The organism is Streptantibioticus silvisoli (assembly GCF_027947535.2).
Classification (GTDB): Bacteria; Actinomycetota; Actinomycetes; order Streptomycetales; family Streptomycetaceae; genus Streptantibioticus_C; species Streptantibioticus_C silvisoli.
In genome coordinates this window covers 346,029-401,789 of sequence record NZ_JAAGKO020000001.1, presented here as the reverse complement: position 1 = coordinate 401,789, position 55,761 = coordinate 346,029, and the positions used below count along the sequence as shown (strand labels likewise).

Below are 55,761 nucleotides of genomic sequence, written 5' to 3'. Positions count from 1 at the left end.
TACCGGTGTGGACGGCGCCGGGGGCCCATTCCGCCGCCGCTGCGACGATTCGCCCCCCCGAAGCGGAAGCCCCGGCGGTGCTGTCCCCCGGCGGACGACTGCCTGACTCTCAACCCCATGGAGAGGTGGGCTCGGACCGGGAAGCCCTACTGGGAGGAGCCACGGTATTCGGGGCATGATCGTCATGGCCCCGACTCCCCCACCTCAGGAGCAGCACCATGACCCGTGACGCCACCCGCCCGCTCGCCGGATGCGCGGCCCTGGTGACCGGCGCCTCCAGCGGTATCGGCGCGGCGACCGCCCTCGCCCTCGCCGCCGAGGGGGCCGCCGTCGCCCTGGTGGCCCGGCGGGCCGACCGCCTGACGGACCTCGCCGCCCACATCGCCGGCAAGGGCGGCCACGCCATCGTGCTGCCCGCCGACCTGACCGATCCCGACCGCGCCCGGTCGGCGGTCGAGGAGGCCGCATCGCAGCTCGGGAGGCTCGACGTCCTGGTCAACAACGCCGGAGCGGTGGTACCCGGGGCGTTCGAGGACGGCGAGGCAACCGACTGGGAACGCATGCTCGCCCTGAACGTCTCCGCCGTACTGCACACCTCCCGCGCCGCACTCCCCCACCTGCTGACGGCAGCCGACGGACCACGCGGCGTCGCCGACCTGGTCACCGTCGCCTCCGCCGCCGGCCGGGTCGCCCGCCCCAACAACGCGGTCTACACGGCCACCAAGCACGCGGTCGTCGGCTTCAGCGAGGCGCTGCGCAAGGAGATCACCCAGCGACGGGTACGGGTCGGCCTGGTGGAGCCCGGCATGGTGACCACCGAGGCGACCACCGCCCCCGGCATCGGGCTGCCCTCCTCGGTCGACCCGGAGGACTGGCTGACCGCCGAGGACGTGGCGCGGTCCATCGTCTTCATGGTCACGCAACCCAGGCACGCCGCCGTCAACGAAATCCTGTTGCGCCCCACGACCCAGGTGAACTGACCGGTCCCACCACCACGGACCTCGCTCCTGGTCCCGCGCGGCACATACATCCCACGGTTCCGTTCGGGGAACGGTCACGGGGACCGTTCCCCGTGGCGCAGGTAAGGGCCGCGACCGGTCACCGGCTGGCGGACGACCGCCCCACCGTGGTCTGCGCGTCGGCTGCCGCGAGCACCATGCCAGCCAGTTCTGCAGCGGACCGTCCGCCGCCCGCGTCGATGCGATCCATGGCCAGCCTGTCGATGGCATCGATCATCAGTACCTGGTAGCGCTCCGTGCGGGTGAGGAACTTGTCCATCAGGTGCCGTTCCTCGTACGTGGCTGCTTCGTAGCGGCCCGCTGCACGAACACGGGCGCGTACCACGGCGTCGTCCGCGGTGAGCCACACGGCGGCCGTGTGCGGGACCTGGAGGCTCGCGACGCGGACGGGCCGGAGCGCCGACCCTTCCAGGACCAGGCCCGTGGTGTTGTGACCCTCGACCGCGTGGGCCGCGATCAGCTCTTCGATGCGGGGCCACAGCCGCTCGTAGTGGTCCAGAACGGACGTCATCAGGTCGTCAACCGTGAGTGTCTTGTAGTGCTCGGCGACGTGAGCCGGCACCTCGGTCTCCGGGGTCCTCCAGGGCCGCCCGGGGTGCCGGGCCAGCCCGTCAGTGGTCAGGCACGCGAACCCGAGCTTCTCCGCCACCACTTGGGCAACGGTCGACTTCCCGACGTTCGACGTCCCGCCGATCAGAATCACCCGTACATCACGCACGCCAACGACCCTACTGATCCTTCCGGGGCGATGCCCGCAGTCGGCGGAGCCGGCTGACGCAGCACGCGGGTTGCGGGAACCCGTGCTGGAGGCCGGCGCGGCATTCGTGGCGGATGCGTAAGTCCGCCCTGAAGCCCATCCGCGAACCCCGCTCGTGCCGGCCTGCCGGAGCACGCCACCGGACGGTGACCAGCCACGTGCCGGACCGGTGACCGCCGCAGTGCCGATCGGGGCACGTGACCGCCTCGACCGTACCAATCTCACCCGTTTCAAACGGCTGTGAGCTGCGGCGGGACCATTGTTCAGCGTGTCGGGAGGGCCCTGACAATCAATGCGCCGGCCGCTGAACTTGGTGATGCGAGCACCCCGTTGGCCGGGGATGCCCGCGAACGACATCAGGGGGAGCTTCATGACCATCAACGGGTTTTCCCCCGGGGGCCGCGTGCGCGGCACCGGGTTCTGTTCACCGGGCGGAGGGCGTCCGGCGGGGGGCGGACGGTCCTCAGGAGCGGGGGGCGAGGGCTTCGGCGGTCAGGCGCCAGGTCTCGGCGGCGAGGTCCATGTTGAACGTGTCCTCGGCCTGCTGGGCGAGTTGGCGCAGACGCCGGACGCCCTCGTCGACATGGCCGTCGAGGATCTGGACGCGGCTGCTGAGCACCGCGTAGCGGTGCCGGTCCCGGAAGGTCAGTCGCAGGTCGAGGGCGTCGATTTCGGCGCACAGCTCGCGGGCCTGGTCGATCGCCCCCTCGGCGAACGCCAAGTGCGCCTTGAGGGTGAGGAATTGCTGGCGGTGCAGTTCGGTGCCGATCAGGCGCAGCGCGGGCTCGGCCTGTGCCAGGTGCGCCGCGGCCTCGGCGGTGCGCGGCGGCTTGCTCTGCAGGTGCAGGGAGGCCACGGTGAGCCGGAGCCGCATCCACAGGGACAAGTCGTCGCGGCTGTCGAGGCGTTCGAGCGCGGTGGCGAGCAGGCTCTGTGCTCCGGTGTGGTCGCCCTGGCGCCCGCGCACCGTGGCGCTCGCCCACAGGGCCTGGGCGGCCAGCGCCGCCGGGACCCGTTCCGTCAGCGGCAGGATCTCCTGCACCAGGGCCGACGCCTCCGGCAGCCGGCCGAGTTCCGCCTCGGCGGAGGCCAGGACGAGCAGGATGGGCAGCAACTCCGTTTCCGGCAGGTGGTGTTCACGCGCGATGGCCGCCGCGTCGGCGGCGTACCGCAGGGCCTGCTCGGCCTCGCCCAGCGAGCGGTGGCAGCGGGCCAGCCGGCTCTTCGCCCGACTGCGCAGTCCCGGCGCGCCGATGCTGTCGGCAACCGCGCACAGTTCGCGCAGATGGCGCAGTTCGGTGGCGGTGTCGCCATGCCGGCCGGCGTGCTCGGCGAGCAACCACAGTGCCTGCCAGCGCAGTTCGGGGCTGGCGACGTCGGCGGATTCCACCGCTTCGGTGAGGGCGGTCTCCAGGCCGTTCAGTTCGCTGGCGCCGGTGGCGGTGGCGAGCAGTTGCTGGAGGTGCTGCTGCGAGGTGGGCACCGTCTCGTCGAACACCGAGGCGGGCACGCCCAGTCGGGCGGTGAGGTGGGCCACCGCCCGGGGCGTGGGCTGGCGCTGCCCGCGCTCCAGGCGGGACAGGTAGCCGGCCGACATGCCGTCCCCGGCGAGCGCGCCCTGGGACAGTCCGCGTTCGATGCGCAGCTGCTTGAGCCGGGCGCCGAAGGCGGGCTGTGTCCAGTTCCGGGCCGTTCGGTCGCCCACCGACGGTTCCGTCATCGCGGCCACCTCCTGCTTCAGCGTCGTTGCCTCAACCTCTCCCGACCGGGTGGCCGGGACCGTACCGTCACGGTGGCTGACAGAGCAGGTCGGACAGGGTGTGTCCGATTGTGCCATGCCTGTGAGATGGCTGGTATCCCCGGATGCCCCTGTTGGCACATTGCTGCGACCGGCCGACTGCGCCCGTCCGCCGTTGCGGTCGATGACCAGGGCGGTTGCACTCCGTTCACGTGCCTGGTTCCCGAACGTAGCCGGGCGAGCCGCTATTGCCAAGCTTGGCACATTCCGTTCGGCAGGGATTGCCAAAATGTGCCAGGCGAGCCTAGTGTTCAGCTCACTGCAAGCGGCAGGCCCTGGCGTTCCGGGGGCGGATCCATGCGGCTCGGCACGCAGGGGGAATCGATGCGTCGTCACGGCTCCGCGACGTCAGGAGCCATGGCGGACATCGGCGCCCTCGGCGCGGCGGCGCGCGGCGGCGGAGGCGTTCCCGGCGGAACGGCGGTCATCACGCGGGCCGGCGCCGGGGGCGTCGACGACATCGACTGGCCGTAGCAGATCCGCGGCACAACCCCGCTCGTCGCCGCCCATCAGCGGCCCGGGTTCCGGAGCGGCTCGCAAGGGCCGCTCCGGAACCCGGCCGAAACGGCGCCGGGAGGGGTCGGCCGCACCCGCTGCCGCCGGAACCTGTCGGGCCTCGGCGGCAAGCAGTCAACCCGTTCGTTCCCAGACCAGGAGAAGGGTCGGTGCGGCATGGAACGATCCGTTGTCGACTTCGACGCCCAGACAGAGCTCAGCTGCCGCGAACGCGAAGTCCTCACTCACGTCGCCCAAGGCCGAACCTACGCCGCCACCGCTCGGCGGATGGGCCTCAGCCCCCACACCGTCGACACCTATCTGCGCCGGATCCGGGCGAAGGCCGGGGTCGTCAACCGCGTGGAACTCGCGCTCCTCGCGGCGCGGATCGCCGCCGTCAATCCGCCGGGGGAACCCGGTAACGGAAACACCTGACGTGACGGGCTTACGCCACGACGGGGCAGGGTTGCCGGTACGCCGAACGGGAGCGTGGCCGGCCGAACGCCGACAGCGCTTCAGCGGGGTGCGCCGCAGCCCCGCCGCCGAACACCGGCCGGACCGCCCGCCGGACACCGTCCGCGCGGGCGCTCGCGGGCGGTCGCGCCCCTTCATCGACCGTGGGCGAGCCGCTGCCCGTCACATCGTCGCCGCGTTCCGCAGGCCGTCCTTCGGCGGTGCGGTGTCCCGCGTGGACCGTCGGCCGACGCTACGAGACCGGCCAGAGCCACGAGATCCGAAAGGCAGAAAACGCCGTGCCCTTCGACCGCCTCTTCGTCGCCTCCTGCCTCGCCATCGGTGCGGCGCTGTCGGCGCTCGCGATCACGACCTTCGGCGGCTGTTCGGAACCTTCGACGACCTTCACCCTCGTCCCCGTCACATCCACGCCGGCGGCGCCGAGCCATGCCTCCGGCACGGACGCGGCCCCCACGTCCGGACCACCGGCCGACGGACTGCCGCCGGCACGGACAACCGCGCCCCGCGCGCGTACCACCGGCACCGCACGCCCCGTCCCGCACACGCCACGCCCGCGCTCCGCCACGGCCGCGCCCACCGACGCGCGCGTCCCCCCGCCCGGCGCGTAAGGCGTCCTGCCCGTCCCGTACGCCCCCGCCCGGCGCGTGAGCCGGCCCGCCACCCGTCCCGCACACCCCCACCCAGTGCGCAGGCCGGCCACTCCCCCATGCGCTATTCTCCCGATCATGTACGCGCCGCTGAACCGTCTGACCTGCTGGTGGCCCGCCGACTAGGCGGCCCACCGCTCGCGCGTACCCACGACACCGCGAAGGCCGCCCGGAAGGGCGGCCTTTCGCGTGACCGAACGGTTCCACCGCCCTCCCGCACCCGGCCCCGCGCCGCCGATGCCCCGAGGGAAGGACCCCCGTGCCGGACACCACCACCCCCGCCGCCCTGCTGGAGCGGCTGCTCGCCCCCGGCTGCCCGCCGTTCGCACTGCTGCGCCGCCGCACCCCGGGCCACCCGCCCGGCACCGTCGAGGTGCTGACCGGGCCCCTGAGCCGTCCCGTGACCCTCGACGCCATCGCGCTCCCCGACGGCGTGCCGGAGCACCCGGGGCCGGACGCGCTCGCGGTGGTCCCGTTCCGCCAGATCGCCGAACGCGGGTTCGAGGCGGTCGACGACGGCACGCCGCTGCTGGTCATGCGTCCGGAGGAGTACCTCACCGTTGACGAGGAGGCGCTGCGCGCCGCGCTGCCGCACCACGCCGTGACGGTCGCCGGCGGCGGATTCGACCTCGACGACGACGCGTACGCCCGGATGGTCGAGCGGGTGATCACCGACGAGATCGGCCGGGGCGAGGGCGCGAACTTCGTGATCCGGCGCACCTACCGGGGGCGGATCACCGGCTTTCGCGTCCGCGACGCGCTCGCGCTGTTCGGGCGGCTGCTGTCCGGCGAACGCAGCGCCTACTGGACGTTCCTCGTCCACACCGGCGACCGTACGCTGATCGGCGCCAGCCCCGAGGTCCACGTGCGGGCCAGCGGCGGGACGGTCGTGATGAACCCGATCTCCGGCACCTACCGCTACCCGCCCGCCGGACCCGACACCGCCGGGCTGCTCGCCTTCCTCGCCGACCCGAAGGAGGCGGAGGAGCTGACCATGGTGGTCGACGAGGAGCTGAAGATGATGTCCGTGGTGTGCGAACGCGGCGGGGTCGTCGTCGGACCCCGGCTTCGCGAGATGGCCCACCTGGCGCACACCGAGTTCGAACTGCGCGGCCGGGGAACGCGGGACGTGCGCGACGTGCTGCGCGAGACGATGTTCGCCGCGACCGTCACCGGCTCGCCCGTGGAGAACGCCTGCCGGGTCATCGCCCGCCACGAGTGCGCCGGGCGCGGCTACTACGGCGGCGCGCTCGCGCTCATCGGCCGGGACGCGGGCGGCGCGCGCACCCTCGACTCGCCGATCCTGCTGCGCACCGCCGACATCGCCGCCGACGGCACGCTCGCGGTGGGTGTGGGCGCGACCCTCGTGCGGCACTCCGACCCGTACGCGGAGGCCGCCGAGACCCACGCCAAGGCGGGCGGCGTGCTGACCGCACTCGGTGTGCTGCCGCCGGCCGCCCGCCCCGAACGCGCCGCTCCACCCCGGTTGGCGCGGGACCCGCGCGTGCGGGCCGCTCTCGATGCCCGGCGCGGCGCGCTCGCGCCGTTCTGGCTGCGGATGCGCGACCTGGACGCGCCGGCCGGGCCACGGCCGGAGGTGCTGCTGATCGACGCCGAGGACACCTTCACCGCGATGCTGGCCCACCTGTGGCGCGCCGCCGGGCACCCGGTGACGGTCCGCCGGTTCGACGATCCGGGGCTGCGCGCGGCCGCGGTGAGGCACCGCGGGCCGGTCGTGCTGGGCCCCGGCCCGGGCGACCCCGGTGACACGGCGTCGCCCCGGATGCGGTCGCTGCGCTCCCTGGCCGCCGACCTCGTGCGCGACCACCGGTACGGTCTGCTCGGGGTGTGCCTCGGGCACGAACTGATCGCGGCGCGGCTGGGCCTGGAGATCGTCCGCCGCGACCTGCCGTTCCAGGGCGCCCAGGAACGCGTCGACCTGTTCGGGCAGCCGGAGACCGTCGGCTTCTACAACACGTTCACCGCCCGTTGCGAGGAGTCCACCGCGCTCGAACTCACCGTGCGCGGCGTCGAGTTGGCCCGCGACCCGGCCACCGGCGACGTCCACGCGCTGCGCGGCCCGGGGTTCGCGGGGGTGCAGTTCCACCCCGAGTCGGTGCTGACGATGAACGGCCCCGCCATCGTCACCGCCCTGCTGTCGGGCGTCACCGTGGGGTGAGGCGGGTGCGGCCGTGCGGGGCGGCGCCGCCGCGCGCCGTCCCGCACCGCAGGGAGCCGCTGGCCGGAAACCGATACGCACCCGACATCCGTTTGATCCAGGATTGACCGCCTTTACGGCGTCATGTCACGGGTGAACCGCCCCTCGGCGGGCCGGGCCGCGCATTTCACCTTGGCCGAACCCTTTCTTGCACCGACCGACAGAAACCGGCGACGATCGGTGTGCTGACCGCGTACCGGAGAATTGGCCCGCGGAACCGGCCGCTCATCCCGTACAGGCGTATTGCTTTTCACACCAAGGGGAGAAAGCCATGGCTGAGCAGATCACCGTCGAGGAACTCCAGGAGATCACCGCACTCGAGGAGCGTGCCGAGGCCGCGGCCGCCGCTCTGCGCGCCGCCGTCGTCGAGTAACACCTGGCTCAAAGGGGCCGGGGCCGCTCTTGGAGCGGCCCCGGCCCCGGGCTGTCGACCACCTGCGACCAGGCTGCGGGAGAAACGATGACCACGCTCCGCCGTACCGTTCCCTTTGTTGCCCGATCCGGCAAGGACCACAGCGCGCGCATTCTGCTGGTCGACCGGGCGGAATTACCGCTGGCCGCCGCGGGTGACGCGCAGCTGTCGGCAACGCTCCGCCGACCGATATCCCTCGGCCCGGCCGACCAGGGAATACCGGCCGACGAGGTCGAGCGGCTGGTGGAGGAGCAGTACCAGGCCGCGTTGGAATTCGTCTACGGGCACCCCGTCTGGCAGCGCATCCGCGAGGGGGAGGCGCTCGGCGCGGTGCGGGCGTACCTGATGGAGTCGCGCCACTACCTGGCGGCCGCGCCGTTCCGGATGGCGAGCGGCATCACCGACGCGCTGCGGCCCTCCGAGCTGGTCAGGCTCCAGGCCCACCACGTGGTCGAGGAGGCCGACCACGACACGTACTTCGAGAACGGGCTCGCGGCCCTGGACATCCCGCGCGACCTCGTGCGGCAGGCCCGCCCCTCGCCGGTCACCGTCGAGTGGATCCACCTGATGCGCACCGTCGCGGCGTACGGCCCGCTGGCGGCGGCGCTGTGCTCGGGGCTGCTGGAGTACACCGCCGGCGACCAGAAATCGGTCGCCGGCTGGCACACCATGCTGCACGAGCGCGGAATGCTGCCCAAGGAGGCGGTCGAGGCGATCTTCGAGCACGTGGAGACGGACCTGGGGCTGGGGCACGGCAACAACTGGCGGGACGCCGTCCGGGCCGCGAAGGTGGTGCCCGCGGCGGAACTCGCGGACTGGCTCAACGCCGTCACCCTGGTCGCGGAGATGATCGTCCGCTGGCTGGAGACCTTCGAGGCGGGACTGTCCAGCGAGACCGTGGCCGCCTCCCCGGGACTGGAACTCGAAGGAGCAGCGCCGGTACTGGGCGGTGAGGCCGACGGGCTGCCGGTCTGGCCGGCCGAGATCTACGCCTCGTACGCCCACGGCCCGCGCAGCACCGCGTCCGGGGTGCGCCGGGTCCTGGCCCTGTCGTACGCCTACTCCGGGCGCGCCGTACAGCACGGTGCCACCGGGAACAGCACCACGGCGGTGGCGAGCGACCTGGTCGGGCGGACCGCGCGGGAGTGGGACGGCCGGACCGACGAGGTCGGCCTGGAGAAGCTCGTCGAGAGCTGGATGGTCGCCATCGACGGGCACGCCCTGTGGCAGCGCATGACCGAGGACCCCACGCTGCCGCTCGTGCACGGCTACATGGTGGAGAACTACCACTACGTCGCCGGGATCTGGCAGCACACCGGCGGGGCCGTGGCGGCCTGCCCGGACCCGGTGATCCGCAACGAGTTGGTCAAGCACCTGATCGAGGAGTTCAACCACGGAAAGATGTTCCTGCGGGGCATCAAGAAGGCCCGTGGCTCGCGGGACCACGGTCTGACGCCGGACCGGATGCGGCCGCTGGCCACCACGGTCGCCTTCGTCGGCACGCTGCGGGAGCTGGCGCAGCGCGACTGGAAGGCGTACGTACTGGCCCTGGCCTACCTCCAGTTGACCCTGTCCGCGGCGGGCACCACGGTGCACTCCCGGCACGAGGACTTCTACCGCACCTTGTTCGACAGGCTTCCGGAGAGTGAACAGCTCGTCTCCGCGATGCGCACGCACGACGCGGAGGACACCAGGCTCGGACACGGCGACGACACCCGCGACCTGCTGCGGCTGCTGGCGCAGCGCCACACGATCACCCGGGAGTCGGTGGCCGCGGCGGCCCTGGTACCGCAGCTCGCCTGGAGCTTCCTGGACGGCATCCTGCAGCACTACCGGCACGGCGAGGCGGCCGTCCTGCAGCGTGCGGGGTGGCATGTCGAAGGCTGAACCCGCCGTGGCCGCCCGGGCCGACGACACGTTCGCGGTGGGGCAGGTGCTGCCCCTGGAACACGCCCCGCCGGTCCGGGGCCTGCGCGCCCTGGCCGCGCTGGTCGAGGGCGACATCCCGGCTGCGGCGGCCGAGCGGCTGCGCGACCCGCGCATTCCGGCGGAGCAGTGGCCGCAGGTGCTCAAGCGCGAAGTGGCGATGACCCTGGGCTGGGCGGCCCGCCGCATACGGGCACGGGCCACCGGCGCCGCCGGCCCGCCACCCGCCTGGCACGGGCGGGGGCGGGTGCTGGTCCTGCTGCCGGCGCACGGACTGGCCGTGCACGCCCTGCGCCGGGCGCTGCCGTTCGCCCTGTGCGGGCTGCCCACCGCCGTCGCGGGTCATGAGCGCGACCGGGACGCCGTCGCGGAGGTCCTGGCAGCGCTGCGGGACCTCACGGGCCTGACGCCGGCGCAGCTGTCACCGGCTGCGGACGCCGCGCCGCGAGCGGTACGGGCGGCGGTCCCCGACGACCTGGTCGTGCTCACCGGCAACCCCCGTACGGCGGAAACCGTACGGCGGGAGAGCCCCGCGCTCGTCCTCGGCGCCACGGGCGGCTGCACGGTGCTGGTCGGCGCGGACCCCGAGCAGGCGCGGCGGACGGCGGCGCTGCTGCGGGAGCACGACCGGCCCGGCAGCTGCACGCGTCTGCACAGCTGGCGCGTGGTGCCCGGCAGCTGTGCCGGCGGTCCCGGGGCCCCCGAACCGCTCGGCGCGGTGCACCCGTCGGCCGTGTACCGGCTGGGCGCCGTGCCGGACAGGCCGATCGGTACGGAGGACGGCTACGTCGTGCTGCCCTGTGACGCGTCCGGAGTAGTGGGAACGCTGACCGGATTCGCGCGTGATCCGCTGCACCGCTGGCCCGGCGACTTCCTGGTCTGACCGTACGAGCCGTATTCAGCACGTGTGAAAGGTAGCCATGTCGTTCCCGCACACCCCGCAGGTCACCGCGTCGCTGCGCGCCGTGGCCCCGGGCGCTCCGCCGCTGACCGCGCCCGGCGCGCCGCACCTGCCCGAGGTGCAGCGTCTCCTTGCCGGTTGCCTGCTGGAGCGGCCCGGCGCCGCCGCGTTCTTCGCGGCGGTGCGCGAGGCGCTGGACTCCACGGGGTTCGCGGTGGTGTCCCTGCCGGGATTCTGCGCCCTGCCGGCCGCCGAACGGGACGCGCTGGCCGTGGGCGTCTCCTCGGTCCTGGGTACTCCGAGCCCGGTCGGCGGCACGGACGACCTCGTCGTGTGGGACGTGCGCCCGCGCCCTGACCTGCCGCGCGCGCAGCGCCGGGACAACATCTCGGTCGCCGACGGACAGGCGTGCCTGCACACCGACTCCACCTTCGCCGCCCGCCCCGAGCGCTGGTTCGGCCTGTGGTGCGTCCGGCCGGCCGACCACGGCGGTGCCTCGGTGCTGGTCGACGGCCGAGGCGTGTGGGACGCGCTGGGCCGCAGCGCGGCCGGCCGCGCCGCCCGCGACACCCTGCTCACCCGGTCCGTCCCCATGTGGAACGGCCAACGGCTCGTTCCCGTCAAGGTGTTCACCCGGACAGCGGGAGACGGCCTGATCGTGCGCTACCGCGCGGACCTGCTGGAGCAGGGCGTACGGCGGGTGCGCATGGCGGCCGGCGACCCGGTGGGCGTCGCGCTGGCGCTGCTCGGGCACACGCTCACCGATCCGGCGCTGGCCACCACCGTACGGCTGGCGGAGAGCCAGGCGGTCTTCGTGGACAACCACCGGGTCCTGCACGGCCGCGAGCACTTCGACGATTCGCGCCGCCACCTGTTGCGGGTCCGCATGCATCACGATCCGGTCCGCGCCGAGCTGCGGAGCGCGTCGTGACGGCGCCCGGTCCCGCCGCCGCGGACACCCCCGTCTTCCAGGCCGCGGGCTGCGCGGTGCACACCGAGCCGTACGGACCGCACGCCTACCTGGTGACCGTCGACGGGCCGCGCGGTGAGGAGGCCGTGCTGCGGGCTGCGGGCTGGCGCCACACCATGCTCACCGACCTGGTCCGCAAGCAGCACCTCGCCTGGGGGGACGGCGAGGTGACGATCCGGGTCCCGGACGACCGGGCCGCCTGGCTGATGGCCTTCGTCCCGCCCGCGGAGGTCTCCGTCTTCGACTTCGCCCCCACCGCGCTGCTGCGCACCCCCGGCACGGAGCCCGTCCGGGCCCGCTTCCCCGTCGTCGACGTGCACGCGCACCTGACGATGGATCCGGCGCCGGTGGCCGAACGGCTGCGTGTGATGGCGGAGTTGAACGTCGCCGCCGTGGTCACCGCGGCCTTCGCCGACCGCGGCGAGACGTCGGCCGACAGCGCCCGCCTCGCCCGGCAGGCCCCGGGACGGCTGCTGCCGGCCGCGACCGTGGACTGGTCGCTGGCGCGCCGGCCCGGTGGCGCGCGGCGCATGGCGGAAGCCCTGGAGGCCGACGTCCGCGCCCATCGGGCCGTGCTGATCGGCGAGATGCACGACAAGGGCTTCGGCGTCGACGACTTCGGCGTGGGCCCGGTGCCCGAGGACCCGCTCTTCCTCGACGACCCCCGCTTGGACCCCTTCTGGGAGGCGGCGTCCGCGCTCGCCCTGCCCGTGATCGCGCACTGCGGTGACGAACTGGCCGCGTACCGCCCGTGGGACGCGGACAACGAGGCCCTGGTCAGGCTGTACCGCACACCGTGGGCCCGGCGGCGCCCCGGCGGTGAGGGGCACGAGGAGATCCACCGGCGGCGGGACCGCGTGCTGCGCAGGTTCCCGGGTCTGGTGATGATCGCCGCCCACCTGGACGGGACCGGGGAACGCCTGGACGACCTGGCGGAGCGCCTGCGGCGGGTGCCCAACCTGTACGTGGAGCTGGGGGCCCGTCACGCGGTGCTGGCCCGGCAACCGCGGCACGCGGCACGCTTCCTCGACCGCTGGCGGGACCGGGTGGTCTTCGGCGGTGACCGGGTCCAGGACCGGGAGACCTACCGGGAGCAGTTCCGCGTCCTGGAGTCGGACGACGACGCCTTCGCCCTGCGCGACGGGCGGGGCCGCTGGCCGGCGTACGGACTCGGGCTGCCGGACGAGGTGCTCCGCGCCGTGTACGGGGAGACGGCGGCACGCATCCTCCCGGCGGCGGCGCAGGCGCTGGCGACGGCCGCCGCGGTGCGCGGCACCGCCTCCCGCGACGTCCCGGACGCGGGCACGCCGGACGCGGTGCGCAAGGCGGAAGGATGACGACGGCGACCGGCCGCTCCGCCGAATCGGGCTTCTTCCGGCTGATGTGGGCGGGCCAGACGGTCTCGGTGATCGGGGACGGCGCCGCCCTGCTCGCCGTGCCCCTGCTGATGCTCCGGATCACCGGCAGCCCCCTGCTGTCCGCGCTGGCCGCCACGCCCAGGACGATCGCCTACCTCCTGGTCGGGCTGCTGGCCGGCCCGCTGGCCGACCGGTGGAACTCCCGCCGGGTGCTCATCTGGTGCGACGTGGCCCGCGGCCTGGTGTTCGCGGCCATGCCGCTCACCGTCGGCCTGCCCGGGGGCGCGGGCCTGCTGCTCGTCATGGCCTGCCTGGCGGCGGCGATCGGGGTGCTGTTCGAGACCTCGATGACCAAGGCGGTGCAGTCGCTGCTGCGTCCCGACGCCCTGCTCAAGGGCAACGCCCGGCTGGAGCTGAGCAACCAGCTGGGCATCCTGCTCGGCCCGGCGCTGATCGGCGGGTTCATGGCCTGGGTGGGCGTGCGGGACGCGATCTGGCTCAACGCGGCCACCTTCGCGGCGTCCGTCGGCACCCTGCTGCCCCTGCGCGGGCTCGCCGGACCGGCCGGCGCGAGGCTCGCCGCCAAGGCCGAGGGCCTGGGCGCCGCCGCGTTGTGGCGGGAGATGCGCGAGGGCATGGGGTATCTGCGGGCCCATCCGCTCATCTCACGGCTCGTCACGGTGCAGGCCGCGGTGAACTTCGTGATAGCCGCCGAGACCCTCGTCATCTTCCACGCCACCAAGGGGCTGCACGCCTCCCCCGCCTGGGCCGGGGCCGTGGTGGCCGCCGCCGGCGTGGGCGGGGTGCTGGCCGCGGCGGTCGTGGGCCGGGTGGCACCGCGGGCCAGCCCGGCCCGGCTCATCGGCTGGTCGGTCATCGGGCTGGGGGGCTCCCTGCTCGGGTTCGCCCTGTCCGTCGATCCGCTGATGCTCCTGGTGGCGAACCTGCTGCACGGCGGGCTGTCGATCTTCGCCTCGGTCCAGATCAGGTCCCTGCGGCAGAAGCTGGTGCCGCTGGAACTGCTCGGCCGGGTGACCGCCAACGCCCGTACGCTCGCCTTCGTGGCCAACCCGGTGGGCGCGGCCCTGTTCGGCGCGATCACCGCCTACGCGGGGGGCGACGCACGCTACGGCTTCGGTGCCGCCGCGCTGTTCAGCGTGCTGAGCGGGGTCGTGGCGTACCGCGGCCTGGTGTCGGGCGCCGCCCGCGCGGCCGACCGGCCGGAGCCCGAGGAGGACTCCGGGCCACCTTCCGTACCATTGTCGAGCAGCCAGTAGGAGACTGGGCGCATGACGAAGCCCCATAACCCCGTCGATCTGCCCGACAACCTTCCCGTACCGCAGGACGACGGCGGCTGCGACCACGTGCCCGGCACCGAACTGCCCGCTCTTCCGCTGCCCGGCACCGGAGGCGGCCTGCACGACCTGCGCGCCGAATCGCGGGGACGCTGGGTCGTGCTGTTCTGCTACCCGCGCACCGGCAGGCCGGGCGAGGAGCCGCCCGGCGGCGAGCAGGCGTGGAACGCCACCCCGGGGGCGCGCGGCTGCACACCGCAATGCCTGTCCTACGGGCGGCTCTTCGCGGAGTTCGAGACCCTCGGCGCGCGCGTGTACGGCGTCAGCACGCAGACCACCGGGGAACAGACCGAGGCCGTCGAACGGCTCGGCCTGCCGTACGAACTCCTCAGCGACAGCGGCATGACGCTGGCTGGCGCCCTGCGGCTGCCGGTGTTCACCGTGGCCGGCAAGACGCTGCTGCGCCGCCAGACCCTGCTGGTGCGGGACGGCGTGGTCCGCCACGTGCGGTACCCCGTCTTCCCCTCGAACGAGGACGCACCGGCGGTGGCGGCCTGGCTCCGGGCCCAGGCGGGCTGACCCGGCGACCGGGCCGGGGCGGGCGGGACGGCCTTCGGCGGACGGTCCTCGGCCGCGGCTCCGTTGTGGAACCGCGGCCGGGGACCGTCCCGGCCGCCTGCACCGCCTTGTCTCGCCTCGCGACCCGGTGGCGGCGGCCGGGGATGCCGCCGAACGCCCCCGGGTCACGCCACCCGGACGGGGCTGTTCGAACGGGCGCCGGTGGCGGCGGGCAGATACGGGGTGATGTTGCGCCAGGCCCGCTCGACGTACTCCTGCTTCTCGCCGACCGGGGCGACGTAGTGCAACGCGCTCTCGGCGGCGGCGTCGCCCTTGAGGCGGGCGATGATCCAGGCGGCGAGGTAGTGCGAGGCGAGGCAGCCGCCGGCGGTGGCGATGTCGCCCTTGGCGTAGAAGGGCTGGTCGAGTACCTCGACGCCGGCGGCGACGACCCAGGGCCGGGTGGTCAGGTCGGTGCACGCGGGGATGCCGTCGAGCAGGCCGAGCCTGGCCAGCACCAGCGCGCCGGAGCACTGCGCCGCGATGAGCTGGCGGGACGGGTCCAGGCGGCGCAGGATGTCCATGATCGCCGGGTCTTCGACCACCTCGCGCGTGGCGATGCCACTGCCGACGATGACGGCGTCAGCGGCGCACGCCTCCTCCAGAGTCGACATCCGCTCGATGGTCACCCCGTTCATCGAGGTCACCTTGGGGCTGGGGGTGGCGATCGTGACGCGCCAGTCTTCGGTCCCGACACGGTTGAGCACACCGAGTGCGATCAGGGAGTCGAGCTCGTTGTAGCCCTCGAAAGTGAGGATCGCGATGTGCACGGGCGGCCGTCCTTCCGGGTTGGTGGAACTCACGGTAGGGACCCCCTCACAGGACCGTCAAAGGGTCATCGGGCGGGAGGACTTCCCGCACCGGTCGCGGCCGGTCGTAGCGCGACGTGGCACGGTCCGATGCGGCGTGGGTCGGCGTGGCACGGTCCGGCGCGGCACGGCACGGTCCGGCGCGGCACGGCACGGCACGGTCCGGCGCGGCGTGATCCGGTGCGGCCGCAGAGGGGGTCAGGTACGGGCGCGGTGGCGGACGGCGCGGCTGCTCGGCGACCGTGGCGCCGCTTCCGGTGCCGCCCGGCACCGCGGGCCGGCACCGGCGCCCGCCCGGTCCCGGCCCGTGCAGGCACACCGCCGGGCCGGCGGCGGATCACCTCGGTTCCAGTTTCCAGATCTGCGGCGAGAGGTCGTTGCACGTCCACTGCTGGACATTGGCGCCGGCGGTGGTGGAGCCGCCCGAGACGTCCAGGCACAACCCGCTGCCGGTGTTGCGCCAGGTCCAGTGGCCGTCCCCCTCGTTGACGGCCTGCCAGCGCTGATCGGTGGCGCCGGTGCATCCCTCCTGGTCGACGTTGGCGCCCGGCGCGGTGCTCGCCCCGGCCACCGTGACGCACAGCCCGGAATCCTGCCCGGTGAGGGTGAAGTCCCCGGTCGCGGTCCGGCCGAACAGGAAGTTCTGCGGCCCGAGCCCGTTGCACGTCCACTGCTGGATGTTGCCGCCGACCGCCCGGGAGTCGGCCGAGACGTCCAGGCAGTCGCCGCTGATGACGTCGATCATGCGGTAGGTGTCCCCCGGCGTCAGGCCGGAGCCCGTGGCGTCCTGGGTGCCCCGGGAGGAGCCGGTGGCGTAGTACGGCTCGCACACCGACCCGTTGTAGTCGGTGGCGATCTCCAGCAGCCTGGTCCCGTCGGCCGAGGGCAGCAGGGCGGAGCTGTAGTTGGGGCAGGAGCTGCCGTCGGGCGAGGGCACCGCCACCGGCGCGTCGATCGGGAACCAGTTGCCGGTGCCGTTCTCGGTGTTGACCAGGACGGTGCTGCCGCTGGCGGTCGACAGGAAGCCGTCCGCCTCCCGGAGCTGCTGGCCGACCAGGACGAACCGCCCGTTCGCCGTGCCGTTGGACAGCCAGGCCACGGTGGGCGCGTGGGTGAAGTACTGCCCGGTCTCCGTGGTGACCAGCGGGCCGGTGTCCGTGGGGTCGCCCCAGTCCGCGCCGTCGGCGGAGGTGCGGTAGTGGACGGCGCAGTCGTACTGGTCGCCGGTTCCGCACACCTCGTAGGTCATCAGGTAGCTGCCGTCGGCACGCCGGACGACGGTGGCCATGCCGGGCCGCAGGCCCTGGGCGGCCGGTGCGACCGTCGGCTGGGCCGCTCCCCAGGTGCGCCCGTCGGAGGAGAAGCGCTCCTCCAGCAGCTGGCTGTGCTGGGCGGGCTGGGTCTCGTCGGAATAGCCGCACACCAGATCGCCCTCGGCGTCGACGGACAGCTCCGGCTCCCACAGACCGCCGGTGTTGGCGGCGGTGGCGCAGGCCGGCAGTTGCGACCAGGTGACCCCGTGGTCCTGGCTCTGCCACACGTCGATCGCCATCCGCCGGTCCGTCGCGTTCTGGCCCACCGACGCGGCCCACAGCAGGGTTCCGGCGGGCAACGTCCCGAGCTGGGCGGGCAGTTCGAACAGGGTCGAGCAGCACAGGCCGCCAGCGGTGGCCGGGTCGTGGATGTCGCCGATCTCGGTGAAGCTGGCCCCGTCGTCGGTGCTGCGGTAGATGACACCGACGCCGCCGGCCGCGTCGAAGTCGACGACGGAGGCGATCAACTGGCCGTCGGCCGAACCGGAGTGGGCCAGTCGCAGGACGCGCGGGTACAGCCCGGTGCCGGCCCGCAGCGGGGTGCCGGTGGCGTGCGCTCGCACAGCGGCCGGCGCGGCGGGGGCCGACGCCGCGGCCGATCCCGCGGCGCAGAGCAGGGCCAGGACCGCCATGAGGGCCGGCAGAACTCTGCGGAGCACCGTTGCGTCGAGCACGTGGCGTTCGTACATGGTCGTCAGCCTCCTGCGGTCGGGACGCGGCGGCCCCGGTGGTTCCCGGTCGCCGCACGGGTGCCGGCCGGTGAGGCTGCCGCGCGGGACGAGGTCGGGCAGGAGGGCCGGCGCGCCGATCGGGGTGAGGGTTGCGCTGCCTGGGGGCGGTTCGGCGGTGCGCGTGCGAGGACGGGGATGCCGCGCGCCGGAGGTGACACGCGGGCCGGGCCGTGCGTGGTTCCGGGGTGAGACTGCCCGCCGCCGCCCGCCGCTACACCGCACCGGCGGTCGAACGGGCGGTCATATTCGGCCACCGGTCAGCGGGCGGGGGCGTGACGGTGGATCAGGCCCGAGGCAGCCGCCCAGGACGTCGGCATCCTGACGGACGTGCACTCCCGGACCCGGACCGCCTACCGCGCCGCGGGCGGCGTGTCCGAGCAGGAGCTCACCGGCCCAGCGGCCCGGGCGCGGCGGTGCGCTGCCTGGGCGCGCGGGCTCGCCACGTCGACGGTGACCACGTGGTGCGCGGAGCGCCTGGACGGGACGGTCATCGGTCTGCTCGCAGCGGGCCCGCCGCACCGCAAGGAACTCCACGCCGCGACGCACCACGAGCTCCACCGGATCGCGGTGCCGCCGCACGCCTGGGGACAGGGGGTGGGCGGGTCCCTGCACCGGGAGTTCATCGTGCGGGCTGCGGCTGCCGGTTGTGCCGAGGGCGTGCTGGGGTGGTGGGCGTCCGACGCCCGTGCACGGCGCTGCGACGCCCGGCGCACCTGGCGGCCGGACGGCGCGCACCGTCCGGGGCCGAGGGGCAGCGACTACCTCCGGCTGCGGCTGCCCATCGATCCGTCGGCCTCGCAGCCGCGGTGAGAGCTGACCACGGCTGAGGCTCACCTCTGCGGCGCCCCGGCCCTGCAAGCGGCTGACCCCGGTTCCCCGCCGGCCTGCCGCACCGTGCCCGTCGCCTCGTCCCGGCGGCCCCGGGGCCGGGTCCGCCGGGCCGGGTCCGCCGGGACGGATCGGTCAGCCGCGGCGGGCGATGCCGCGGGCGCGGAGGCGGTCGGCGGTGATCGCCAGGGCGAGGACGCAGCCGAGCACGATGTTGGTGTAGTCGGAGTTGATCTGGAGGATCGTCAGGCCGTTGTTGATGAATTCGAGCAGGACGGTCCCGGCGACGATGCCGACGATGCGGCCCTGGCCGCCGACCAGGCTGACGCCGCCGATGACGGCCGCGGCGATGGCCGACAGTTCCCAGCCGACGCCCACGCCGCTGGCCGAGCCGACGCCCATGCGGCCCAGCACCATGATCCCGGCGAAGCCGGACAGCAGGGAACTGGTGACGTACATGGCCACCACGCGGCGGTCACCGCGGATACCGGCCAGGCGGGCGGCCTCCGCGTTGCCGCCGACGGCGTAGACCTGCCGCCCGACGTACGTCCGTTCCAGGAAGAACCAGGCGGCCACCGCGACGACGGCGAACAGGATGAGGGGCAGCGGGATCTGGGCCACGTAGGTCTGGCCGATGTCGCCGAACAAGCCGCCGATTCCGGTGATCGAGGTGCCGGAGGTGATGGCCAGGGTGACGCCCTGGGCCACGGTGTAGGTGACCAGGGTGACCACGAAGGGGGCCATCTTCAGCCGGGTCACGGCGAGTCCGTGCAGCAGCCCGACCAGGCCGGTGATCGCCAGGGTGGCCAGCACGGCGACGACCGGCGGCAGTCCGGCGCGGACGTTGAACCAGGACATCAGGATGACGCTGGTGCCCAGCAGCGCGCCGACCGACAGGTCGATGCCGCCGGTGAGGATGACCAGTGACTCGCCGATGGCGATCAGCCCGTACTGCGCCAGGTCGAAGCCCATGCCCTGGAGGTTCACCGCGTCGGCGAACGTCGACCGGTCGATCGCCAGGGCGGCGAAGACCACGACGCAGGCGGCGACCACCCCGACCTCCGGGGTCTCGCGCAGCCGTCGGGCGAGGGAGCCGCGCGCCTCGGCTCCGGCGTCAGCCTCGCTCGGCGCCGGTGCGGTGCTGGTTTTCATGCGCTTGCCTTCCCTTGCGTGGACGCGCCGGGACGCGTCCCGGCCGCCGCGGTCATGATCGCTTCCTTGCCGAACCGCTCCCGGGGGAGGTCGGCGACCACCCGCCCGTGCGCCATCACCACGATGCGGTGGCATATCCAGAGCAGTTCCTCCAGTTCGGAGGAGGCGACGAGGACGGCCAGGCCCTGCTCGGCCGCGTCGTCGATGAGTGCGTAGATCTCCGCCTTGGCGCCGACGTCCACGCCCCGGGTCGGTTCGTCCAGCAGCAGCAGTTTGGGACCGGCGGCCAGCCAGCGCCCGAAGACCGCCTTTTGCTGGTTGCCGCCCGACAGGTCGCCGATGGGCTGTTCCTGGCTGTGCAGGCGCACCCCCAGGTCCTTGACGATCCGCCGGGCGTGCTCCTTGTCGGTGCGCGGCCGCAGCACGCCGCGGGTGCTGATGCGCCGCAAGGTGGTGAGCGTGACGTTCCAGCGCACCGAGTGGGCCGGCAGCAGCGACTGCGCCTTGCGGTCCTCGGGCACCATCCCGATCCCCGCCTCGACGGCGTCGGCGGGGTGGCGCGGCCGGAAGTCGCGGCCGTCGAACTCCACCGTTCCGCCGGTGCGGGGCTGGGCGCCCATCACGGTGTGCAGCAGCCGGCTGCGGCCGGAGCCCATCAGCCCGGCCACCCCGACGATCTCGCCGGCCCGTACCCGCAGGTCGACCGGCCCGAGGCCCTCCGCGGTCAGGGCGCGGACCGACAGGGTCGTGGTGCGTTCGGCCGAGGAGGTCGGCGCCAGATCGGCGCGGGCCAGATCGGTGCCGACCATCTCCCGGATCATCCGCTCCTCGGTGGCCTCGGCCGGGGTGAGGTCGGCGACCGGCCGACCGCTGCGCAGGACGATCACCCGGTCGGCGATGGCCCGGACCTCGTCCAGGCGGTGCCCGATGAAGAGCACCGCGCCGCCGGCCCGGGTGTGTTCGCGGGCCAGCTCGAGCACCCGCCCGGCCTCCACCGGCCCCAGCGACGACGTCGGCTCGTCGAGGACGAGCACCACGGGACGGTGGCCCCATGCCTTGGCGATCTCGATCATCTGCCGTACGGGGACGGGGTAGTTCTCGACCGGGCGGTCGACGTCCACGCCGGTGACGCCGATCTCGGCCAGCAGCGCCCGGGCCTCGGCGCGGATGCCCGCGCGGTCGACGACCAGGCGGCCCAGCGGGCGGGAGCCGGCCCGTTGCGGGCGGCGGCCCAGCAGCAGGTTCTCCGCCACGCTCAACTGCCCCACCAGCGGGAACTCCTGAGCGACCAGGGCGACTCCCAGGTCGCGCGAGAGGTCGGGCCGGCCGGGCTGGAGCGGTGTGCCGGCGATCTCGACGCTGCCGGTGGTCGGCGTGACGGTTCCGGACAGCACGCCCATCAAGGTGGACTTGCCGGCCCCGTTCTCCCCCACCACGGCGACGATCTGACCGCGGGCCAGCTCCAGGCGGGGGATGTCGAGCACCTTCACCGGCCCGTACGACTTGGTGACGTCCGTCAGGAGGACGGCGGTGTCGGAGGCGGTGTCCATCAGCCGATGCCCAGCGCCTTCAGCTTGGCCTGGTAGGCGGGCAGGTTGGCCCGGGTGACCAGGCCGACGCCGGAGCTGAGCGTGGTGCCGTCGCTGTCCAGGTAGGGGCGGACGAGCTTGAGGGTGGCGTTTTTGCCGAGCACCTTGAGGGCGGCCAGCAGGTAGGCGCCGGTGTAGCCCTGCTGGTACGGCTGCTGGAGGACGGTCGCCTGGATGACGCCGGAGGTGATGAACTTCAGCGTCTGCGGGTCGCTGTCGTCGGAGATGATCTTGATCCGGCCGGTCCTGCCGGCCGCCTGGACCGCCTGTCCGGCCGACGGTCCGTCGTAGGAGTAGACGCCGTAGATGCCGTTGACGCCCGGGTCGGCCTGGAAGGCGGTCTGCGCGTTCGACAGCGCCTTGGAGGCGTCCATGCCGTCGCTGAGCTTCTGGACCACCTTCACGCCGCTGCCCTTGAGGGCGTCCTGGAAGCCCTGGATGCGTTCGACCGCGTTGGAGGCGGTGAGGGAACCGACCAGGATCACCACCTGGCCCTTGCCGCCGAGGGCCTGCTTCATCGCCTCGCCGGCCTTCTGCCCCGCCTGGTAGTTGGGGGTGCCGAGGTAGAGGTCGGCGCCGTCCTGCGCGGGCAGCGGGGAGTCGATGGCGAGGACGGGGATGCCGGCGCTGTTCGCCGAGGCGATCGGCGTCCTGATCGCGGTCGGGTCGATCGCCGAGACGCTCATGCCGGTGATGCCCTGGCCGCGCAGCGTCTGGATGATCGACAGCTGCTGGTCGAGCCGGCCGTTGGCCGGCGCCTGGTAGGTGCCCTTGATCCCGAGGTCCTTCAGCCCCTTGGTGAAGCCGGCCCGGCCCGCGTTCCAGTAGTCGACGGCGACGTTGACCACCATCGCCTCGTCGAGCGCGGACAGCTTCCTGCCCGCCAGTGCGGCCTTCAGGGCGGCGTCCAGCTTGGCGAGGTTCGCGTCGTTGAACGCGATGTCGCCCTTGATCGCCGTCGTTCCGGTGGAGGCGCCGGCGCTCACCGGCGAGGCGTCACCCGCCCCGCTGCGGCTGCAGGCGCTGGCGGAGGCGAGCACCGCCAGCGCCACCGCGGCGGCACCCCAGCGTCCGATTCTCCGGTGAGCGGATCGCACATCGCGCATGATCGACATCCTGTTCAGGTAGGGCCGCACGGGCCAGATTGTTAGCGCTCACAATTTGCTGCATGGCGCAGGGTTGCTTCTTGTCCGACAAGAACATTCGCCCGGGCACTCACTCCGCGCGATCCCCGCAGGGCCGGCGTGGTGACTGCGGATCATCGCGCCTGCCCGGCGGGAGGGGCGCCGAACGCCTCAGGCGCCGGACCCGCGGGTGGCGCGTCGGGACCGGGTCGCCCACGGGCACCGCCGGAGCCCCCGGCGTAACGAGAGCGGCCTCGTCTCCGCCTGGATGCTCCGCCGCATGCCAGAGATTGTTAGCGTTCACGACGGTGACGTCAAGGTGTCGGGCAAAAGAAAAGCGGCCGCCGGGGCCCCGCCGCGCCTGGGCCGCTTCGACCCCGGCGCCACGGGTCCGCGTGCGGGGCTACGTCATGACGCCGGGGCGGTAGATGGTCGTCGAACGGTGGACGCGGCCCGGCTCCAGCCACGTGGTGGGGTAGTCGGGGCGCCGGGGCGAGTCCGGGAAGTGCTGGGTCTCCAGGGCGACACCGGCGTACCGGGGCAGCGGGCGCCCGCCGGCACCGGTCACCGCGCCGTCGAAGCCGTTGGCGGTGTAGACCTGGATCCCGGGCTCGGTGGTCAGGCACTCCAGGACGCGGCCGGTCCCCGGATGGCGCAGGACCGCCGCCGGCTCCGGTTCGCCGCCGCGGGGGCGCAGGGCCCAGTTGTGGTCGTATCCGCCCCCGGCGGTGCGCAGTTGACCGTCGTCGACGTCGTCGAGGACGTCGGCGAGCCGGCGGGGGGCGGTGAGGTCGAACGGGGTTCCGGCGACCGGCCGCGGTGGTCCGGGCAGCGGGATGAGTTCCGCGTCCACCGGCAGGTAGTGGTCGGCGGCCAGGTACAGCTCGTGCTCGTGCACGGTGTCGTGCGTGCCGCCCGCGAGGTTCCAGTAGGTGTGGTTGGTGAGGCTGACCGGGGTTCGCACGTCGCAGGTGGCGCGGTAGCCGATGCTCAGGGCGCCGTCGTGCACGGTGTAGCGGACCGCGACCTGCAAGGTGCCCGGGAAGCCCTGGTCGTCCGCGGGGCTCGTCAGGGTGAGTTCCACCCCGGCGCGTTCCGCCGTGCCGACCGGTCGGGCCTGCCAGACGCGGGCGTCGAAGCCCTCGGTGCCGCCGTGCAGGGTGTTGCCCCTCTCGTTGGTGCTCAGCTGCCGGTGGCCGGCCGGGGTCGGCAGCCGGCCGCGGGCTATGCGGTTGGCGTAGCGGCCGACGGTGGCGCCGAAGTAACGCGCGCCGGCGAGCCGGTCGGCCAGCGACCCGGGACTCAGGACGACGTCGGCCGGCTCCCCGTGGCGGTCGGGGACGTGGAAGGCGTGCAGGGCGGCACCCAGGGTCAGGATCTCGGCCCGGGTTCCGATGGGATCGATGAGGCTCCAGCGGTGGACGGTTCGGCCGTCCGGCAAGGTGCCGAAGACGGAACAGGAGGTGGTGGCGGCGGGCATGGAGTCTCCGTGAGCCGACGAGGGGGCGTTCGGGCAGGCCGCAGCCGGCCGCGAGGACGCCGCTGTCCCCTTGCGGCTGGGGCGGCGTGAGAGCCTACAGTCCGCCGGCCAGCCGGTAGTACGCCTGGTTCCAGCGGATCTCCCGGGTGAACTGCCGCAGGGTGGTCCGCTCGTCGATCACGAGCAGTTCCGTGCCGAGCATGTCGGCGAGGTCGGTGAGCTCTTCCAGGCCGACGGCGCTGGAGAGCACGGTGTGGTGGGGGCCGCCGGCCGTCAGCCACGCCTCGGTGGAGGTGCGCAGGTCGGGTGCCGGTCTCCACACGGCGCGGGCCACCGGGAGCCTGGGCAGCGGCTGGAGCGGCGCGACGACCTCGATCTCGTTGGCGACGAGCCGGAAGCGGTCGCCCATGTCGGCCAGCCCGACGACGATCGCCGGGCCGGGCCGGGCGTCGAAGACCAGGCGGACCGGGTCCCCGCGGCCGCCGATGCCCAGTGGATGGATCTCGCAGGACGGGCGGTGGGCGGCGATGGTCGGGCAGACCTCCAGCATGTGGGCGCCCAGGATGAGTTCGTTGCCGGTCTCCAGGTGGTAGGTGTAGTCCTCCATGAACGACGTTCCGCCCGGCAGGCCGGCCCCGGCCGCCTTGAGGGTGTGCAGGAGCAGGGCGGTCTTCCAGTCGCCCTCCCCGCCGAAGCCGTAGCCGTCGGCCATCAGGCGCTGCACGGCCAGCCCCGGCAGTTGGCGCAGGCCGCCGAGATCCTCGAAGTTGGTGGTGAACGCCCCGAAGCCGCCCGCGGTCAGGAAGGTGCGCAGGCCCAGTTCGACGCGGGCGGCGTAGCGCAGGCAGTCGTGCCGTTGTCCGCCGGCGGTGAGGTCGGCGGCCATCCGGTAGGAGTCGGCGTATTCCGCGGTCAGTTCGCCGACGGCCGCGTCCTCGACGGCGTCCACGGCCGCGACCAGGTCGTTGACGCCGTAGGTGTTGACGGAGACGCCGAAGCGCAGTTGCGCCTCCACCTTGTCGCCCTCGGTGACCGCGACGTCGCGCATGTTGTCGCCGAACCGGGCCACCCGCAGGGTGCGCATCGCGGCCAGTCCCAGGGCGGCGCGCGTCCACGCCCGGACGCGCGCCGCCACTGCCGGGTCGCTGACGTGTCCGGCGACGGTTTTGCGCGGGACGCCGATCCTGGACTGGATGTATCCGAACTCCCGGTCGCCGTGGGCGGCCTGGTTGAGGTTCATGAAGTCCATGTCGATCGTCGCCCAGGGCAGGTCGACGTCGGCCTGGGTGTGCAGGTGCAGCAGGGGCTTGCGCAGCAGGTCGAGTCCGGTGATCCACATCTTCGCCGGGGAGAAGGTGTGCATCCACACGATCAGGCCGACGCACTCCGGGGTGGAGTTGGCTTCCAGGATCCGGTCGGTGATCGCCGCGGCGTCGGTGAGGACCGGCTTCCAGACCACGGCGGCGGGCGTGCCCGGCAGCCGCTCAGCGATCCGGCGGGACTGCTCGGCGACCTGGCGCAGGGTGTCCTCGCCGTACAGGCCCTGGCTGCCGGTGAGGAACCAGACTTCGTGCGGGGCGGTGCTCATGCGGTGGCTCCTCCGGGGGTGACGGGTGCGTGCTGCCCGTAGACGTTCTGGTAGCGGTCGTGGAGCCGGTCGACGGCGGACGGTTCGATGGGCAGCGGCTCGCCGAGCTGGCGGGAGATGTGGACGCTGCGGGCGGCGTCCTCGCACATCACCGCGGCCTTCACCGCGGCGCGTGGGTCGGCGCCGATGGTGAAGACGCCGTGGTTCTGCATGAGCACGGCCGGCGAGCGGTGGCCGTCGAGGGTCTCGACGATGCCCTTGCCGATGGAGTCGTCGCCGATCAGGGCGAACGGGCCGACCGGGATCTGCGCGCCGAACTCGTCGGCCATCGCGGTCAGCACGCACGGGACGGGTTCGCCGCGGGCCGCCCAGGCGCAGGCGTAGGTGGAGTGGGTGTGGACCACTCCACCCACCTGGGGCATGTGCCGGTAGACGTAGGCGTGGGCGGCGGTGTCGGAGGAGGGTGACAGGCCGCCCTCGACGACCTCGCCGTCCAGGTCGCAGACGATCATGCTTTCGGGTGACAGCCGGTCGTAGTCCACACCGCTGGGTTTGATCACGAACAGGTCGTGGCCGGGCACCCGCCCGGAGACGTTGCCGGCCGTCCACACGACCAGCCGGTACCTGACCAGTTCCCGGTGCAGGTCGCTGACCTGCCGGCGCAGCGCGGTCACCGCGTCGGCGGCCGCCGTCGGATGCGTACTCATAGGGGCGGACCTCGGTCTCGGAGTGGGGGTCAGTGGGAGTTGTTAGCGCTAACATCACACCGTGCCGCGATACGGCGGACGGTCGCGGAGCGCGCGGAGGCGGTGCATGACGGCGGTGCCGCCGCGGCCGAAGTGGTCGTGCAGGGCGCGGTATTCGGCGTACAACCGGTCGTAGGCGGCCGTGCGGGCGGGGTCGGGGGTGTACGCGTGGCGTTCGAGGCGGCCCATCGCGGCCGAGGCGGCGCGCAGGTCGCGGTGGGCCCCCGCGGCGACCGCCGCGTGGATGGCCGCCCCGAGCGCCGGCCCCTGTTCGGAGGCCAGGATGTTGACCGGGCGGCCGAGGACGTCGCTGTAGACCTGCATCAGGAAGGGGTTTCTCAGCAGGCCGCCGGCCGCGGTGAACTCGGTGACCGGCACGCCGGCCGTGTCGAACGCCTCGATGATGGTCCGGGTGCCGAAGGCGGTGGCCTCGATCAGGGCGCGGTAGACGTCCTCGGGGCGGGTGTCGAGGGTCAGGCCGACGATCAGCCCGGACAGGTGGTGGTCGACGAGTACCGAGCGGTTGCCGCTGTGCCAGTCCAGGGCCAGCAGGCCGTGCGCGCCGACCTCCTGGGCGGCGGCCTTGTCGGCCAGCAGTTCGTGCGGGGACAGGCCGCGCTCTGCGGCCTCGGCGGCGTACGCGGGCGGGGTCGTGGTCCGTACCGCCCACGCGAGGATGTCGCCCACCCCGCTCTGGCCGGCCTCGTACCCCCACAGCCCGGGCACCACGCCGTCGCGCACGACGCCGCACATCCCCGGCACCTCCGCCAGGACGTCGGAGTTCATGATGTGGCAGGTGGAGGTGCCCATGATCGCCAGCAGGTGGCCGGGGTCCAGCGCCCGGGCCGCGGCGCTGGTGACGTGGGCGTCCACGTTGCCCACCGCGACGACCGTGCCCTCGCACAGTCCGGTCAGCGCGGCGGCCGCCGCGCCGAGCCGGCCGGCGGGGGCACCCAGCGGCGACAGCGGATGGTCGAGCTTGGCGGTGAACCCGGCGAAGTCCGGGTCGAGGGAGGCGAGGAAGGCACGGTCGGGGTAGGTGCCGTCCTGGCGGATGCCCTTGTACCCGGCAGTGCACAGGTTCCGGTTCTCCGCCCCGGTCAGCTGCCAGACGATCCAGTCGGCGGCCTCGATCCAGCGGTCCGCCGCGTGGTAGACGGCCGGGTCCTCGCGCAGCACCTGGAGGGCCTTGGCGAACTGCCACTCGCTGGAGATCCGCCCGCCGTAACGGGCCAGCCACGGCTGCCCGGACTCCTCGGCCCGCCGCACGATCAGGTCCGCCTCCGGCTGCGCCGCGTGGTGGCGCCACAGTTTGGGGTACGCGTGGGGGCGGTCGGCGAACCCGGGCAGCTCGCACAGCGGGGTGCCGCCCCGCGTCGTGGGCAGCACCGTGCAGGCGGTGAAGTCGGTGGCGACGCCGATGACCTGCTCCGGCCGGACACCCGCGTCCCGCAGCGCCCGCGGCACCGCGAGGCGCAGGACGTCGCGCCAGTCCTGGGGCAGCTGCAACGCCCAGCCGGGCGGCAGCCGTTGCCCGTCGGGCAGGGCCCGGTCCAGCACGGCGTGGGTGTAGTCGTGGACCGCGCTGCCCAGTTCCCTGCCGTCGTCGACGGCCACGACGAGGGCCCGGCCGGACAGGGTCCCGAAGTCGACACCGAGGGTGACGGCGGGTGGATCGGTGCTCATCGTGTCTCCATGGGTGCGGTGGGTTCCGGCACCCGTGCGGGCCGCCGGAACCCCGATGCGGGTACGCCGTGCTCAGGACGGTGTGCTGCTGTTGCGGATGATCAGCTGCGGATCGATGACGACGCGCTCGTCGGGCCGGGTGGCGCCGGACTCCACCCGGTCCAGCAGCAGGCGGATGCTGGCCTTGCCGACCGCGGCGAAGTCCTGCCGGACGGTGGTCAGGGGCGGGGCGAAGTACTCCGCGGCCGGAATGTCGTCGAAGCCGGCGATGGCGACCTGACCCGGCACCGACAGGCCGGCCTCGCGGAAGGCGCGCAGCACGCCCAGGGCCATCTGGTCGTTGGCCACGAAGACCGCGGAGACCGGTGCGGAACGACGCCGTGCGGAGCCCACCGCGACCCGGCCGGCCAGCTCCTGGCCCGCCCGGTAGCCCGACAGCGCGGTCCAGTCCCCCACCAGCGGCGGCGGCACCTCGGCGCCGGCCTCCTCCAGCGTCGCGCGCCACCCCTTGATCCGGGCCTCGGCCTCCAGCCAGTCCTGCGGCCCCGCGACGTGCCACACCGTGGGATGCCCGCCGGCCAGCAGGTGCTCGGTGACCATGCGCGCCCCCAGGTCCTGGTCCACCGACACGCCCGGGATCGGCAGGTCGTGCCCGCCCTCCACCGTCACCACGGGGAACGGCAGCCTGAGCCCGGCCAGCGCGGCGACCGCCTCCCGCTTCGGCACGATGACCACGATGCCCTCCACCCCCCCGTTGCTGAGGTGGTCGATGGCGTCCTCCAGCGCACTGGCGGTGTACTGGCGCAGCGTGACGGCCGACACCATGTACCCCTCGTCGCGCGCCGCCTCCTCCAGGCCGAACAGCGTGCTCGCCGGGCCGAAGAGCGTCGGGTTGCACGCCACCACCCCGAGCGTGAGCGTGCGGCGGGTCACCAGCGCCCGGGCCGAGCTGTTGCGCCGGTATCCCAGCTGCTCGATGGCCCGCAGCACCTCGGCCCGGGTGGTGTCCCGCACGTTCGGATGGCTGCTCAGCACGCGTGACACCGTCTGATGCGACACGCCCGCCACCTGGGCCACGTCCGCCATGGTGGGCGCCCGGTGCGGGGTGGCGTTCTCGGCAGCCTGTGACATGGTTCTCCGATCTGTGATGCGATTATTGTTAGCGTTCACAGACTCGGGCGTCAAGGCACCGGACCACCCGCCACCGGATCGCGTGCCCCCGGCACCCGGCAGCGGAAGGTTCCGCCTGTCCACCGGGGGCGCCGGCGAGGCTCACGCAGGCCGCCGGGTACGCGGACGCCGCGCGGGAAGCGCGGCGGACCGGCCGCCTTCTCGCCCCGCCGTGCGCGGTAGGCCGGGGGGAACGCTCACATCGGGCCCGGTCCGATGTCTTGACGCGCCCGGGAGGCGTATCCATAGTGATGGCCATCCCACCGCGAGCCGCACGCCGCTCCCCCGAGGAAGCAGCGGCGTTCCGCCGACCCGTGAATGTTAACGCTAACGTCGGCGTCCGGTCGGATGTCCCCCATTCCACCGAGCCGCACGGAGAGTGGTTCACCGTGAACGTCAGGACGCGACGTCGAATGCTGCGAAAAGCCCTGTGGCCGGCCTTCGCCGCCATCGTGCTCATGCTCGGCACGCTCATCGGCACGGCCGGCACCGCGCAGGCCGCCACGCCATTGCCCTGCGACATCTACGCCTCCGCAGGCACGCCCTGCGTCGCCGCGCACAGCACGGTGCGGGCGCTCTACGCCTCCTACAGCGGCAGGCTCTACCGGGTCCGACGCGCCTCCGACGGCACCTCGGCCGACATCGGCACGCTCGCCGCCGGCGGCTACGCCGACGCCGCCGCGCAGGACTCCTTCTGCTCCGGCACGGTGTGCGCCATCACGGAGGTCTACGACCAGAGCCCCCGGGGCAACAACCTGACCGTCGAGGGCGCCGGCGGCAACGGCGGAGCGGATGTCGGCGCGATCGCCGACGCGCTGCCCGCGACGGTCGGCGGCCACGCGGTCTACGGAATCTCCGTCCAGGCGGGCGTCGGCTATCGCAACGACAGCACCTCCGGCATCCCGACCGGCAGCGCGGCACAGGGCGCCTACCTGGTGACCGGCGGCCAGCACGTCGACAACCGCTGCTGCTTCGACTACGGCAACGCGGAGACGTCCAACGACGACACCGGCAACGGGCATATGGACGCGATCAACTTCGGTACGGAGTGCTGGTTCGCCCCCTGCACCGGCGCCGGGCCCTGGGTCCAGGCCGACCTGGAGAACGGCCTGTTCGCCGGCGGCAACGGCTCCGATCCGGGCAACAAGGGGAACGCCAGCACCTTCGTCACCGCGCTGCTGAAGAACAACGGCACCACGGCCTACGCCATCAAGGACGGCAACGCGCAATCGGGCGGCCTGACCACCGAGTACAGCGGAGCCCTGCCGGACACCGGCGGCTACGCCCCGATGCACCAGGAGGGCGCCATCGTCCTGGGGACCGGGGGTGACGACAGCAACGGCTCCGACGGCTCGTTCTTCGAAGGTGCCATCACCGCCGGCTACCCGACCGACGCCGCCGACAACGCGGTCCAGGCCGAGATCGTCTCCGTCGGCTACACGAAGGCCGGCGCCGCCGTCCCGGTCCCCGGCACCGCGTACCGGCTGACCAACGCCAACAGCGGCACGCTCCTCGACGCCGTCGACTGCGGCAGCGCCGACGGCACGCCGGTCGACCTGTGGTCATCCCTGGGCAACACCTGCCAGCAGTGGAAATTCGCCAGCGCGGGCAACGGCCACTACACCATCACCAACGTCAACAGCGGCACGGTGCTGGACTCGGAGAACTGCGGCGCGTCGAACGGGACGGCGGTGCGGCTGTGGACCGCGCTGGGCAACACCTGCCAGCAGTGGGACGTGACCAGGGCCGGCAGCCGCTACACCATCACCAACGTGGGCAACGGCATGGTGCTCGACGCCGCCGACTGCGGCACCGCCGACGCAACCGCGGTGCGGCAGTGGGCCCAGCTCGACAACGCCTGCCAGCAGTGGGCCATCGCTCCCTGACCGGACCGCACCCGCGGGCGGCATCGTCCGCGGTCCGTCCGCGGCCGACGCCAGGCCGCCGCGGGGCGGCGCACGGGGGCCCTGATGCGCACGCGCACGCCGACCGCCGTCCCGTAACGGGTGGCGATGCAGCGCCACCGCTTGCGGCGGGCACCACCACGCGGCCGGCACCGCAGGCTCCCCGCCGCCCGGGGCTCCGGCGCGGTCCGCGCGACCGCCGCGTCGGAGCGTCGGAGCGTCGGAGCGTCGGAGCGAGAACGTGCCGAGGTGTCAGCGCCGATGGCCGCCCGGACGACGGTGGTGTGCGGGCGCGAGCCGGGCTCTCGGGCAGGCCCGGCCGGGGGCGTGATTCCTCTTCGGGGTCGACGGCCGATCGATCAGTTTTGGAGAAGCGGCCGTCCGGCCTCACGTCTACCGTGGAATCACCGGCGGCTCCGCAGGACCGCCGCAGCACCACGAGACGCAGGAGTACCCCGCCATGAGCAGCGGCATCAATGTGATCATCTACCACGTCCAGGACCTCGCCCGGTCCAAGGCGCTCTTCAGCACGTTCCTCGGCGCCGAACCGTCGACGGACTCGCCGTACTACGTCGGCTTCGAGCTCGACGGTCAGCAGATCGGCCTCGTCCCCGACGGCCAGCAGGGCGGTACCAACGGCCCGGTCTGCTTCCGCGACGTGCCCGACATCGCCGCCGCCCACCAGGCCCTCGTCGCCGCCGGTGCCGAGTCCCACGAGGAGCCGCACGATGTCGGCGGCGGCCTGCTGGTCGGCTCCGTCAAGGACACCGACGGCAACGTCATCGGGCTCCGCCAGCAGCCGTGACGCCCTCGCCCTGCGCCGGGCGACCGCGGAGTCGTCCTCGCCGGCCCGGGCCCTGACGCACCGCGACGGCGGCCGGCGGCCCGTGCGTCTTCCGCGTCAGGAACGGCCCCGGCCGCCCGGGCCGCGACGGCCTACCCGCGGTCGGGCTCCGCGGCCCGGCTGCCGGTCGGCTGGGCGGGCAGTTTCGGGCCGCCGTCCAGGTAGCCGCGGGCCTGGAGGGCGAACAGCCGCGCGTAGGGGCCGCCGGCGGCCATCAGGTCCTCGTGGCCGCCCACCTCGGTGACCCGGCCGCCGTCCAGGACGACGATCAGGTCGGCCGTGCGCACCGTGGAGAAGCGGTGGGAGACCAGCAGCGTCACCGCGCCGCGGTCGGCCGCGCCCGCCCGGGCCGCCTCGCCCCAACGGGCGTACAGCGCGCTCTCGGTGGCCGCGTCGAGCGCCGCCGTCGGTTCGTCGAGCACCGTCAGCAGCGGGCGTTCACGCATCAACGCCCGTGCCAGCGCCAGGCGTTGCCACTGTCCGCCGGACAACTCGGTGCCGCCGGTGAAGAACCGGCCGAGTTGCGAGTCGAGGCCGTCGGGCAGCCGGGCCAGCACGTCGTCGGCGTCGGCGCGGGCCACCGCACCGCGTACCGCGCACTCGTCCGGCATCCGGGGCAGGTCGCCCGCCCCGACGGTCTGGCGGGCGGTCCACTGGTAGCGGACGAAGTCCTGGAAGGCGGCCGAGGTCTGCTCCCGCCAGGCGGCCGGCTCGATGTCGGCCAGGTCCGTGCCGTCCACCGTGATCCGGCCCTCGGTCGGCCGGTACATCCCGGTGAGCAGCTTGACCAGGGTCGTCTTGCCCGCGCCGTTGTCCCCGACGATCGCCACCGTGGCCCCCGCGGGCAACCGCAGATCCACCTCGCGCAGCACCGGGGTGCTCGCGCCGTGGTAGCCGAACGACACGCCCTCCAGCCGAATGCCGTCGTCCAGCCGGTGCGGCGCGGCGGCCGAACGCTCCGGCGGAACGCGTTCCGCGGCGATGCCGTCCTCCAACTCCAGCAGGAGCCGCGCGGAGCGGAACGCGGTGCCCATCGCCCCCGCGGTGTCGCTCGCACCGGAGACCTGGCTCTGCGCGCGACGCAGCAGGCTGACCGCCATCACGACCTGGCCCGGACTGGTGTGGCCGTGCGCCGCGCGCCACACCAGCAGCGCGATCGCCCCGCTGAAGCCGATCGCGTACACCAGCCAGCCGGCCGCCTCCCACCCGGCGCTGCGCCACGCCGCCCGCACCGTGCGGGTACGGATGCGTTCGCCCAACTCCGCGTGCCGCTGCGCCAGATCACCGGTCACCCCGCAGATCCGCAGCTCCTTGGCGGTCTCGGCGGTGGTGGTGAGCCGGAAGAGGTCGGCCAGCAGCCGGCGGTCCTGCGCCAGGTCGTCGTCCGTCTCCTTCTGCAACCGGGAGGCGCGGCGGCCGGCGAGCGCGGGCACCACGCCGAGCAGCGGGACGATGAGGATCGGCGGGTAGACGGTGATCAGCAGCACCAGGATGCCGCCGCCGCGGATCACCGTCTGCAGGCCGCGCAGGAACTGCCGGGACGCGCCCGCGATGGCGCGGCGGTTGTCGCGCACCTGGTCGAGGCCGCTCAACTTGTCGGGGTGTTCCAGCAGTTCGAGTCCGTTCGCGGCGGTCGCCAGCCGGCCGACGCGGGTGTTGATCAGCAGCGCGACCCGGTCGGTGAGCATCGAGTTCTGCATCGCGCCGACGATCCCGCACACCCACGCCACGGTGAACAGCGCCGCCACCAGCACGGCACCGGTCACTGCCTGCCGGGCGTCGTGGTGCGCGGCGGAGTCGATGACCACCCGGTAGCCGACCGTCCCGCTCACCGAGGCGGCCGCGCCGACGATCAGCAGCACGGTCGTCGCCGTCATCAGCAGCGGCGCCGCCCGGAATCCCGAACCGCCCAGCAGCGTCAGCGCCCGCACGCCGTACAGACCGCTCGGACGGCTCGCGGCCGACCGCTTCGAGGTATCCGCCATCTGTGCCGCCTGCTTCGAGGTCCGCGCCATCACTGCCTCCCGCGCCGGGTCGAGGCGGGCCCGGTGAAGCGGGCCGCCTGGGTGCGGAAGAGTTCCGCGTACTGTCCGCCGGTCGCCAACAGCTCGTCGTGGCCGCCGAGTTCGGTGATGCGTCCGGCGTCCAGCACCGCGATCCGGTCGGCCTTGCGGACGGTGGAGAAGCGGTGCGAGATGACGATGCTGGTGGTGCCCTCGGTGATCTGCAGGAAGCGGTCGTAGAACGCCGCCTCGGCGCGCACGTCGAGTTGCGCGGTCGGCTCGTCCAGCACGAGCACCCGCGCGCCACGCTCCACCGCGTACAACGCCCGTGCCAGCGCGAGGCGTTGCCACTGGCCGCCGGACAGATCGGTGCCGCCGGTGTAGTGCGGGGACAGTACCGTCTGCCAGCCGTTCGCCAGGCCCTCGACCAACTCGGCCGCCCCCGCCCGTTCCGCGGCCCGGCTCAACGCCCCCGGATCGGGCGGGTCGTGGCGCAGCGCCAGCGAGACGTTCTCGGCGGCGGTGAGCGGATAGCGGGTGAAGTCCTGAAAAACGACGGCCAGTTGACGTTGCCACGCGGCCGGGTCGAGGTCGGCGAGGTCGTGGCCGTCCACCGTGATGCGCCCGGCCGTCGGTTCGCGCAGCCGGGCCAGCAGGGTGACCAGCGTGGTCTTGCCCGCGCCGTTGACGCCGACGACGGCGAGCGAGGTACCGGCGGGCAGTTCGAGGTCGAGGCCGTGCAGTACGTCCTGCTGGCCGCCGGGGTAGCGGAATCCGACGCCTTCGAGCCGGATGGCCGCACGCGGCAGCCCTGCGGCGTCCGCCGGGGCGACGGCTGCCGGGGCAAGGGCCTCCGGGTCGGCCGGGTCGGCCGGGGCAGGCAGGGCGGGCGGGGCCAGAGCGGCCTCCAGGCCGTCCAGATCCGGCAGCGCGGAGAGCATCGACTCCAGGGCGAAGTCGGTCGCCGTCACGCTGCCGACCGGCATGGTGGCCAGCAGCATGGGCAGCATGGTCGCCAGGGTCCGCAGCCCCACCGTGTGGTGGTAGGCGTCCCACGACAAGGTGCCCGCCCCGAGCCCGTACGCCGCGAGCACCAGCAGCCCCGCACCGGCGACCCGCAGGTTCAGCCGACCGACGGTGCGCCAGGAGGGCCGCATCGCCTCGGTGTACCAGCGCTGGTAGGAGTCGAGCACCCACTCGCCGAGCCCGAAGACCCGTACCTCCTTGGCGAACTGCGGCCGCCAGGCCACCCCCAGGAAATACCAGCTGCGGCGCAGCGGCTCGCCGGCCGCGCGGAACGTGCCGACCCGGGAGCGCACCAGCGCCCCGAGCGGCCGGCGCACCACCAGCCAGGCGGCGAGCAGCGTCAGCCCGAGCCACCAGTGGTAGCCGCTCAGCACCCCGCAGGCCACCAGCCCGCCCAGCCTGCCGCCCGCGGTCTGCAGCAGGGTCATCGGGGCGTCGGCGGGCTGCTGGCCCATCACCTCGCCCTGCGCGAAGGACAGCCGGTCCAGCACCGCCGGGTCCTCGAGGTGCGCGATCCCCGGCGGCGCCGAGACCGCGCGCACCAGCCGTTCCTGGAGCACCGCCGTCAGCCTGGCCCGCGCGGCGGCCGACAGTACGTCCTCCACCGGCCCGCGCAGCATCGACAACGTGAAGCACCCGGCCGCCAGTGCCAGCGCCCACCACAGCGCGTGCCCGGCCGCCGAGGAGACCCCGTCGGCGACGGCGCCGGGTATGTGCCCGGCGGCACGGCCCATCGACACCAACGTCAGGCTGGGCAGCGCCGCGTCGGCGACGAGCATGACCATCGCGCCCAGCGCCAGCCCGCGCGAGGAGCCCCATAACAGGCGCAGACTCGCCCATCTGGTGCGATAACCGGCCGGCACACGCATGTTCTCCCCCGAACCTGATTCCGCCGCAGGTGCTACGGCGAGTCTTGAGCCCGCCGCCCACCGGGGCAACTGAAATTCCCGTCCCACCGCTTCGACCACCGGGAGCCGTGACGGCGCCGCGCACCGGTCCGGCCGCCCGGACGTCCCCGACGGGCCCGGACCGTCGGAGGACCGTGATCGCCGGCGACCCGTGATCAGCGACGGACCGTAGCACGCGGTCGGACGGTGTGCTCCGGGGCCCGGCCGCCGATCAGCGGCGATGCCGCTCGTGAACCGCCTTCCGCGGGCCCGTACCGTCCGGGCAGGTCACGCCACCGCACACCCGGACGGATCTCGGTACACCCTGCCGTCGACCCCCCGCCGATCACACCATCACCGGTCACACCATCACCCGTCACCACGGCCATGGCTCACCGGCTGAGGCGGCTCAGGGCGCTCCGCCCATCCGTCCGTCAGGTCACTCCACGTCCCACCATCCCGTCACCGGCTCGACAGAACGCCAGCACACGGCCTACCGGGATGACCGCGATCGATTTCTCCATACCCGTGGCCATGAACGCGGCCCGGGAATTCCTCAACCGGATCTCCTCTCCCGTCCTTCACCGTGACCAGCCTGTCCTGACCCGATCGGTATGCGATGGATAAGTCGGGCCCGGGACCGTATCAGCCGCTGCGAAAGCCGGGCGCGCCACGGAGCGTCATTTATCCCATGGGGAGGCCGGCCGTAGTTGGTCCCGCCGTCGAGGGTGACCGGCGGAAGCCGCTGTCGGTCACCACGTGTGTCACCTGTTTGCCGTGCCGGTCAAATCTATGATGGCGGCCATGGACCCTCACGCCGCCGCAGGCGAAGCCGTCATCCGCGTCGTCGGTGCAGCCACCAACAACCTCAGAAATATCACGGTCGATGTGCCGAAGAAGGCGCTGACGGTCGTCACCGGAATTTCCGGCTCGGGCAAGTCCTCACTCGTGCTCGACACGATCGCCGCCGAGGCGCAGCGCCTGGTGAACGATTCGTATTCATCCTTCGTACGGAACCGGCTCCCGCACATGCCGGCGCCCGAAGTGCAGTCGATGAGCGGCCTCACGTTCACCGCCATCATCGACCAGCGCCGCTTCACCGGCAACGCCCGGTCGACCGTATCGACGGCTTCCGATCTCGCTCCGCTGATCAGGCTGGTGTTCTCCCGGATCGCCGAGCCATCCGCCGGGTACTCGCCCGCGTACTCCTTCAACGATCCGGCGGGCATGTGCCCTGACTGCGAAGGTCTCGGCAGCGTCGTCGACATCGACGTGGCGGAGTTGATCGACCCGCAGAAGAACATCAACGAGGGGCCCGTACGGTTCAGCCAGTTCCGGCCCGGCGTCTATCGCTGGAAGCGCTTCGCCTACTGCGGGCTGTTCGACCGGGAAAAGCCGTTGAAGGACTACACGGACGAGGAGATGAACCTTTTCCTCTACGCGGATCAGATGAAACTGCCGAATCCGGACCCGCGGTTTCCCAAGACCGCTCGCTTCGACGGCGTCGTCACCCGGATGCGCGACGTCTACGTGAAGAACCGCCCGGCCAAGATCTCTTCGCAGGTACGCGAAGAGCTGGATCGCCTGACGACGCACCGGGTCTGCCCGGCGTGCGACGGAGCGCGGCTGAATGCCGCGGCCCGGACCAGCCTCATCGACGGACTTTCGATCGTGGACTGGTCGGCCATGCCGGTGGCCGAGCTGCGCGCACTGCTGGAGAAGGTGAAGGACCCGCGGGTGGAACCGGCCCTCGTCGGTATCCGCCGCACTGTGGACGCGCTGCTCTCCGTCGGACTCGGATACCTCTCGCTCGACCGCGAATCGTCGACGCTGTCGGGCGGAGAGGCACAGCGGGTGAAGATCGTCCGGCACCTCGGCAGCGCCCTCACCGACATCACCTACGTCTTCGACGAGCCCTCGACCGGGCTGCATCCCGCGGATGTGCAGCGCCTCAACCACCTTCTGCTACGACTGCGCGACGCGGGGAACACCGTGCTGGTCGTCGAGCATCATCCCCAGGTGATCCGCATCGCCGACCAGGTGATCGACATGGGGCCGGGAGCGGGATCGCAGGGCGGACTGGTGCAGTTCCAGGGGACACCGAAGGCACTGCGTGGCAGCGACACGGTCACCGGACGGCTGCTTTCGACGCCGTTGAAGCTGACGCGGGCCGTCCGCGAGCCGCGCGCCCGCGTCCGGGTCGAAAACGCCTCGGCACACAACCTGACCGGTTTCGACGTCGATATCCCGATCGGCGTGCTCACCGCGGTCACCGGCGTCGCGGGTTCTGGCAAGAGCTCGCTCGCGACCAATGAACTTCCCTGCCAGCACCCCGAGTTCACGGTGGTCGGGCAGGACCCGCTGCGCGGCGGAGTACGGTCGATGTCGCTGAGCATCCTCGGCGTCGCCGACAGCGTGCGCGACGCGTTCAGCGCCTCGTCCGGACTCGAACCGGCCTGGTTCAGCTTCAACTCCAAGGGGGCCTGCCCTAACTGCAAGGGCAAGGGCTACGTCACCACCGAGCTCGCCTTCCTCGACGACGTCGCGACGGCTTGCGAAGTCTGCGGGGGTGAACGCTTCAACCACACGGCCTTGAACGTCAGGCTCGAGGGCCACACGATCGCGGATGTGCTGAAGATGTCGGCGGGCCCCGTGGCGGCTCTCTTCCCGGACCGCCCCGACATTGTGGCAACGATGGGATGGCTGGAGCGCGTCGGGCTCGGCTACGTCGCCGTCGGCCAGTCGCTCGACACGTTCTCCGGCGGCGAGAAGCAGCGCCTCCTGCTGGCCCGGCACCTCAGCGGCTCCCCCGACTTCGCCGAGGAGCGGATCGTGCTCGACGAGCCGACGACCGGCCTGCACCCCAGCGACGTGGAGCGGCTCGACCTGCTCTTCGCCGAACTCGTCGACGCCGGCGCGACGCTGGTCGTCGTCGAGCACGATCTCCGCGTCGTGGCCCAGGCCGACCACGTGATCGACATCGGCCCCGGCGCCGGCACCGATGGCGGCCGCCTGATCTTCGCCGGCACCCCGTCCGAACTGATGCGGCAGAAGGACTCGCTCACCGGACGTGCTCTGACCGCGGCCACCCGATAGGCGACCACCGCATCGCGATCCGCGTCGGCGTCGGCGTCGGCCTCGGCGTCGGCGGAACGTGGGGCGCCGAGGCGGGGCAACCGCGCCCGTCCCCCCATCGTCCGGGCCCGGGGCCGCTCCCGCCGCCGGATCCCGATCGCCGCGCGACCTGCCGCCAACCCGGCCGCCGTTCCCGCCCGAGCCACCGCCCCGCCGCGACGACGGCGGACGCGACGGGCGCAAGAGCCTCTCCCGGCGTGGCCACCGAGACCTGCTGATCACCGCCCGCCCCGGCTCGCGCACCCCACACGGGATGCGGCCGCATCCGCTGCTTGACGACGCCGGCGGGCTCCGGGCGGGAGAAGGGACTGCCGGAGGTGTGACCTTCCCGATCCGTGGCATCCGACGGGCCAGGACCCGCAGGGCGCGGCCCGAAGGCCCCCGCCACTTCGCACCGGGGCCGCTTCCGCCCGGCCCCGGGCCAGGTACGCGCCCGTGCCCTCCGGTCGGAACCGGGTCAGGGCGCCCCGTCCGCCGGGCCGGCGGGGACGGGGCCCGTCAGGAAGGACTGGGCGAGCGTGCGGAAAGCGGCGACGAGCCGGCTGCGGTCGTCCGCCCGCACGGCCAGCACCACGTGACTGGGTTCGACGTCACGCAGCGGGACGGCGTTGAGGTAGGGGCGGCTCCTGCCGTCCAGGGCCGGGACGATGGCCACGGCCCGTCCGGAGGCGATGAGTTCGAGTTTGTCCTCCAGGTCCTCCACGAGGGGACCGTCGGGGGCGCGGCTTCCGTCGGGACGGGGGTCGATGCGCCAGAAGGCGTCACGGGCCGGGTCGCTCGCACGGATCAGGGGCTCATCGGCGAAGTCGGCGAGGCCGACGCAGTCCTTGCCGGCCAGCCGGTGGTCGCTGGAGACCACCAGGACGCGTGGCTCCTCGTACAGGACGGTCACGTTCAGGCGTGCGGTGTGCAGCGGCAGCCGGGTGACCACGGCGTCCACGCGGCGGTCCAGCAGTGCGGGGCGCACATCGCTCCACCCCAGGTGCACGGTGTCGACCTCGGCGTCCGGATGCCGGCGGCGCAGTTCTCGCACCGCGGGAGTGACGATGATGCCGGTGGTGTAGCCGACCGTGACGCGTACGGGCTCGGCGGCGGCCCGGGTGAGGGCGATCGTCCGGGCGGCGGTGCGCAGCAGTGCCTTGGCGCGGGGCAGGAGGACCTCGCCCGCCGGGGTGAGTCGGCTGCCGTGCGGAGTGCGGTCCAGCAGGCGGGCTCCCACCTGCTGCTCCAGGCGCAGGATCTGTCGGCTCAAGGAGGGCTGAGTGATCTTCAGGGCGTCGGCGGCCCGCGCGAAGGTCCGATGCTCGGCGAGGCCGACGAAGTACCGCAGCAGCCGAAGGTCGAGGTCCGCGGCAGAAATCGGTTCGGTCACTCCGAAAGCGTAACCCTGTTCATTCGGCGCCGGTCCACCGTGAGCGGTCATGAGCTGGGGCGATGCCTGTTCTGTATATCGATATACGGCATGGGCCTTGGACGCGGTCCACCACCGGCTCCTAGCGTGCTCATGGTCCTGAGGGCCTCAGCTCGCCGGTGCGTCACGCGGTACGCCACACGCCGTCACCCGCGCCGCATACGCATACGCATACGCATACGCACGCAAGGAGAAACACCATGCCCGCACCCGCAGCCCTGATCACCGGCGGAACCAGCGGCATCGGCAGGGCGACCGCCGAACTGCTCTTCGAGCGCGGATACCGCGTGATGGTCACCGGACGCGCGAGCGTAGCCGAGGCACACAACGACCTCCCCGCGGGAATCCACGCGGTGCGGGCCGACGCCCGTTCCCTGACCGGGATCGACCACGCCATGGACCAGGTACGCGAACGTTTCGGCACCCTCGACGTGCTCTTCCTCAACGCCGGCGTCTCACGGCCCAAGCCACTGGCCGACACAGAAGAGGCGGACTTCGACGCGCTGTTCGACATCAACGTCAAGGGCAACTTCTTCACCCTGCAAAAGGCGCTCCCCCTCCTCAACGACGGCGCGTCCGTCATCTTCACCATCGGCGCCGGCACCGGCACAGCGGCCCCCGCCATGGTCGCCGCCAAGGGCTCCCTCCTCCCGCTGATGCGGAGCGCCGCCCTGGAACTGGCGCCCCGCCGCATCCGGGTCAACGCCGTCAGCCCCGGTGCGATCGACACCCCCGTCTACAGCGGCCTGGGCATCGCGCGCGAAACCGTGCAGTCCTGGAGTGCAGGTATCCCTCTCGGCCGCGTCGGACTCCCCGCCGACGTCGCCGAAGCCGTCGCCTTCCTCGCCTCCGACGCCGCCGGCTACATCACCGGCGACAACCTCATCGTCAGCGGAGGCATGGGGATCGGCGCGTAGTCGCGTCGGCTGCGTCGGCTGCGTCGGCCCCGTCTGAACGCCCGGTGGGCGCGGCCCGGACACGCGCCCGCAACCGCGCCTTGGCGACCCCGCCGATCCGGGTGCGCAGTCCGGCGGGTCGCGGGGGGCACACCGACGACGCCTCTTGGCGCAGGATCGGAACAGGTCCGCACGGACGGCTCGGGCCGCTGATCCGCTGTCGGCAACCCGTTGCAACTGGCGTGACCGCAAACGATCAGCGGCGTGGTGTGACGGCCGGGTGTCGGCAGCGACGGATGCCGCGCACGTCAGCTGAAGGTCGTGCCACGGTGCGTCGGTTGCCCGGTCCGGGGTCGCCCGCACGGCTGAGCTCTGCCTTCTGACCGCCGTCCGCGAGTCGTACGACACGATCGCTGCCGATTACGTCGAACGCGTCCCGCCTCCAGCCGAGATGGACCCGCTGTCACGCGCGATGCTGGCGGGGTACACCGAACTGGTGGGGGCGGCCGGTCTGGGGCCGGTGGCGGACCTGGGGGTGCGGCCCCGGACACGTGACGGCGCACCTGGCCGGGCTGGGGGTGTCCGGCCTCGGCGTCAACCCGTCGCCGAAGATGGTCGGGTCGGCCCGGCACACCGGTCCGAACTCGCGGTGCACTGAGGTCCCAATGACCGCACCGGCGATGCGGGACGACGAGCTCGGCGGCATCCTGGCCCGGTACTCCACCCATCACACGCCCGGGGCGGGATACGACGGTGGGCCGAGCCATCGGCCTTGACCGCGCATTCTGGAGCCTGCCCGCGTCCCGCCCGATGCCTTCGCCGGCGGGGCGTGAGCACTCGGCGGGCGAGGCGAGGACCGCCGCGTCACGGCGGGCGGTCGCGGCTCAGCCCGCGGGTTCGCCGGGTACCCGGGCGGGGTCGGCGTAGGCCTGCATGCGGATCACCCGGCCGTCGTGGAGGGTGTAGACGTCGGCGACCGTCATCCGGTGCTCGGTGCCGTCGGTCATCGTGCCGGTCACGTGGTGGACGACCACGATGTCGGCGCCCCTGCGGTGGGCGACCGGTTCGGAGCGCAACCGCGCCCAGCGGGCCCGCGATCCGCGCAGGTACGCGGCCACCGCCTCCGGGCCGACCCGGAGCCCGCCGTCGGGGAACTCGTCGGGTTCGATCCACTCCACCCGGGGGTCGAGCGCGGTGATCGCCTCGTCGATGTCACCGCGCGCGTAGGCCGCGTAGGACCGCAATACCACCGCGATGTCGGGGTCGGGCTCACCCTGCCCCGCTGCTGCCGCCGCTTCCGCCTCCGCCATCAGCCCGCACTCCCGCCCTGTCGCCGCCACGGCACTCCTGGCCTCGTCACCTTCACCGTACCCAGGCACCCGCGATCCGGCGGCGCCGTTCGCTTCGGGCGCAGGGCCGGCGGGATCTCCGCCCTCGCAACTGGTCCGTTCAGGTTCCGCCTTCGTCCGCACCGCACGGCGGCCGTGCGAACGCGGGGCGGGCACATGATCGACACTGGGACCTTCCTCAAGACCGCTGGGAGCGCCGCATGAACCACCGCACGGGACTCATCCTCGACTTCGGCGGGGTGCTGACCACCAGCGTGCCCGCCTGCGCGGCCGCCTTCGACCGCCGGGCCGGCCTGCCCGAGGGCACCTTCTTGTCGGTGATCGCGAAGAATCCCGAGGGCGCCGCCCTCTGGGCCGACCTGGAGCGCGGGGCGATCACTCAGACCGAGTGGAACGAGCGCACCGGCGCCCTGCTCGGCGTCGACGGCACCGGCCTGCTCGGCACGGTGCTGGAGGACCTCCATCTCGAACCGAGGCTGATCGCCGCCGCCCAGGTCGCCCGCGCGGCCGGGATCAAGGTCGGGATCTTCTCCAACAGCATCGGCCTGGAGCCGTGCGACCCCTACCTGGGCCACGACCTCGCCGCGCACTACGACGCCGTCCTGATCTCCGAGCACTACAGGGCCCGCAAGCCCGACCCGGTGCTGTACCGGACGATGCTCGGGCTGATGGATCTGCCCGGCGAGGCGTGCGTCTTCGTGGACGACACCGCCCGCAATCTTCCGCCGGCCCGGGAACTCGGCATCGCGACCGTCCTCGCCAGAGACCCGGGCGACACGATCGCGCAGCTGGAGACGCACCTCGGCCTGCGACTCACCCACGAGGTCTAGGCACTGTCCGGTGGATCTTGTGACCATTGCATGATCGGTTCGTTGTGCTGGCCATGGGACGGGGTGATCTGACAAACGCGGAGTGGGCCCGGCTGGAGCCGCATCTGCCGGTAGTCGGGCTGCGCGGTGGCCGCTGGAGTGACCACCGGCGGGTGATCGACGGGATCTTGTTCCGGGTGCGGACCGGGGTTCCGTGGCGGGACTTGCCGGAGCGGTACGGGTCCTGGAAGACGGTCTATGAGCGGCACCGGCGCTGGTCGGCGGACGGCACCTGGGACCGGATCCTTCAGGCGGTCCAGGCGGACGCCGACCTGGCCGGCCGCATCGACTGGTCGATGGTGAGCGTCGATTCGACGTCCTGCCGGGCCCACCAGCACGCGGCCGGCGCACGCAGGAAAGCACCCCGCGTCCCGAAAAAAGGTCGACGCCCCGGCACCATCGCGCCGACGAGGGACTCGGACGGTCCCGGGGCGGTCTGACCTGCAAGATCCACCTCGCCGGCGAGGGCGGCTGCCGCCCGATGGCCTTCCTGCTCACCCCCGGCCAGTGGGGCGACGCACCCCAGCTGGTCGAGGTCCTGAACCGCATCCGGGTAGCCCGGCCGCTCGGCGGCAGGCCGCGCACACGCCCGGACCACGTGGGCGGCGACAAGGCATACAGCTCCCGCCGCAACCGCCGCTACCTGCGAAGACGGCATATCAAGCACACCATCCCCGAACCGAAGGACCAGCGGGCCCACCGCAAACGCCGCGGCAGCCACGGCGGCCGACCCACCGGCTTCACCAAGGAGATCTACCGGCGCCGCAACGAGGTCGAACGCACGATCAACCGGCTCAAGAACTTCCGGGCCGTCGCCACCCGCTACGACAAACGCGCCTACCTCTTCCACGGCACCGTCACCACAGCCGCCATCCGCTTATGGCTCCGACCATGATCCGCCGGACAGCACCTAGGCCCTCACACCGGCGTTCAGCCCCATCACAACTCCCCGGCCCCGGAGTGGGCCGCGGGTCTCGACACGGCCCCCGAAGCGCTGTGATGTCCGCTCCGGGGGCCGGAACACCACGGGGGTCGTCCCCTCACCGTCCGCACCAACCGCCAGGGGGGAACGCACGCCCTTCCCGACCCGCACGAAGCCGACGGCCACGAACCCCGCGCGGTGCGCGGCCGTCAGCCGCCGGTATGTCGGCGGACGGCACCGTCCCCGTCAGGCCTGCGGCTCATCGGCGTGCGGCACCTCCCCCGTCAAACACCCGTAGGCGTACCGCGCGATGAGGGACGGTGCGATCGCCGTGACGTCGCCGGTGCCCCATACGGTGTCGTCGATGGGCAGGCCGTAGGAGTTGATGTAGAGCCCGACGTCGGCGAAGGCCATCATCTGCGACAGCGGGGTGGCCACCGAGTGGTGGCGGGTGGAGCCGGTCACCCACTTGAGGTGGCTGAAGCGCCCGTGCAGCGCGACGACCTGCGGGCCGGTGCCGTCGGGGCGGGCGGTCAGGGCCGCCAGGTGGGTCAGCCCGGTGTCGTTGCCCACGACGAGCGCGCAGCTGCCGAACAGGTCGACGCAGTCCGTCGCGTCGGGCCGTACGACGACGTCGAGGGGGCAGTCCAGCCGCGCTCCGGCGGCCTGCCGGGCCGGATCGTTGGTGAGCAGGGTGAACCGCCAGGCGCCGGGGGCGAGTTCGGTCAGGGAGCGGGCGACGTCGAGCAGGCCGTCGACGCCGTAGTCCTGCCTGCTGCCGTAGGCGCTGGAGGTGGAGACCAGCACGACGTGCCGCGGGTCGGTGTTCGCGGTGCGCGACCGGAAGCGCGGGGCGGGGGCGCCGTCCAGCGGCAGGCGCACGCCCAGGCGCTGTTCGACCTCCAGGTAGTACCGCATGGGGAGGGCGGAGTGGACCTCGACCTCGTCGTCGACCGGGTCGAGCCACGGCGGGACGTGGGTCCGCGGGGCCCCGGGCGACGGGTCCTGGCCGGCGCCGGCCCAGGACGGGGGCCCGGTGGGCGGGACCGTGGCGGACACGGCCGCCGCCGGGGTGGACACGGTGTGCTGCGGGCCGTCCTCGCAGGCGGCGAAGGGAAGGTCGCACCGTTCCATCAGGCGGTGGCGCGGGCCGCGGTAGACCACCTCGGCGGGCGCGGCCCCGGTGACGGCCGACGCGTCGAGAAGGGCGCGGGCGACGGTCAGTTCCAGCAGCAGGTCGCCGAACGGGACCGCGGACGTCCCCGCGCTGAAGCCGCCGCCCGGGTCGGCGACGAACCGCACGGACCAGCCGTTCGCGGCCACGGCGTCCAGCAGCCGGGTCGGGCCGTCGGGCGCCTCCCCCTTGGCGCGGCGGTAGGGCAGACGCACCCCCAGCGGGGCCGCCCGCCGCGGGACGACCAGCCGGCCGCCGGGCTGGAACTTCACACCGTCAATGCTCCACACGTCCGTCGCTCCTTCGTGCGCTCGCCCGCCGGTCCCGTGGGTGCCGGGCCCGGGCGGTCCTTTCCTACCCGTAGGACTTCAGCGCGCGCCAGTCGGGGACCCGGCGCCGGCCGGAGGTGACCTCGGCGACCAGGACGTCGTAGGCGTGGCCGAGTTCCGTCAGCTGACGCGCCGCCAGCGCGCCCTTGCCGGCGAGTACCGGATCGTCGTCGCCGCGGGCCTTGGCGCTCAGCTTCTGCGAGCGGATCCAGGCGATGCACAGCCGGTCGACGATGCTGCCGAGCGTCTCGGTGTGCAGCGGGGCCGCGTGCTCCTGGGTGATGTGGTCGTGCACCCAGGTGTCGAGCAGGTCGATCAGGCCGCTGCGCCGCATGTTCATCGCGTCGATCTCGCGTTTCACGGCGGCCAGCTTCTCGGGTTCCGCGGCGAGTTCCCGTGCCTCGTCCTCGGCGTCCCATTGGCGGCCGTGGTGGGCGCACAACCGGCGGGACGTGCCGATGAACACCGATTCATTCGGCTTCTCGGTGTTTCGCGGGCCGGGGAGAGCGAAGGTTTCGATTATGGCTGCGGCGGAGGGCACCTCATCCGCTGTTCGACCCAAGTTCATCTCCGCTCCCTTGCCGTGGGTTCCCTGACGACATCGAACTAGGCGGAGCGAGTTTCCGCACCGGCGGATCAGACTTTCACCGCACGACTGTACATGGGGTCCCCGGATTGCGTACCCGGCAGATCGACGGGAAATTCCAGCCTGCTGCCGAGTGACCGAAATTCCCCTTGGTGCGGCTGGAAACATGCGTTCGGCCGGTACGCAGGCGGTGCGTGCGAGGGCCACCGCGGTAGGTATGCGCCGCCCGCCGGACAGGCCGCAGCCGCCGGAACGCCCGGGACCGCCCCGCGTCGGCCGCCGCACCGGCGGCGGCCACCCGCGGTCGGCGGACCGCGCTGAGCTGGCCATATACCGTGCGCCCGCGCCCTGTCCGCCTGCGTCGGACACGCCCGGACGAGGCCCCGCCCGCCGCCACGTCCCTGCGGACCGGTCGCATCCGCAACCGGACACCGCCTGCCGCGGATCGGGCGGTCCGCTCCGGCCGGGCGGGGTCCGGCGGCCGGATCATGCACGGGTCTTGCGCGCCGCCAGATGTCCGGATAGCTTTGCGAAACGTACGGCCGCAATTCTCCCCACCGGTACGCCCGCACTCGCGAAAAGCGCTCCCGCGAATACCGCTAAAGAGTTCGCCGACGGTTCAGCCCCCACATATCAGCCGCATTTCCCTCTTCCTTGTTTCTTGCAGCCCCATTCCTTCGCCGATGCCCATCGGAATCGGACGGATCTCGGCGTGGGGTCGTCGAGCCACGCGTCGGACCCGGGAAGTCCGGTCACGGTGAGAGCGCGCATACGGACCTTCCTTCGGCCTTGCCTGCGGTGCCGTCAGGCATCCGTCCACGAAAGGTCAGCCTTGTTTGCCAACGCATCTGATGAGCTTTCGGACGCGCCGGCGGCCCTTGCCGCTCGTGCCCGCAGACGCCTGCTGGACCTGGCCGTCTCCCGCCCGGTGCACCTGGGGGCATCGCTCAGCGTCGTCGACATCCTGGTCGCCGTGCACCGTGCCTTCGGGTTCACCCCGGCCCGGTCCGCCGACCCCGACCGCCACCGCCTCGTCCTGAGCAAGGGGCATTCGGTCTGGGCGCTGTACTGCGTGCTCGCCGAACTCGGCATGCCGGGACTCGACGACCCGCGCGCCGGGCACCCGCTGGACGGCACCCCCGGGGTGGAGGCGGCGACCGGGGCGCTCGGGCACGGCCTGTCCATCGGCGCCGGACTGGCGGAGGCCGCCCGGCTGGACGGCAGCGACCGGCGGACCGCGGTGGTCCTCGGCGACGGTGAGCTGAACGAGGGCTCGGTGTGGGAGGCCGCGATGTTCGCCGCCCACCGCCGGCTGGGCAATCTCGTCGCCGTCGTCGACCGCAACACCCTCCAGCAGGAGGGCCCCACCGAGCAGGTGCTCGCCCTGGAGCCGCTGGCGGCGAAGTGGGAGTCCTTCGGCTGGCGGGTGGCGGAGGTCGACGGGCACGACTGCGGGCTGCTCGTCGACACCCTGACGCGGCCGTCCGCCCCGACGGACCGGCCGACCGTGCTCGTCGCCCACACCGTCAAGGGGCGGGGGGTGCCCTACATGGAGGGCGAACCGCGCTTCCACCACCTGCAACTGACCGAGCGGCAGCACCGTGAGGCCGTCGCCGCGCTGGACCCGCGCCCGGCGGTGGCCCGGTGACCGCCCCGGCCGCGCGGCGTCCCGCGTACGCCCCGATGCGGCCCGCCGTCGCCCAGGTGCTCGGCGAGGCGGCGGACGCCGACCCGGCGCTGGTGGTGCTGGGGGCCGACGGGTACGGACTGGCCACGCAGGTGCGCGACCGCCATCCGCGGCGCTACATCGACGTCGGGATCGCGGAGGCGAACCTGGTGGGCGTCGCGTCCGGGCTGGCCCGCTCCGGGCGGCCCGTCGTGGTCGGCACCATGGCTCCCTTCCTGGTGCGGCGGGCCGCGGAGCAGATCCGCAACGACGTGTGCAACCCCGGTCTGAACGTCACCTTCCTGGGGGTGGGCGGCGGCGTCAGCTACGGCACGCTCGGCCCCACCCACCACGTACCGGAGGACCTGGGCTTCTTCAGCGGCCTGCCCAACACCCGGGTGTTCTGCCCCACCGACGTGGTCGACGCCGCCTGGGCGGTGCGCGAGGCACTCGCCTGGCCCGGCCCGGCGTACGTGCGGCTGGGCGCGCGGGAGGACCGGGTGGTGCATCCGGCCGACCGGGAGTTCCGGGCGGACGGCCTGCTGCTGGCCGAACCCGGCGAGGCGCTGGCGGTGGCCACCGGCGTCGGGGTGCCGGTGGCCCTGGACGCCGCCGGGCTGCTCGCCGGCCACGGTGTCCGGCTGGGCGTGCTGGCGCTGCCCGTCGTCAAGCCCTTCCCGGCCGAACGGGTCCGCGAACTCGCCACCGGGCTGCGGGCGGTCGCGGTGGTGGAGGAGCACCTCGACAGCACGGGGATCACCCAGCACACCGCACGGGCGCTGGTGGGGCGGTGGCAGGGCGCCTTCCTGCCGCACGCCGTCGACGACTCCTATCCGCCGCTGGGCGACCGCGCCGAACTGCTCGACCACTTCGGGATCACGGCGGAGGCGGTCGCCGCCTGCCTGCTGGCGTCCCTGGGACGAAGGAGTGAAGCGCGATGAGGATCCTCATGGGCGCGCAGAGCTGCGGCTTCGGACCGGTGGCCAAGCTGGCGGCGATCTCCCGGCTGATCCCGCAGCACGAACGCGTCTTCTGCGGGGACACCGTGGCCGTCGTCTACGCCCGGCGCAACGCGGCCATGTTCGACCGGCTCCACGACACCGGGGCGGAACGGGCCGGGCTGCTCGACGAGTTGATCGAGCAGAGCGACTGCGTGGTGTCGGTGATGGACGCCGAACTGGTCTGCCGGGCCTACGCGGCCGGCCGGCCCGTCGTCATGGTGGACAGCCTCTTCAGCTTCTGGCAGCACGAGGTGGAGCTCGACCGGCTGGCCGAACTGTGCCGGGACATGCCGCGCGGCCGGGCCGAGGCGGTCCTGGAGCGCCTGGCGCCGCTGCGGCCGCACGAGCAGATCCTCGCCGCCCACCTGCTGTGCGACCACAGCATCGTGCAGAACCTGCGCGGGGTGCCGGAGCGGATGGCCCGGTTCCGGGAACTGGGCGCGGGCCCCATGCACCTGACCGGCTCCATCATCGACACCCAGGTGCTGGACGGCATCTCCCCGCAGGCCGAGGCCGACTGCGACCTGCTGATCAACATCGGCGGGTTCAAGAACTTCCTGCTCGACTACGACGTCAACAACGCCTACCTCAAGCTCTTCGACCGCTGGATCCCCGACCTGCTCAAGGACTGGGAGCGCTTCGACCGGCTCACGGTCTGCGGCGGCGCGTTCAGCGAGGGCCGCGAGCACCAGGTGGAAGTCCGCGGCCGGCACGCCTCGTTCCGCATGCTGCCGCACAACGAACTGCTCCAGCAGGTCGGCACCGTGCCCCACTACATGCTCACCCCCGGGCTGACCAGCATCCACGAGGCCATCAGCATCGGCCGGCTGCCCATGGCCCTGCCCGAGCAGCACTACGGGCACGTGTTCAACCTGCGGAGCCTGGACGGCACGCTGTTCCACTCCTGCGGGGTCCGCCTGACCGACGTCGCACCCGAACACCCGGTCCCCCAGGACGACTTCACCGGCACCGCGGCCATCGTGGCGCTGGCGGAGCGGATCTTGGAGGAGGAGGAGCTGTACAAGCGGTTCCGCCACATGCTCAACAGCCGCATCGAGCAGCTGGTCGGGTTCGACGAGCGGCAACGGGCGGACGGCGTGGCCGAGTTACGCGCCCGGCTGGCGGCCAACCCCATCTCGCAGATCACCGAGTCGCTGTTCGGCACGCCGGCGGGAGCGCAGGGCGCCATCGCGACGGGAGGGCGGCGATGACCTCCCAGGCCCCACCGGTCCCCCCGCAGCTGATGGACCGGGTCCAGGACACCCTCGGCCGGCTGTGCGTGCTCGACGGCATCCCCGAGGACGAGGTCCGCTTCCGCTCCTGGGTGCCCAACAGCGCCCGCAAGCAGCGCCGCCGGCTGTTCGTGTCGGGCGGTGCGCGGGACCGGCCGGTCTACGTGGCCAAGATCCCGCTGGACCCGCTGGACACCATGGTCGTCAAGGAGCGCGGCATCCTGCGCGCGCCCGCTCCCGCCGGGGTGGCCCGGCCCGGGGTGGCGTGCGAGTTCGACCGCGGCTTCGTCATGGACTGGGTCCCCGACCGCGACTTCCCGCACGCCTTCGGCGAGGGCGGCACGGACCGGGCCCGGGTCCTGCTGGAGCAGGCCGTGGACCTGATGCTCCCGCTGCACACCGGCGACCCGGCGGCCGGCCCCGGCGACGCGACGCCCATCGCCCGGGCCTACCTCGGCGACCTGCTGGAACAGGCCGGCCCGGCGGCCCTCGACGCGCTGAGCCACACCTGGATCGGACCGAGCCACGGCGACCTGGGGCCGTGGAACATCCGCTGGGACGCCTCGGACGGGCGGTTGGCGCTGATCGACTGGGAGGACTACCACGACAGCGGCATCACCACGATCGACCTGCTCAACACCGTGCTGACCAGCGCGCTGGTGGTGTTTCCCGACTACCAGCAGCGCGGTTTCGGCTGGCTGGGCGAGCAGATGTTCGGGCTCGACGGACCGTTCCGCACCGCGATGCGGGCCGCGCTGCGCCGCTACGCCGGCGCCACCGGGCAGTCCGCCGCCGCGCTGGCCCGCCTGGTGCCGGTGTGCTGCCTGTGGCTGCACCGCCGGATCGAGAAGCAGGGCAGGCCGGCGGACCACCTGTTCTACCGGCCGCTGACCGAGTACTTCCTGCGTGCGGAGCCGGACTGGATCGGAGCCCTCGATGACTGATCCGTCGCCGCGCCGCCGCCCGGGGCGCCGGCGCGCAACCCACGCCGACAAGGAAGAGGGGCCGAAGTGAACGGGTACGTCAACCGCGTCGGGGTGGTCGGCGCCGGAGTCATCGGCAGCAGCGTCGCCCAGGCGGTCGCCCGCAGCGGGATCGAGGTCGTCCTGCAGGACGCCTCGCCGGAGGCGCTGGCGACCGCGCGGCGCTCGATGGCCACCGGCGAACGTCTCGCCCGGCTGCGCAAGGGCCCCGGGCAGCAGGCGCCGGTCACCTTCACCGGCACGCTCGCCGACCTGGCCGGCTGCGACCTGGTGATCGAGAACGTCACCGAGGACATCACGCTCAAGGAGGAGGTCCACCGGGCGCTGGACGCCGTCATCTCGCCCGAGTGCGTCGTGGCGGTGAACACCTCGGCCGTGCCGGTCACCCGCCTCGCGCTGGCCACCGGGCACCCCGGCAGGATGGTCGGCGCCCACTTCATGAACCCGGTCTCCCTCATCGACACCGTCGAGGTGATCCGGCCCGAGTACGCCGACGACGACGCGGTCAAGACGCTCCAGGCGCTGCTGGAGCGGATGGGCAAGGCCAGCGTCGTGGTCGCCGACATGGCCGGGTTCGTCATCAACCGCTGCCTGATGATGTTCATCAACGAGGCCGCCGACCTGTGTGCGTCCGGCGTCGCGACGCCCGCCGAGGCCGACCGGCTCTTCCGCGGCTGCCTCGGCCACAAGTCGGGACCGCTGCGCACCGCCGACCTCATCGGCATCGACACCATCGTGCGGACGCTGGAAGTGCTCGCACGCTACTACGGCCCGGCGCGCTTCACCCCGGCGCCCGTGCTGCTGCGCATGATCGACGCCGGCCGGCTGGGTTGCAAGACCGGCCAGGGTTTCTACGTCTACACAGCCGAGGGAGAGCACTGAGATGGCCGTCGAGGTTTCAGCCGATCAGGTGCGGGACGCGGTCAAGGCCTATCTGGGCCGGTTCCTCGACGACATGGACGGCATGGAGGACGTCGACCTGATCAGCGGCGGCCTGCTCGACTCCCTGGTCGCCGTCCAGCTCATCGACTTCATCCAGAACCGGTTCGGTGTCACCGTCGACGACGAGGACCTGGAGATCGCCAACTTCGACTCGGTCAACCGCGTCGTCGCCTTCGTCGAGCGAAAGCGGGGCCGCGCATGAGCGGCCCCGCCACGGGGGAACCGGAGCACCTGGCCGCGTTCGAGGCGCTGGCCGCCGACAAGCTCGCGCCGCTGGCCGAGGACTGGGAGCGGGCCGGCGCGGTGTCGCGGGAGATCGTGCCGCTGCTGGCCGGCGCCGGCCTGCTCGGCGCCCTGGTACCGACCGCGTCGGGCGGCACCGGCTGGAGTCACCGCGACTACGGCGAGGCCAACCGGGTGCTCGGCGCGCTGTCGCCGTCCGCGCAGAGCCTGCTGACCGTGCACGGCATGGTCACCCAGGCCCTGGCCCGGTGGGGTTCGGCGCCGCTGCGCGCCCTGCTGCCGCGGTTCGCCGGCGGTCACGCGGTCGCCGCCTTCGCGCTGAGCGAGGCCGACGCCGGCAGCGATGTGCGGCAACTGGCCAGCACCGCCGAGCAGGTCGACGGCGGCTGGCGGCTGACCGGCGTCAAGCGCTGGATCAGCTTCGGCCAACTCGCCGACGCCTTCCTGGTGTTCGCCAGGACAGCGGCTGGGGACGCCGCCTTCCTCGTGCGGCGCGACGACCGCGGTGTCACCGTGTCGCCGGAAGCGCGGACCGCCGGACTGCGGGCCGCCCGGCTGGCGGTGCTCGAACTCGACGGCTGCACCGTCCCCGGTGAACGCCTCGTCGGCCGCCCGGGGTTCGCGCTCACCCAGATCGGTGGCCGGGCCCTGACCTACGGCCGGCTGTGGGTCGCCTTCGGCGCCGTCGGCCTCGCCGAGTCCTGCCACCGCGCCACGTTGGAGCGGATCACCACGCAGAGCCGGTTCGGTCAGCCCCTGAAGGACTTCCAGCTCGTGCGCGGACTGGTCAGCGACACCGAACTCGCCGTGCGCTCCGCCCGGTTGCTCGCCCGGCAGGCCGCCACCGCCTCCGACACCGCCTCGCAGTGGCTGATGGACGAGGTGCTGGCCGCCAAGCTGGCGGCCAGCCGGGCGGCGACCCTGGCGGCCGGGGTCTGCGCCCAGATCCACGGCGCCCAGGGCCTGGTGGAGGACAGCCCCGTGCAGCGCCGGCTCGCCGACGCCCGCGTGATGGAGATCATCGAGGGCAACACCCAGCTCGTCCAGGACCTGCTGGCCGACCAGACGATCGCCCGCTGGCGGGCGACCTCCCGAGGAGGCGTTCAGTGACGGCGAGCGAGCCATCCGCGGCCCTGCCCCTGGTCAAGTGCGTGGTGTGGGACCTGGACAACACCTTGTGGGACGGGGTGCTGGCGGAGGACGGCAAGGTGGTGCTGCGCCCCGGCGCCGCGGACGCGGTGCGCCGGCTCGACGCGCTGGGCGTGCTCCAGTCGATCGCCAGCAAGAACCAGCCCGACGCGGTCCGCGCGAAGCTCGACGAACTCGGCCTCAGCGACTACTTCCTGTTCCCCAAGGCGTCCTGGGACGCCAAGTCGGTCCTGCTGCGCCGGATCGCCGAGGACCTCAACATCGGCGCCGACACCCTGCTGTTCGTGGACGACTCGCCGTTCGAGCGCGCCGAGGTCGCCTCCGAACTCCCGGTGCGCTGCGTGGACTCCGCCGACATCGACACCCTGCTCGCCCACCCGGGCCTGCCCACCGCGGCGCCGACCGCGGACGCCGCCCGCCGCCGGGTCCGCTACCAGGAGGACGGCCGGCGCAAGGCGTACGAGGAGCAGTTCGCCGGTCCGCGCAACGAGTTCCTGCGCTCGTTGGACATGCGGCTGTCCATCCGGGCCGCCACCGCGGACGACCTGGACCGCGCCTCCGAACTGACCGTGCGCACCAACCAGTTGAACACCACCGGGCTGACCTTCTCGCGCGAGCAGCTGCTGCGGCTGATGACCCGCCCGGAGAACACCCTGCTGGTGGTCTCCTTGCGCGACACCTTCGGCGACTACGGCACCACCGGGCTGGTCCTGGCCGCCGAGGAGGCCGGCGAACTGCGCATCCGGCTGTTCCTGATGTCCTGCCGGGTGATGGGCCGCAACGTCGGCGGAGCGGTGCTGGCGTACCTGGCAGAACAGGCCGACCGGCGCGGGCTGCGGCTCAGCGCGGACTTCCGGCGCACCGACGTCAACCGGCCCATGTACATGGTCTACCGGCTGGCCGGCTTCGGCGACGAACAGCACGACGGGCCGGTCATGCGGCTGTTCCTCAAACCCGACGCGCCCCGCACCCGGCCCGCCTTCCTGACCCTGGTCGCCGATGACCGCGTACGGTGACCCGCCGCGCCCGACCGGCACCGGCCCGCGGCTGCCGCTGCCCCGCGCGCACCGCCGCGCCGGCACGGCTTTCCCGGCACGACGAGATCCGAGCGACCTGGAGGTGGGACGGTGAACGCACAACGGTTCAAGGGCCGCCATGTACTGGTGACCGGTGGCGGACGCGGCATCGGACGCGTGGTGGCCAAGGCGTTCGCGGCCGAGGGCGCGACGCTCACGGTGGCCAGCCGCACCACCGCGCAGACCGAGGCGGTGGCCGCCGAGATCACCGCTGATGGAGGCACCTGCCTGCCGGTCACCTTCGACGCCGGGGTGGAGGAGGACGTCGACCGCCTGGTCGCGACGGCGTCCGCCGCGAACGGCCCCGTCGACGTGCTGGTCAACTGCGCCGGGGCGTTCGACCTCGGCCCCACCGCCGACTTCTCCGCCGACCGGGCGCGGCGGCTGCTGGAGACCAACGTGATGGGCACGTTCCTGGTGACCCAGCGCGTGGTCCCGGCCATGATCGAGCGGGGCGGCGGGAAGGTCGTCAACTTCGCCTCCCTGCTGTCCTTCACCGCCTTCCCCGGCCGCGCCGCGTACGCCGCCAGCAAGGGCGGGGTCCTCCAGCTCACCAAGGCGTGGGCGGTGGAGTGGGCCCGCCACGGGGTCAACGTCAACGCGGTGGCGCCCGGCATGATCCAGATCGAGACGCCGCACCCGGCGATCGCGGCCGGGCGGCTGGCCGAGGACGAGATCGTCGGCCGCATCCCCGCGGGACGCCGCGGTGTCCCCGACGACATCGCCCAGCCGGTGCTGTTCCTGTGCTCCGACGCCGCCGACTACATCCACGGCCACACCCTCACGGTCGACGGCGGCTGGCTCGTCAACGGCTACGTCTGATCCCCGTACGACGTGCCACATCCGAAGGAGAGCTGATGCCCCGTCCCCCCTCCGCCCACGCCGTCGTCGGCTGCGGCCGGGTCGCCCCCAACCACGTCGACGCCTTCCGTGCCCTCGACGGGTGGACGGTCGCCTGGGCGTGCGACCGCGACCCCGCCACGGCCGCCGCGTTCGCCAGCGAGTACGGCATACCCCGGGTCACCGGCAC

44 protein-coding genes and 1 pseudogene (1 of these 45 cut by a window edge) are annotated in these 55,761 nt (G+C 73.0%); 27 read left to right on the top strand and 18 right to left on the bottom strand.

The window, feature by feature from the left end; all coding sequences use genetic code 11:
* The first annotated feature begins 218 nt into the window (after positions 1-218).
* Positions 219-980: an SDR family NAD(P)-dependent oxidoreductase gene (locus tag POF43_RS01550; RefSeq protein WP_271325020.1), complete on the top strand. Its 762-nt coding sequence runs from the start codon at positions 219-221 to the stop codon at positions 978-980.
* Between the two features lie 118 nt (positions 981-1,098).
* Here the strand turns inward: POF43_RS01550 and POF43_RS01545 are convergent, their stop codons facing one another.
* A complete protein-coding gene (locus POF43_RS01545; RefSeq protein WP_271325019.1) occupies positions 1,099-1,737 on the bottom strand; it encodes an AAA family ATPase in 639 nt (212 codons plus the stop codon).
* A gap of 502 nt (positions 1,738-2,239) precedes the next feature.
* Positions 2,240-3,496 (bottom strand): helix-turn-helix domain-containing protein, encoded by a 1,257-nt coding sequence (locus POF43_RS01540; protein ID WP_271325018.1) that lies wholly within the window; start codon positions 3,494-3,496, stop codon positions 2,240-2,242.
* Positions 3,497-4,246: 750 nt separating this feature from the next.
* Between POF43_RS01540 and POF43_RS01535 the strand changes: the two genes are divergently transcribed.
* The 8 genes from POF43_RS01535 (at position 4,247) to POF43_RS01500 (ending at position 14,849) form a co-directional block, all read left to right on the top strand.
* Entirely contained in the window at positions 4,247-4,504 is a 258-nt protein-coding gene (locus tag POF43_RS01535) for a response regulator transcription factor (protein WP_271318202.1), read from the top strand.
* A gap of 945 nt (positions 4,505-5,449) precedes the next feature.
* Complete coding sequence (locus POF43_RS01530) at positions 5,450-7,369, top strand: anthranilate synthase family protein (protein ID WP_282704359.1); 1,920 nt, start codon at positions 5,450-5,452, stop codon at positions 7,367-7,369.
* A 499-nt stretch (positions 7,370-7,868) separates the two neighbouring features.
* Positions 7,869-9,707, top strand: a complete 1,839-nt coding sequence (locus POF43_RS01525) for a thiaminase II/PqqC family protein (protein WP_271323493.1) — start codon at positions 7,869-7,871, stop codon at positions 9,705-9,707.
* On the top strand, positions 9,694-10,629 hold the full coding sequence (locus tag POF43_RS01520) for a hypothetical protein (protein ID WP_271323494.1): 936 nt from the start codon (positions 9,694-9,696) through the stop codon (positions 10,627-10,629). Before POF43_RS01525 ends, POF43_RS01520 begins: the two co-directional genes overlap by 14 nt.
* Before the next feature lie 37 nt (positions 10,630-10,666).
* Positions 10,667-11,578: a TauD/TfdA family dioxygenase gene (locus POF43_RS01515; protein WP_271315616.1), complete on the top strand. Its 912-nt coding sequence runs from the start codon at positions 10,667-10,669 to the stop codon at positions 11,576-11,578.
* Positions 11,575-12,954, top strand: a complete 1,380-nt coding sequence (locus POF43_RS01510) for an amidohydrolase family protein (protein ID WP_271323495.1) — start codon at positions 11,575-11,577, stop codon at positions 12,952-12,954. The genes POF43_RS01515 and POF43_RS01510 overlap by 4 nt, the downstream gene beginning before the upstream one ends.
* Complete coding sequence (locus tag POF43_RS01505) at positions 12,951-14,252, top strand: MFS transporter (RefSeq protein ID WP_271323496.1); 1,302 nt, start codon at positions 12,951-12,953, stop codon at positions 14,250-14,252. The genes POF43_RS01510 and POF43_RS01505 overlap by 4 nt, the downstream gene beginning before the upstream one ends.
* A gap of 12 nt (positions 14,253-14,264) precedes the next feature.
* A complete protein-coding gene (locus tag POF43_RS01500) occupies positions 14,265-14,849 on the top strand; it encodes a peroxiredoxin (protein WP_271315619.1) in 585 nt (194 codons plus the stop codon).
* Between the two features lie 164 nt (positions 14,850-15,013).
* On the opposite strand, the gene POF43_RS01495 is transcribed toward POF43_RS01500, so the two are convergent.
* Together POF43_RS01495 and POF43_RS01490 are read right to left on the bottom strand one after the other, a co-directional pair.
* Entirely contained in the window at positions 15,014-15,658 is a 645-nt protein-coding gene (locus tag POF43_RS01495; protein WP_271323497.1) for a DJ-1/PfpI family protein, read from the bottom strand.
* Between the two features lie 376 nt (positions 15,659-16,034).
* On the bottom strand, positions 16,035-17,699 hold the full coding sequence (locus POF43_RS01490) for an RICIN domain-containing protein (protein ID WP_271323498.1): 1,665 nt from the start codon (positions 17,697-17,699) through the stop codon (positions 16,035-16,037).
* 369 nt (positions 17,700-18,068) lie between these two features.
* On the opposite strand from POF43_RS01490, the gene POF43_RS01485 reads away from it, so the two are divergent.
* Positions 18,069-18,551, top strand: coding sequence for a GNAT family N-acetyltransferase (locus POF43_RS01485; RefSeq protein ID WP_282704358.1), 483 nt, complete (start codon positions 18,069-18,071; stop codon positions 18,549-18,551).
* A 153-nt stretch (positions 18,552-18,704) separates the two neighbouring features.
* On the opposite strand, the gene POF43_RS01480 is transcribed toward POF43_RS01485, so the two are convergent.
* The 8 genes from POF43_RS01480 to POF43_RS01445 all read right to left on the bottom strand — a co-directional run bounded on the left by POF43_RS01480 (position 18,705) and on the right by POF43_RS01445 (position 29,065).
* A complete protein-coding gene (locus tag POF43_RS01480) occupies positions 18,705-19,721 on the bottom strand; it encodes an ABC transporter permease (protein WP_271323028.1) in 1,017 nt (338 codons plus the stop codon).
* Complete coding sequence (locus POF43_RS01475; RefSeq protein ID WP_271323029.1) at positions 19,718-21,271, bottom strand: sugar ABC transporter ATP-binding protein; 1,554 nt, start codon at positions 21,269-21,271, stop codon at positions 19,718-19,720. The genes POF43_RS01480 and POF43_RS01475 overlap by 4 nt, the downstream gene beginning before the upstream one ends.
* Complete coding sequence (locus tag POF43_RS01470; protein WP_271323030.1) at positions 21,271-22,416, bottom strand: substrate-binding domain-containing protein; 1,146 nt, start codon at positions 22,414-22,416, stop codon at positions 21,271-21,273. Before POF43_RS01470 ends, POF43_RS01475 begins: the two co-directional genes overlap by 1 nt.
* Before the next feature lie 421 nt (positions 22,417-22,837).
* Positions 22,838-23,914, bottom strand: coding sequence for an aldose epimerase family protein (locus tag POF43_RS01465; protein ID WP_271323031.1), 1,077 nt, complete (start codon positions 23,912-23,914; stop codon positions 22,838-22,840).
* Positions 23,915-24,008: 94 nt separating this feature from the next.
* Complete coding sequence (gene araA / locus POF43_RS01460) at positions 24,009-25,502, bottom strand: L-arabinose isomerase (RefSeq protein WP_271323032.1); 1,494 nt, start codon at positions 25,500-25,502, stop codon at positions 24,009-24,011.
* Positions 25,499-26,209, bottom strand: coding sequence for an L-ribulose-5-phosphate 4-epimerase (locus POF43_RS01455; RefSeq protein ID WP_271314123.1), 711 nt, complete (start codon positions 26,207-26,209; stop codon positions 25,499-25,501). Before POF43_RS01455 ends, araA begins: the two co-directional genes overlap by 4 nt.
* A 54-nt stretch (positions 26,210-26,263) precedes the next feature.
* Positions 26,264-27,934 (bottom strand): ribulokinase, encoded by a 1,671-nt coding sequence (araB, locus tag POF43_RS01450; protein WP_271323033.1) that lies wholly within the window; start codon positions 27,932-27,934, stop codon positions 26,264-26,266.
* Positions 27,935-28,006: 72 nt separating this feature from the next.
* Entirely contained in the window at positions 28,007-29,065 is a 1,059-nt protein-coding gene (locus POF43_RS01445) for a LacI family DNA-binding transcriptional regulator (RefSeq protein WP_271323034.1), read from the bottom strand.
* 452 nt (positions 29,066-29,517) lie between these two features.
* Here POF43_RS01445 and POF43_RS01440 point away from each other — a divergent pair, with 452 nt between their 5' ends.
* Both POF43_RS01440 and POF43_RS01435 read left to right on the top strand, forming a co-directional pair.
* A complete protein-coding gene (locus tag POF43_RS01440; protein ID WP_271323035.1) occupies positions 29,518-30,990 on the top strand; it encodes an arabinofuranosidase catalytic domain-containing protein in 1,473 nt (490 codons plus the stop codon).
* 478 nt (positions 30,991-31,468) lie between these two features.
* Positions 31,469-31,813: a VOC family protein gene (locus tag POF43_RS01435; protein ID WP_271314119.1), complete on the top strand. Its 345-nt coding sequence runs from the start codon at positions 31,469-31,471 to the stop codon at positions 31,811-31,813.
* A gap of 131 nt (positions 31,814-31,944) precedes the next feature.
* Here POF43_RS01435 and POF43_RS01430 read toward each other — a convergent pair whose 3' ends face one another.
* On the bottom strand, positions 31,945-33,867 hold the full coding sequence (locus POF43_RS01430; protein WP_271323036.1) for an ABC transporter ATP-binding protein: 1,923 nt from the start codon (positions 33,865-33,867) through the stop codon (positions 31,945-31,947).
* Complete coding sequence (locus POF43_RS01425) at positions 33,867-35,750, bottom strand: ABC transporter ATP-binding protein (protein WP_282704357.1); 1,884 nt, start codon at positions 35,748-35,750, stop codon at positions 33,867-33,869. The genes POF43_RS01430 and POF43_RS01425 overlap by 1 nt, the downstream gene beginning before the upstream one ends.
* A gap of 822 nt (positions 35,751-36,572) precedes the next feature.
* Between POF43_RS01425 and POF43_RS01420 the strand changes: the two genes are divergently transcribed.
* Complete coding sequence (locus POF43_RS01420; RefSeq protein WP_271321845.1) at positions 36,573-38,864, top strand: excinuclease ABC subunit UvrA; 2,292 nt, start codon at positions 36,573-36,575, stop codon at positions 38,862-38,864.
* Positions 38,865-39,360: 496 nt separating this feature from the next.
* Here POF43_RS01420 and POF43_RS01415 read toward each other — a convergent pair whose 3' ends face one another.
* Positions 39,361-40,275 (bottom strand): LysR family transcriptional regulator, encoded by a 915-nt coding sequence (locus tag POF43_RS01415; protein ID WP_271321846.1) that lies wholly within the window; start codon positions 40,273-40,275, stop codon positions 39,361-39,363.
* A gap of 239 nt (positions 40,276-40,514) precedes the next feature.
* On the opposite strand from POF43_RS01415, the gene POF43_RS01410 reads away from it, so the two are divergent.
* Both POF43_RS01410 and POF43_RS01405 read left to right on the top strand, forming a co-directional pair.
* Positions 40,515-41,231, top strand: a complete 717-nt coding sequence (locus POF43_RS01410) for an SDR family oxidoreductase (protein WP_271321847.1) — start codon at positions 40,515-40,517, stop codon at positions 41,229-41,231.
* 358 nt (positions 41,232-41,589) lie between these two features.
* Positions 41,590-41,947, top strand: a pseudogene (locus POF43_RS01405) (class I SAM-dependent methyltransferase); the annotation flags it as partial.
* A gap of 147 nt (positions 41,948-42,094) precedes the next feature.
* Here the strand turns inward: POF43_RS01405 and POF43_RS01400 are convergent.
* Positions 42,095-42,550: a nuclear transport factor 2 family protein gene (locus POF43_RS01400; protein ID WP_271321848.1), complete on the bottom strand. Its 456-nt coding sequence runs from the start codon at positions 42,548-42,550 to the stop codon at positions 42,095-42,097.
* Positions 42,551-42,759: 209 nt separating this feature from the next.
* On the opposite strand from POF43_RS01400, the gene POF43_RS01395 reads away from it, so the two are divergent.
* Positions 42,760-43,389 (top strand): HAD-IA family hydrolase, encoded by a 630-nt coding sequence (locus POF43_RS01395; RefSeq protein WP_271321849.1) that lies wholly within the window; start codon positions 42,760-42,762, stop codon positions 43,387-43,389.
* Between the two features lie 53 nt (positions 43,390-43,442).
* Positions 43,443-44,323 (top strand): IS5 family transposase gene (locus POF43_RS01390; RefSeq protein ID WP_271321850.1). Its coding sequence is split into 2 segments (ribosomal slippage): positions 43,443-43,803 and positions 43,803-44,323, totalling 882 coding nucleotides; the frame shifts between segments, so codons are not numbered across the junction.
* 273 nt (positions 44,324-44,596) lie between these two features.
* On the opposite strand, the gene POF43_RS01385 is transcribed toward POF43_RS01390, so the two are convergent.
* On the bottom strand, positions 44,597-45,814 hold the full coding sequence (locus POF43_RS01385; RefSeq protein ID WP_271321851.1) for a glycosyltransferase family 9 protein: 1,218 nt from the start codon (positions 45,812-45,814) through the stop codon (positions 44,597-44,599).
* 64 nt (positions 45,815-45,878) lie between these two features.
* Entirely contained in the window at positions 45,879-46,319 is a 441-nt protein-coding gene (locus tag POF43_RS01380; protein ID WP_271312791.1) for a DUF4254 domain-containing protein, read from the bottom strand.
* A 952-nt stretch (positions 46,320-47,271) separates the two neighbouring features.
* On the opposite strand from POF43_RS01380, the gene POF43_RS01375 reads away from it, so the two are divergent.
* From POF43_RS01375 to POF43_RS01330, 10 genes are all read left to right on the top strand, one after another.
* The gene (locus tag POF43_RS01375) at positions 47,272-48,087 is read left to right on the top strand and encodes a transketolase (RefSeq protein WP_271321852.1); all 816 of its coding nucleotides are present in this window, start codon (positions 47,272-47,274) and stop codon (positions 48,085-48,087) included.
* Entirely contained in the window at positions 48,084-49,046 is a 963-nt protein-coding gene (locus POF43_RS01370) for a transketolase family protein (protein WP_271321853.1), read from the top strand. The genes POF43_RS01375 and POF43_RS01370 overlap by 4 nt, the downstream gene beginning before the upstream one ends.
* On the top strand, positions 49,043-50,317 hold the full coding sequence (locus POF43_RS01365) for a hypothetical protein (RefSeq protein ID WP_271312794.1): 1,275 nt from the start codon (positions 49,043-49,045) through the stop codon (positions 50,315-50,317). The genes POF43_RS01370 and POF43_RS01365 overlap by 4 nt, the downstream gene beginning before the upstream one ends.
* Positions 50,314-51,282, top strand: a complete 969-nt coding sequence (locus POF43_RS01360) for a phosphotransferase family protein (protein WP_271321854.1) — start codon at positions 50,314-50,316, stop codon at positions 51,280-51,282. Before POF43_RS01365 ends, POF43_RS01360 begins: the two co-directional genes overlap by 4 nt.
* Positions 51,283-51,348: 66 nt before the next feature.
* On the top strand, positions 51,349-52,203 hold the full coding sequence (locus POF43_RS34745) for a 3-hydroxyacyl-CoA dehydrogenase family protein (RefSeq protein ID WP_271321855.1): 855 nt from the start codon (positions 51,349-51,351) through the stop codon (positions 52,201-52,203).
* A 1-nt stretch (position 52,204) separates the two neighbouring features.
* A complete protein-coding gene (locus tag POF43_RS01350) occupies positions 52,205-52,465 on the top strand; it encodes an acyl carrier protein (RefSeq protein WP_271312797.1) in 261 nt (86 codons plus the stop codon).
* A complete protein-coding gene (locus POF43_RS01345) occupies positions 52,462-53,616 on the top strand; it encodes an acyl-CoA dehydrogenase family protein (RefSeq protein ID WP_271321856.1) in 1,155 nt (384 codons plus the stop codon). Before POF43_RS01350 ends, POF43_RS01345 begins: the two co-directional genes overlap by 4 nt.
* On the top strand, positions 53,613-54,671 hold the full coding sequence (locus tag POF43_RS01340) for an HAD-IIIC family phosphatase (RefSeq protein WP_271312799.1): 1,059 nt from the start codon (positions 53,613-53,615) through the stop codon (positions 54,669-54,671). The genes POF43_RS01345 and POF43_RS01340 overlap by 4 nt, the downstream gene beginning before the upstream one ends.
* Before the next feature lie 111 nt (positions 54,672-54,782).
* On the top strand, positions 54,783-55,553 hold the full coding sequence (locus POF43_RS01335; RefSeq protein ID WP_271321857.1) for an SDR family NAD(P)-dependent oxidoreductase: 771 nt from the start codon (positions 54,783-54,785) through the stop codon (positions 55,551-55,553).
* A gap of 35 nt (positions 55,554-55,588) precedes the next feature.
* Positions 55,589-55,761, top strand: partial view of a Gfo/Idh/MocA family protein gene (locus tag POF43_RS01330; protein ID WP_271321858.1) — the start only. The gene runs 880 nt beyond the window's last position; the window shows 173 of its 1,053 coding nt (coding positions 1-173); its start codon is at positions 55,589-55,591; its stop codon lies off the right edge, out of view.

What these genes read in the sequence shown, in the direction of transcription:
- POF43_RS01360 (WP_271321854.1), top strand. Translation starts at nt 50,314, where the DNA reads ATGACCTCCCAGGCCCCACCGGTCCCCCCGCAGCTGATGGACCGGGTC.
- POF43_RS01430 (WP_271323036.1), bottom strand. Translation starts at nt 33,867, where the DNA reads ATGGCGCGGACCTCGAAGCAGGCGGCACAGATGGCGGATACCTCGAAG.
- POF43_RS01525 (WP_271323493.1), top strand. Translation starts at nt 7,869, where the DNA reads ATGACCACGCTCCGCCGTACCGTTCCCTTTGTTGCCCGATCCGGCAAG.
- araA (WP_271323032.1), bottom strand. Translation starts at nt 25,502, where the DNA reads ATGAGCACCGCCCCGCACGAAGTCTGGTTCCTCACCGGCAGCCAGGGC.
- POF43_RS01500 (WP_271315619.1), top strand. Translation starts at nt 14,265, where the DNA reads ATGACGAAGCCCCATAACCCCGTCGATCTGCCCGACAACCTTCCCGTA.
- POF43_RS01410 (WP_271321847.1), top strand. Translation starts at nt 40,515, where the DNA reads ATGCCCGCACCCGCAGCCCTGATCACCGGCGGAACCAGCGGCATCGGC.
- POF43_RS01505 (WP_271323496.1), top strand. Translation starts at nt 12,951, where the DNA reads ATGACGACGGCGACCGGCCGCTCCGCCGAATCGGGCTTCTTCCGGCTG.
- POF43_RS01475 (WP_271323029.1), bottom strand. Translation starts at nt 21,271, where the DNA reads ATGGACACCGCCTCCGACACCGCCGTCCTCCTGACGGACGTCACCAAG.
- POF43_RS01470 (WP_271323030.1), bottom strand. Translation starts at nt 22,416, where the DNA reads ATGCGCGATGTGCGATCCGCTCACCGGAGAATCGGACGCTGGGGTGCC.
- POF43_RS01345 (WP_271321856.1), top strand. Translation starts at nt 52,462, where the DNA reads ATGAGCGGCCCCGCCACGGGGGAACCGGAGCACCTGGCCGCGTTCGAG.
- POF43_RS01445 (WP_271323034.1), bottom strand. Translation starts at nt 29,065, where the DNA reads ATGTCACAGGCTGCCGAGAACGCCACCCCGCACCGGGCGCCCACCATG.
- POF43_RS01535 (WP_271318202.1), top strand. Translation starts at nt 4,247, where the DNA reads ATGGAACGATCCGTTGTCGACTTCGACGCCCAGACAGAGCTCAGCTGC.
- POF43_RS01550 (WP_271325020.1), top strand. Translation starts at nt 219, where the DNA reads ATGACCCGTGACGCCACCCGCCCGCTCGCCGGATGCGCGGCCCTGGTG.
- POF43_RS01425 (WP_282704357.1), bottom strand. Translation starts at nt 35,750, where the DNA reads ATGCGTGTGCCGGCCGGTTATCGCACCAGATGGGCGAGTCTGCGCCTG.
- araB (WP_271323033.1), bottom strand. Translation starts at nt 27,934, where the DNA reads ATGAGCACCGATCCACCCGCCGTCACCCTCGGTGTCGACTTCGGGACC.
- POF43_RS01435 (WP_271314119.1), top strand. Translation starts at nt 31,469, where the DNA reads ATGAGCAGCGGCATCAATGTGATCATCTACCACGTCCAGGACCTCGCC.
- POF43_RS01465 (WP_271323031.1), bottom strand. Translation starts at nt 23,914, where the DNA reads ATGCCCGCCGCCACCACCTCCTGTTCCGTCTTCGGCACCTTGCCGGAC.
- POF43_RS01365 (WP_271312794.1), top strand. Translation starts at nt 49,043, where the DNA reads ATGAGGATCCTCATGGGCGCGCAGAGCTGCGGCTTCGGACCGGTGGCC.
- POF43_RS01515 (WP_271315616.1), top strand. Translation starts at nt 10,667, where the DNA reads ATGTCGTTCCCGCACACCCCGCAGGTCACCGCGTCGCTGCGCGCCGTG.
- POF43_RS01455 (WP_271314123.1), bottom strand. Translation starts at nt 26,209, where the DNA reads ATGAGTACGCATCCGACGGCGGCCGCCGACGCGGTGACCGCGCTGCGC.
- POF43_RS01395 (WP_271321849.1), top strand. Translation starts at nt 42,760, where the DNA reads ATGAACCACCGCACGGGACTCATCCTCGACTTCGGCGGGGTGCTGACC.
- POF43_RS01350 (WP_271312797.1), top strand. Translation starts at nt 52,205, where the DNA reads ATGGCCGTCGAGGTTTCAGCCGATCAGGTGCGGGACGCGGTCAAGGCC.
- POF43_RS01440 (WP_271323035.1), top strand. Translation starts at nt 29,518, where the DNA reads ATGCTGCGAAAAGCCCTGTGGCCGGCCTTCGCCGCCATCGTGCTCATG.
- POF43_RS01520 (WP_271323494.1), top strand. Translation starts at nt 9,694, where the DNA reads ATGTCGAAGGCTGAACCCGCCGTGGCCGCCCGGGCCGACGACACGTTC.
- POF43_RS01480 (WP_271323028.1), bottom strand. Translation starts at nt 19,721, where the DNA reads ATGAAAACCAGCACCGCACCGGCGCCGAGCGAGGCTGACGCCGGAGCC.
- POF43_RS01420 (WP_271321845.1), top strand. Translation starts at nt 36,573, where the DNA reads ATGGACCCTCACGCCGCCGCAGGCGAAGCCGTCATCCGCGTCGTCGGT.
- POF43_RS01490 (WP_271323498.1), bottom strand. Translation starts at nt 17,699, where the DNA reads ATGTACGAACGCCACGTGCTCGACGCAACGGTGCTCCGCAGAGTTCTG.
- POF43_RS01540 (WP_271325018.1), bottom strand. Translation starts at nt 3,496, where the DNA reads ATGACGGAACCGTCGGTGGGCGACCGAACGGCCCGGAACTGGACACAG.